The sequence below is a fragment of the Methylomonas sp. HYX-M1 genome (assembly GCF_040741385.1).
Classification (GTDB): domain Bacteria; phylum Pseudomonadota; class Gammaproteobacteria; order Methylococcales; family Methylomonadaceae; genus Methylomonas; species Methylomonas rhizoryzae.
On sequence record NZ_CP160405.1, the window covers coordinates 632,272 to 688,388 of the forward strand.

Annotated in this window: 60 protein-coding genes, 1 tRNA gene and 1 other RNA gene (2 of these 62 only partly in view); 18 read left to right on the top strand and 44 right to left on the bottom strand. The window is 52.3% G+C overall.

Going from position 1 to position 56,117, the window contains the following annotated elements; genetic code table 11:
• The 5 genes from thrS to AB0A83_RS02995 all read right to left on the bottom strand — a co-directional run.
• Positions 1–623 carry the beginning of a threonine--tRNA ligase gene (gene thrS, locus AB0A83_RS02975; protein WP_367155365.1) on the bottom strand. 1,285 nt of this gene lie to the left of the window's left edge, so the window shows 623 of its 1,908 coding nt (coding positions 1–623); its start codon is at positions 621–623; its stop codon lies beyond the left edge, outside the window.
• A gap of 48 nt (positions 624–671) precedes the next feature.
• Positions 672–748: transfer RNA gene (locus AB0A83_RS02980), tRNA-Val, on the bottom strand.
• 148 nt (positions 749–896) lie between these two features.
• A non-coding RNA gene (gene ssrS, locus AB0A83_RS02985) (6S RNA) lies at positions 897–1,078 on the bottom strand.
• A gap of 21 nt (positions 1,079–1,099) precedes the next feature.
• Complete coding sequence (locus tag AB0A83_RS02990; RefSeq protein ID WP_150046594.1) at positions 1,100–1,393, bottom strand: cell division protein ZapA; 294 nt, start codon at positions 1,391–1,393, stop codon at positions 1,100–1,102.
• Positions 1,393–1,617 carry a TIGR02449 family protein gene (locus AB0A83_RS02995; protein ID WP_150046596.1) on the bottom strand — a complete coding sequence of 75 codons (225 nt, stop codon included), beginning with the start codon at positions 1,615–1,617 and terminating at the stop codon, positions 1,393–1,395. Before AB0A83_RS02995 ends, AB0A83_RS02990 begins: the two co-directional genes overlap by 1 nt.
• Positions 1,618–1,727: 110 nt before the next feature.
• Between AB0A83_RS02995 and AB0A83_RS03000 the strand changes: the two genes are divergently transcribed.
• From AB0A83_RS03000 to ubiH, 3 genes are read left to right on the top strand one after another with little or no spacing between them, the layout of a single operon-like run.
• Positions 1,728–2,252 carry a UPF0149 family protein gene (locus tag AB0A83_RS03000; RefSeq protein ID WP_150046598.1) on the top strand — a complete coding sequence of 175 codons (525 nt, stop codon included), beginning with the start codon at positions 1,728–1,730 and terminating at the stop codon, positions 2,250–2,252.
• An 8-nt stretch (positions 2,253–2,260) separates the two neighbouring features.
• Positions 2,261–3,571: a Xaa-Pro aminopeptidase gene (pepP, locus tag AB0A83_RS03005; RefSeq protein WP_367155367.1), complete on the top strand. Its 1,311-nt coding sequence runs from the start codon at positions 2,261–2,263 to the stop codon at positions 3,569–3,571.
• A 1-nt stretch (position 3,572) separates the two neighbouring features.
• Positions 3,573–4,757 (top strand): 2-octaprenyl-6-methoxyphenyl hydroxylase, encoded by a 1,185-nt coding sequence (gene ubiH / locus AB0A83_RS03010; RefSeq protein ID WP_367155368.1) that lies wholly within the window; start codon positions 3,573–3,575, stop codon positions 4,755–4,757.
• 10 nt (positions 4,758–4,767) lie between these two features.
• On the opposite strand, the gene AB0A83_RS03015 is transcribed toward ubiH, so the two are convergent.
• From AB0A83_RS03015 to AB0A83_RS03030, 4 genes are read right to left on the bottom strand one after another with little or no spacing between them, the layout of a single operon-like run.
• On the bottom strand, positions 4,768–5,082 hold the full coding sequence (locus AB0A83_RS03015) for a non-heme iron oxygenase ferredoxin subunit (protein WP_150046603.1): 315 nt from the start codon (positions 5,080–5,082) through the stop codon (positions 4,768–4,770).
• Positions 5,083–5,092: 10 nt separating this feature from the next.
• A complete protein-coding gene (locus tag AB0A83_RS03020; RefSeq protein WP_367155369.1) occupies positions 5,093–5,869 on the bottom strand; it encodes a class I SAM-dependent methyltransferase in 777 nt (258 codons plus the stop codon).
• A gap of 22 nt (positions 5,870–5,891) precedes the next feature.
• Positions 5,892–6,347: a Fe-S cluster assembly sulfur transfer protein SufU gene (sufU, locus tag AB0A83_RS03025; protein WP_150046608.1), complete on the bottom strand. Its 456-nt coding sequence runs from the start codon at positions 6,345–6,347 to the stop codon at positions 5,892–5,894.
• Complete coding sequence (locus AB0A83_RS03030; RefSeq protein ID WP_150046610.1) at positions 6,347–7,570, bottom strand: cysteine desulfurase; 1,224 nt, start codon at positions 7,568–7,570, stop codon at positions 6,347–6,349. Before AB0A83_RS03030 ends, sufU begins: the two co-directional genes overlap by 1 nt.
• Positions 7,571–7,650: 80 nt before the next feature.
• Here AB0A83_RS03030 and AB0A83_RS03035 point away from each other — a divergent pair, with 80 nt between their 5' ends.
• Positions 7,651–8,211, top strand: coding sequence for a Uma2 family endonuclease (locus tag AB0A83_RS03035; protein ID WP_367155370.1), 561 nt, complete (start codon positions 7,651–7,653; stop codon positions 8,209–8,211).
• 14 nt (positions 8,212–8,225) lie between these two features.
• Here the strand turns inward: AB0A83_RS03035 and sufD are convergent, their stop codons facing one another.
• The 9 genes from sufD to AB0A83_RS03080 all read right to left on the bottom strand — a co-directional run bounded on the left by sufD (position 8,226) and on the right by AB0A83_RS03080 (position 15,593).
• Positions 8,226–9,527 carry a Fe-S cluster assembly protein SufD gene (sufD, locus tag AB0A83_RS03040; RefSeq protein WP_150051756.1) on the bottom strand — a complete coding sequence of 434 codons (1,302 nt, stop codon included), beginning with the start codon at positions 9,525–9,527 and terminating at the stop codon, positions 8,226–8,228.
• Positions 9,527–10,276, bottom strand: a complete 750-nt coding sequence (gene sufC / locus AB0A83_RS03045) for a Fe-S cluster assembly ATPase SufC (protein WP_150046614.1) — start codon at positions 10,274–10,276, stop codon at positions 9,527–9,529. Before sufC ends, sufD begins: the two co-directional genes overlap by 1 nt.
• A 674-nt stretch (positions 10,277–10,950) precedes the next feature.
• Complete coding sequence (locus tag AB0A83_RS03050) at positions 10,951–11,880, bottom strand: prolipoprotein diacylglyceryl transferase (RefSeq protein WP_150046616.1); 930 nt, start codon at positions 11,878–11,880, stop codon at positions 10,951–10,953.
• A 10-nt stretch (positions 11,881–11,890) separates the two neighbouring features.
• Positions 11,891–12,367, bottom strand: a complete 477-nt coding sequence (locus AB0A83_RS03055; RefSeq protein WP_367155372.1) for a hypothetical protein — start codon at positions 12,365–12,367, stop codon at positions 11,891–11,893.
• Between the two features lie 326 nt (positions 12,368–12,693).
• The gene (locus AB0A83_RS03060) at positions 12,694–12,903 is read right to left on the bottom strand and encodes a hypothetical protein (protein ID WP_367155373.1); all 210 of its coding nucleotides are present in this window, start codon (positions 12,901–12,903) and stop codon (positions 12,694–12,696) included.
• A gap of 45 nt (positions 12,904–12,948) precedes the next feature.
• Complete coding sequence (locus AB0A83_RS03065; RefSeq protein ID WP_367155374.1) at positions 12,949–13,260, bottom strand: nucleotidyltransferase domain-containing protein; 312 nt, start codon at positions 13,258–13,260, stop codon at positions 12,949–12,951.
• On the bottom strand, positions 13,260–13,679 hold the full coding sequence (locus AB0A83_RS03070; RefSeq protein ID WP_150046624.1) for a nucleotidyltransferase substrate binding protein: 420 nt from the start codon (positions 13,677–13,679) through the stop codon (positions 13,260–13,262). The genes AB0A83_RS03065 and AB0A83_RS03070 overlap by 1 nt, the downstream gene beginning before the upstream one ends.
• Positions 13,679–15,127, bottom strand: a complete 1,449-nt coding sequence (gene sufB, locus AB0A83_RS03075; protein WP_150046626.1) for a Fe-S cluster assembly protein SufB — start codon at positions 15,125–15,127, stop codon at positions 13,679–13,681. Before sufB ends, AB0A83_RS03070 begins: the two co-directional genes overlap by 1 nt.
• Positions 15,128–15,143: 16 nt before the next feature.
• Complete coding sequence (locus AB0A83_RS03080) at positions 15,144–15,593, bottom strand: SUF system Fe-S cluster assembly regulator (protein WP_150046628.1); 450 nt, start codon at positions 15,591–15,593, stop codon at positions 15,144–15,146.
• Positions 15,594–15,807: 214 nt separating this feature from the next.
• Here AB0A83_RS03080 and AB0A83_RS03085 point away from each other — a divergent pair, with 214 nt between their 5' ends.
• On the top strand, positions 15,808–19,719 hold the full coding sequence (locus AB0A83_RS03085; RefSeq protein WP_367155375.1) for a DUF3683 domain-containing protein: 3,912 nt from the start codon (positions 15,808–15,810) through the stop codon (positions 19,717–19,719).
• Between the two features lie 67 nt (positions 19,720–19,786).
• Here AB0A83_RS03085 and AB0A83_RS03090 read toward each other — a convergent pair whose 3' ends face one another.
• Complete coding sequence (locus tag AB0A83_RS03090) at positions 19,787–20,476, bottom strand: hypothetical protein (protein WP_150046632.1); 690 nt, start codon at positions 20,474–20,476, stop codon at positions 19,787–19,789.
• 201 nt (positions 20,477–20,677) lie between these two features.
• Positions 20,678–22,372: a glycosyl hydrolase family 17 protein gene (locus tag AB0A83_RS03095; RefSeq protein ID WP_367155376.1), complete on the bottom strand. Its 1,695-nt coding sequence runs from the start codon at positions 22,370–22,372 to the stop codon at positions 20,678–20,680.
• 435 nt (positions 22,373–22,807) lie between these two features.
• Here AB0A83_RS03095 and AB0A83_RS03100 point away from each other — a divergent pair, with 435 nt between their 5' ends.
• Both AB0A83_RS03100 and rep read left to right on the top strand, forming a co-directional pair.
• Complete coding sequence (locus tag AB0A83_RS03100) at positions 22,808–24,535, top strand: multicopper oxidase domain-containing protein (protein ID WP_150051758.1); 1,728 nt, start codon at positions 22,808–22,810, stop codon at positions 24,533–24,535.
• Between the two features lie 166 nt (positions 24,536–24,701).
• Positions 24,702–26,708 (top strand): DNA helicase Rep, encoded by a 2,007-nt coding sequence (gene rep, locus AB0A83_RS03105; protein WP_367155377.1) that lies wholly within the window; start codon positions 24,702–24,704, stop codon positions 26,706–26,708.
• A gap of 15 nt (positions 26,709–26,723) precedes the next feature.
• Here rep and AB0A83_RS03110 read toward each other — a convergent pair whose 3' ends face one another.
• Positions 26,724–28,076: a DegQ family serine endoprotease gene (locus tag AB0A83_RS03110; protein ID WP_150046638.1), complete on the bottom strand. Its 1,353-nt coding sequence runs from the start codon at positions 28,074–28,076 to the stop codon at positions 26,724–26,726.
• A gap of 482 nt (positions 28,077–28,558) precedes the next feature.
• Here AB0A83_RS03110 and AB0A83_RS03115 point away from each other — a divergent pair, with 482 nt between their 5' ends.
• The gene (locus tag AB0A83_RS03115; protein WP_232056759.1) at positions 28,559–29,551 is read left to right on the top strand and encodes a cyclic nucleotide-binding domain-containing protein; all 993 of its coding nucleotides are present in this window, start codon (positions 28,559–28,561) and stop codon (positions 29,549–29,551) included.
• 50 nt (positions 29,552–29,601) lie between these two features.
• Here AB0A83_RS03115 and rpmG read toward each other — a convergent pair whose 3' ends face one another.
• A complete protein-coding gene (rpmG, locus tag AB0A83_RS03120; protein ID WP_150046642.1) occupies positions 29,602–29,757 on the bottom strand; it encodes a 50S ribosomal protein L33 in 156 nt (51 codons plus the stop codon).
• Positions 29,758–29,778: 21 nt separating this feature from the next.
• Positions 29,779–30,015, bottom strand: coding sequence for a 50S ribosomal protein L28 (rpmB, locus tag AB0A83_RS03125; RefSeq protein ID WP_150046644.1), 237 nt, complete (start codon positions 30,013–30,015; stop codon positions 29,779–29,781).
• A gap of 132 nt (positions 30,016–30,147) precedes the next feature.
• On the opposite strand from rpmB, the gene gshB reads away from it, so the two are divergent.
• From gshB to AB0A83_RS03175, 10 genes are all read left to right on the top strand, one after another.
• The gene (gshB, locus tag AB0A83_RS03130; RefSeq protein WP_150046646.1) at positions 30,148–31,095 is read left to right on the top strand and encodes a glutathione synthase; all 948 of its coding nucleotides are present in this window, start codon (positions 30,148–30,150) and stop codon (positions 31,093–31,095) included.
• 302 nt (positions 31,096–31,397) lie between these two features.
• On the top strand, positions 31,398–31,991 hold the full coding sequence (locus AB0A83_RS03135; RefSeq protein WP_332095526.1) for a TonB family protein: 594 nt from the start codon (positions 31,398–31,400) through the stop codon (positions 31,989–31,991).
• A gap of 15 nt (positions 31,992–32,006) precedes the next feature.
• On the top strand, positions 32,007–32,573 hold the full coding sequence (locus AB0A83_RS03140) for a YqgE/AlgH family protein (RefSeq protein WP_367155378.1): 567 nt from the start codon (positions 32,007–32,009) through the stop codon (positions 32,571–32,573).
• Between the two features lie 2 nt (positions 32,574–32,575).
• Positions 32,576–33,025, top strand: coding sequence for a Holliday junction resolvase RuvX (ruvX, locus tag AB0A83_RS03145; protein ID WP_150046652.1), 450 nt, complete (start codon positions 32,576–32,578; stop codon positions 33,023–33,025).
• 154 nt (positions 33,026–33,179) lie between these two features.
• Positions 33,180–33,698 carry a bifunctional pyr operon transcriptional regulator/uracil phosphoribosyltransferase PyrR gene (gene pyrR / locus AB0A83_RS03150; RefSeq protein ID WP_150046654.1) on the top strand — a complete coding sequence of 173 codons (519 nt, stop codon included), beginning with the start codon at positions 33,180–33,182 and terminating at the stop codon, positions 33,696–33,698.
• Positions 33,686–34,666: an aspartate carbamoyltransferase catalytic subunit gene (locus tag AB0A83_RS03155; RefSeq protein ID WP_232056849.1), complete on the top strand. Its 981-nt coding sequence runs from the start codon at positions 33,686–33,688 to the stop codon at positions 34,664–34,666. The genes pyrR and AB0A83_RS03155 overlap by 13 nt, the downstream gene beginning before the upstream one ends.
• Before the next feature lie 295 nt (positions 34,667–34,961).
• Positions 34,962–36,266, top strand: a complete 1,305-nt coding sequence (locus tag AB0A83_RS03160; protein WP_150046658.1) for a dihydroorotase — start codon at positions 34,962–34,964, stop codon at positions 36,264–36,266.
• On the top strand, positions 36,263–36,970 hold the full coding sequence (locus AB0A83_RS03165; RefSeq protein ID WP_150046659.1) for a TIGR00730 family Rossman fold protein: 708 nt from the start codon (positions 36,263–36,265) through the stop codon (positions 36,968–36,970). The genes AB0A83_RS03160 and AB0A83_RS03165 overlap by 4 nt, the downstream gene beginning before the upstream one ends.
• A gap of 42 nt (positions 36,971–37,012) precedes the next feature.
• Entirely contained in the window at positions 37,013–37,981 is a 969-nt protein-coding gene (locus tag AB0A83_RS03170; protein ID WP_332095595.1) for a MoxR family ATPase, read from the top strand.
• A 39-nt stretch (positions 37,982–38,020) separates the two neighbouring features.
• Positions 38,021–38,770 (top strand): methylenetetrahydrofolate reductase, encoded by a 750-nt coding sequence (locus AB0A83_RS03175; RefSeq protein ID WP_150046663.1) that lies wholly within the window; start codon positions 38,021–38,023, stop codon positions 38,768–38,770.
• Here the strand turns inward: AB0A83_RS03175 and AB0A83_RS03180 are convergent.
• The 21 genes from AB0A83_RS03180 to AB0A83_RS03280 all read right to left on the bottom strand — a co-directional run.
• Positions 38,767–39,141, bottom strand: a complete 375-nt coding sequence (locus AB0A83_RS03180) for a group III truncated hemoglobin (protein WP_150046665.1) — start codon at positions 39,139–39,141, stop codon at positions 38,767–38,769. The two genes, AB0A83_RS03175 and AB0A83_RS03180, sit on opposite strands and share 4 nt — an antisense overlap.
• Before the next feature lie 18 nt (positions 39,142–39,159).
• Positions 39,160–39,564, bottom strand: coding sequence for a hypothetical protein (locus AB0A83_RS03185; protein WP_150046667.1), 405 nt, complete (start codon positions 39,562–39,564; stop codon positions 39,160–39,162).
• Between the two features lie 592 nt (positions 39,565–40,156).
• Entirely contained in the window at positions 40,157–40,438 is a 282-nt protein-coding gene (locus AB0A83_RS03190; protein WP_150050964.1) for a hypothetical protein, read from the bottom strand.
• Positions 40,439–41,080: 642 nt separating this feature from the next.
• Positions 41,081–41,377: a BrnA antitoxin family protein gene (locus AB0A83_RS03195; RefSeq protein WP_367155379.1), complete on the bottom strand. Its 297-nt coding sequence runs from the start codon at positions 41,375–41,377 to the stop codon at positions 41,081–41,083.
• On the bottom strand, positions 41,352–41,630 hold the full coding sequence (locus AB0A83_RS03200) for a BrnT family toxin (protein ID WP_367155380.1): 279 nt from the start codon (positions 41,628–41,630) through the stop codon (positions 41,352–41,354). Before AB0A83_RS03200 ends, AB0A83_RS03195 begins: the two co-directional genes overlap by 26 nt.
• Positions 41,631–41,789: 159 nt before the next feature.
• Positions 41,790–42,731, bottom strand: a complete 942-nt coding sequence (locus AB0A83_RS03205) for a hypothetical protein (protein ID WP_367155381.1) — start codon at positions 42,729–42,731, stop codon at positions 41,790–41,792.
• Positions 42,732–42,978: 247 nt separating this feature from the next.
• Positions 42,979–43,479: a hypothetical protein gene (locus AB0A83_RS03210; RefSeq protein ID WP_367155382.1), complete on the bottom strand. Its 501-nt coding sequence runs from the start codon at positions 43,477–43,479 to the stop codon at positions 42,979–42,981.
• Positions 43,480–43,590: 111 nt separating this feature from the next.
• Complete coding sequence (locus AB0A83_RS03215) at positions 43,591–43,908, bottom strand: hypothetical protein (RefSeq protein ID WP_367155383.1); 318 nt, start codon at positions 43,906–43,908, stop codon at positions 43,591–43,593.
• A gap of 391 nt (positions 43,909–44,299) precedes the next feature.
• Positions 44,300–46,039, bottom strand: a complete 1,740-nt coding sequence (locus tag AB0A83_RS03220; RefSeq protein ID WP_367155384.1) for an NAD-dependent malic enzyme — start codon at positions 46,037–46,039, stop codon at positions 44,300–44,302.
• Positions 46,040–46,215: 176 nt separating this feature from the next.
• A complete protein-coding gene (locus AB0A83_RS03225; RefSeq protein ID WP_150046671.1) occupies positions 46,216–46,665 on the bottom strand; it encodes a GNAT family N-acetyltransferase in 450 nt (149 codons plus the stop codon).
• Positions 46,666–46,765: 100 nt separating this feature from the next.
• On the bottom strand, positions 46,766–47,329 hold the full coding sequence (locus AB0A83_RS03230) for a hypothetical protein (RefSeq protein ID WP_150046673.1): 564 nt from the start codon (positions 47,327–47,329) through the stop codon (positions 46,766–46,768).
• 203 nt (positions 47,330–47,532) lie between these two features.
• A complete protein-coding gene (locus AB0A83_RS03235) occupies positions 47,533–50,769 on the bottom strand; it encodes an EAL domain-containing protein (protein WP_367155385.1) in 3,237 nt (1,078 codons plus the stop codon).
• 6 nt (positions 50,770–50,775) lie between these two features.
• The gene (locus AB0A83_RS03240; RefSeq protein ID WP_367155386.1) at positions 50,776–51,762 is read right to left on the bottom strand and encodes an ABC transporter substrate-binding protein; all 987 of its coding nucleotides are present in this window, start codon (positions 51,760–51,762) and stop codon (positions 50,776–50,778) included.
• A gap of 369 nt (positions 51,763–52,131) precedes the next feature.
• On the bottom strand, positions 52,132–52,551 hold the full coding sequence (locus tag AB0A83_RS03245) for an acyl-CoA thioesterase (protein WP_367155387.1): 420 nt from the start codon (positions 52,549–52,551) through the stop codon (positions 52,132–52,134).
• A 2-nt stretch (positions 52,552–52,553) separates the two neighbouring features.
• The gene (locus tag AB0A83_RS03250; protein ID WP_150046681.1) at positions 52,554–53,495 is read right to left on the bottom strand and encodes a lipid A biosynthesis acyltransferase; all 942 of its coding nucleotides are present in this window, start codon (positions 53,493–53,495) and stop codon (positions 52,554–52,556) included.
• Positions 53,492–54,226, bottom strand: a complete 735-nt coding sequence (locus AB0A83_RS03255) for a glycosyltransferase family 2 protein (RefSeq protein ID WP_367155389.1) — start codon at positions 54,224–54,226, stop codon at positions 53,492–53,494. The genes AB0A83_RS03250 and AB0A83_RS03255 overlap by 4 nt, the downstream gene beginning before the upstream one ends.
• On the bottom strand, positions 54,219–54,602 hold the full coding sequence (locus AB0A83_RS03260; protein WP_150046686.1) for an AMP-dependent synthetase: 384 nt from the start codon (positions 54,600–54,602) through the stop codon (positions 54,219–54,221). The genes AB0A83_RS03255 and AB0A83_RS03260 overlap by 8 nt, the downstream gene beginning before the upstream one ends.
• Positions 54,599–55,189, bottom strand: coding sequence for a hypothetical protein (locus AB0A83_RS03265; protein ID WP_150046688.1), 591 nt, complete (start codon positions 55,187–55,189; stop codon positions 54,599–54,601). The genes AB0A83_RS03260 and AB0A83_RS03265 overlap by 4 nt, the downstream gene beginning before the upstream one ends.
• 6 nt (positions 55,190–55,195) lie before the next feature.
• Complete coding sequence (locus tag AB0A83_RS03270; protein WP_150046690.1) at positions 55,196–55,444, bottom strand: acyl carrier protein; 249 nt, start codon at positions 55,442–55,444, stop codon at positions 55,196–55,198.
• Positions 55,441–55,716, bottom strand: a complete 276-nt coding sequence (locus AB0A83_RS03275; RefSeq protein ID WP_150046692.1) for a phosphopantetheine-binding protein — start codon at positions 55,714–55,716, stop codon at positions 55,441–55,443. The genes AB0A83_RS03270 and AB0A83_RS03275 overlap by 4 nt, the downstream gene beginning before the upstream one ends.
• Positions 55,691–56,117, bottom strand: the 3' portion of a protein-coding gene (locus tag AB0A83_RS03280) for a 1-acyl-sn-glycerol-3-phosphate acyltransferase (protein ID WP_150046694.1). 362 nt of this gene lie beyond the right edge of the window; the window shows 427 of its 789 coding nt (coding positions 363–789); the start codon falls outside the window, past its right edge; it ends in the stop codon at positions 55,691–55,693. The genes AB0A83_RS03275 and AB0A83_RS03280 overlap by 26 nt, the downstream gene beginning before the upstream one ends.

Sequence of the window (56,117 nt, forward strand, 5' to 3'; positions counted from 1 at the left end):
TCGCCGCGCCAATAGGCGCCGGCGATTTTCATTAGTTTAAACGCTTTAAGCTTGCCGGTGCTGGGTACGTGCGGGCCTCGGCACAAGTCGGTGAAATCGCCCTGGCTGTACAGCGACAACTCCTCGTTGGCCGGAATGGATGCGATGATTTCTGCCTTGTATTTTTCGCCAAGACCTAAGAAAAATTGTACGGCGTCGTCGCGCGACATCACTGTGCGACTGACCGGGATGTCTTGATTGGCCAGTTCCTGCATGCGTTTTTCGATTGCGGCCAAGTCTTCCGGAGTAAACGAGCGTTCGAAGGCTATATCGTAATAAAATCCGCTTTCGATGACCGGACCGATGGTTACTTGGGCGTTCGGGAACAGTTGTTTGATGGCTTGCGCCAGCAGATGGGCGGTCGAATGGCGAATGATTTCGATGCCGTCTTCGTCCTTGCCGGTGACGATTTGCACCTCGGCATTACTATCTACGACGAAGCCGGCGTCCACCAGTTTGCCGTTCACTCTTCCGGCTAAGGTGGCTTTAGCCAGTCCGGTGCCTATGGATTTGGCGATATCCAGCACGGAAATGGCGTGTTCGAATTGGCGTTGCGAACCGTCGGGGAGAGTGATAACAGGCATGTCCGATTCCACAATAAAAAAAGCACCGACTAGCGGTGCTTATATTTTTGGTAGGCGCGAGTGGACTCGAACCACCGACCCCCACCATGTCAAGGTGGTGCTCTAACCAGCTGAGCTACGCGCCTAAAGTCTCGCAAATTATTCGGCTATTATACGGAGTGTCGAGCGAACATGCAATCAGTTTTTTATTTTAATTAACGCGAGCGCAAACTTCTGCGGGCGCGTTATAAAGACAAGCGAATTTCGCCGTGCCATCGATCTGCATTGGCTATCGGATCTCCCGCCTGCGCCGTCTTGTGCTTTCGCCCTTGAACCGGAGGTTCAAGTGGAAACCAAATCCAGTCAATCAGGCTTCCTGACATCAATCAGGCATGCACACCATGAAAGGCAAACGGTTTCCGGGGTAAAAACAGGTTCAGGAAACACCCAGCACTGCTCGAACGCTGCAGGAGAAGGGGCGTATTCTAAACAAATTCTTACGGATTTTCTAAAGCGTTTTCGATTTTTTGGCGCAATTCGGCTAGGCGCTGGCTCAGATTGGCCTCCGGTATGCTGGTTTTTTGCGGATCTGCGTCGCAAGCCAGATTCAAGGCGGCAAGCACCGCGATGCGATCGGCTCCGGCAACTTTGCCGGTGTCGCGAATTTTACGCATTTGCTGATCCAGCGCTTGTGCGGTGCGAAGTAAACTCTCTTGCTCCTCCAATGCGCAGGCGATTTTGTATTCTTTGCCCAATATTTTTAACGAAACGGCGTGAACGGATTTACTCATCAATCGTGTTCCATAGCCTTTAATCGGGCAATCATGGCCTCTACACGGGCTTTCGCCAGGGTGGTTTTTTCCAGTAATTTGGCTTTTTCTTTAACCAGCGCGTCTTGCTTGGTTTTTAGTGTTTTGTTTTCGTTCTTTAGCGAATTGAATTGAGCAATCAGCGCATCTAATTTTGCCTCTAGGGCGACCAATTCGATTGCAGGGTCTTTTTCGGATTCGGACATGGCGGATGACGAGGGATGACAGCAGATTAAAATCATCGAAAATGCCGAACAATGTTAGCATAAGCACCGGTTTTAAACAGCCGTGACAGGCTTAGAGTCATACCTTAACGATGTACCAAGCGATCAATACGATTCTGGAAAAATACCGCGCAGCTATCGATGCTGCCGAGGCACATGGCATGGCTAGCGGCATGCTGTGCATCGCCCGGCAGACTGATGTCGGCAATTGGTTTCGGGTGCTTTTCGAGTCGGAAGAACCGTTGCTGGACGAAGATGCGGATTTGCTGGCGCAGCTTTTCGAACGAACTCGACAGTTGTTGGACCCTGAAGCAGGCGATTTCGAGTTCGATTTGCTGTTGCCCGACGAAGACGAGCCGCTATTCGAACAGATTGAAGCATTAAAAAATTGGTGCCAAGGTTTTTTGTTCGGTGTCGGCTATAACCAAGGCGGTAGCAGTTGGTCCGGCGATAGCGCGGAGATCATGCGGGATGTGATTGAATTTACCAAGTTGGATAGCGACGCGGACGGCGATGAAGACGAAAGTGCATTGACCGAAATTCGAGAATATCTCCGTGCTGCAGTGTTGATGGTGCGCGACCAATTTCTCGATCAATCGCAAGCGAATTTGCATTAGGATGAAACATGAAACAAGCCGAATTCAAAAAACGCCGGGCGGCACTGATGAAACGGATAGGCAAAGGGAATATTGCGATTATCGCCAGCGCTCACGAACGTACCCGTAACCGGGACGTTCATTATCCTTACCGGCAAGATAGCGATTTTTATTATTTGACCGGATTCAACGAAGCAGACTCGTTAGCCGTGTTTATTCCCGGTCGGGAAAAAGGTGAATACGTGCTGTTTTGCCGTGAATTCGACCGGCAAAAAGCCTTGTGGGAAGGGGCGCATGCCGGTTTGGAAGGAGCTACAAAGCATTATGAAGCCGACGATGCCTTTCCGATCGATGACCTGGACGACATTTTGCCGGGCATGCTGGAAAATAAAGCCAAAGTGTTTTATCCGATGGGCAAGGACAGCGAATTGGATCATAAATTATTGGAATGGATCACCCATATTCGCAGGCAGTCGCGTAGCGGGGTGAGTGCGCCGGGGGAATTGGTATCGCTGGAGCACGTGTTGCATGAAATGCGATTGTTCAAAAGCGGCGACGAGCTGAAGTTGATGCGCCGCGCCGCCGAAGTTTCGGCCAAAGCGCACGTTCGGGCCATGAAGGCGTGTAGGCCCGGCTTGTATGAATATCAAATCGAGGCCGAATTGTTGCACGAGTTTACTCAGCATGGACTGCGCGCGGTGGCTTATCCGTCCATCGTCGCCGGCGGCAAAAATGCCTGCGTGCTGCATTACACCGAAAATCGTGACAAGTTGCACGCGGGGGACTTATTGTTGATCGACGCCGGGGTGGAATGCGACCACTATGCCAGCGATATTACCCGGACCTTCCCGGTATCGGGGAAATTCAGCGAACCGCAACGCTTGCTGTATGAATTGGTGCTGAGCGCACAAGCGGCGGCCCTGGCGCAAATCCGGCCCGGAATGCCGTGGAACAAGGCGCATGAAGCCTCGGTTGAGACGCTGACCAAAGGCTTGGTGGAACTGAAGTTGTTGAAAGGCCGAGTCAAAAAGCTGATCAAGGATGAAAAGTACAAGCAGTTTTACATGCACCGCATCGGCCATTGGTTGGGCATGGACGTTCACGACGTCGGCGATTACAAAATCAAAGACGAATGGCGTTTGTTAGAACCGGGTATGGTGTTGACGGTCGAACCTGGACTGTATATTCCTGCCGATTGCGATACGGTGGACAAGCAATGGCGAGGTATCGGTATACGCATCGAAGACGACGTATTGGTCACCAAAGACGGCTATGAAATATTGACCGGTGGGGTACCTAAAACCGTAGCGGACATCGAAGCGTTGATGCAGGTAGCCTGAGATGAGGACGCATTACGACCTGATTGTGGTCGGCGGCGGGTTGGCCGGAAATTGCCTGGCGCTGGCGCTGCAACACAGCGGTATGTCGATTGCGTTGGTCGAGGCCGCCAGCCGCGAGCAATTGCGTGATGCGCCGGCAGGGGATAGGGCCTTGGCCTTGGCGGCTGGAACTGTGGAGGTGTTGCGTTCCCTGGGGGCTTGGGACGGGGTGGCGGACAAAGCCACAGCTATTAAAAACATTCACGTGTCGGATCGAGGCCATTTCGGTAAAACCCGTTTATCGGCCGCCGAGCAGGGCGTGGAAGCATTGGGCTACGTGATTGCTGCGCGCGATATTGAGCAGCACGTGGCCGACTTGGTGCAGCAAGCAGGCATCGACGGTTTGTTCGAGGCCCGGCTAGTCGGCTTGATGTCCGGCCCGGACGAAATCAACGTGAGTTTGAAACAGCACGGCCAGTCGTTGAATTTATCGGCGCAGTTATTGGTGGGCGCCGACGGCGGCCAATCCAGCGTGCGCAAACTGTTGGATATTCCGCTGCAGCTTACCGATTACGGCCAAACGGCGTTGGTAACAATGGTGCAATCGGCTTTGCCGCATTGCAATACGGCTTATGAACGGTTTACGGAACAAGGCCCTTTGGCCTTGCTGCCGGCAGCCGGCAAGCAGTCGTCCGTGGTGTGGACCCGCAGCCACGAACAAGCGCAGGCATTAATGGCCGGGGGCGAAGCCGAGTTTCTGACCGAGTTGCAAGCCTGTTTCGGTTACCGTTTGGGCGCTTTGAAATTAGCGGCGCCGCGGCGGGCGTTCGCGCTCAGTTTGATCCGCGCCGAGCGGATGATAGCGCAGCGAGCGGTGATTATCGGCAATGCCGCCCATCAGTTGCACCCGGTGGCGGGGCAGGGTTTCAATTTGGGAATACGCGACGTGGCCTTGCTGGCTGAGTATTTGCAAGCACAACAGCGTCTGGATGCCGATTTGGGCGCGGCGTATTGGTTGGAGCGGTACGCAAGGCAGCGCTTAAAGGATCACGACAAAGTCATTGGTTTTACCGACAACGTCGTCAGGATATTTTCCAACGACTGGTTGGCATTGGCGGCTTTGCGCAACACCGGCTTGACCTTGTTGGACCATCTGCCCTTCGCCAAGCGCTTATTGACGCGTCACGCGATGGGAATGGCCGGCTGACGCGAGTCGCTCAGTCTTTGCTGCCGATCAGCACTCGGCCGTTTTCGATTCTGACCGGAAAGGTCGCCACGTCTTCATAGGCGGGGGCGCATTTGACTTGGCCGGTTTTCACGCAGAAGCGCGCGCCGTGCCTTGGACAGATGATTTCGTCGCCGTCCAGTTGGCCGCTGGCGATTTCCGCGCCGTCGTGGGTGCAGACGTCCTCGATTGCGTAAAATTGACCATCCAATTTGAACAACGCTACATCGTAACCGTCCACTTCCACCAGCATGTGTTCGCCGTCGGCCAACGCGGTCGCGGCGATCACGTCCGTCCATTCGCTCATGGTTTTCTCCTCATTTCAGATACACGTCGTAACGTAACAGTTTGCCCGAGTAAACGGTCGAAGGTTTGCCGCCCAGCGGTTCGGCATAATCCGGGCTTTTTACCACGACGCGCTTGCCCGTCGCCGACCAAGCGGCGGTGAATAATTGCTGCCGGTCCAGGTCGTCGCCTAGAATATCGCGCAAAACCGCCATCGATTTTCGCGTGGCGGCCGATTGCTTGCGTTTGGGCGGGAACATGGGGTCCAAGTAAATGCACTCCGGCGTTTTCGGCAAGCCGGCCAACAAGCGGATAGCATTGCCGATCAGTAGATTGGGCGGTTGCAGTTCTCGCCGTTGCACCCAATCTTTTTGCGCTAAACGCTGGTAGCCGTCGCGGATGAGGGCCGCCATCACCGGCGAACGCTCGATGCTGGTCACTTGATAACCCATCCTAAACAAGGCCAAGCTGTCTTGCGCCCAGCCGGTTGTGGCGTCGACGACGGTTTCGGTTTTTTTGCCAATGGCTTGTGCCAACAAATCTTTTTTCGGCGCCGGGTAGGAATGCTGTTCGCCGGGGCGCGGGGCTATGTCTACCGTCAAGCCGCCTTTTTTCAAGCTTTGTCTGTCTAACAAGGTCAAGCTGCCGTTGCGGTAGGCCAGAAAATAGCCGTGAGCGCTGTCTGTGGCCTCGTCGAATGTCAGGATCGGTGCGCCTAGGCTTATCGCTATATCTTCGACGCGCGCATCGGCAATCTCGGTGCGAATGAGCGCCAAGGTTCCGTTAGCGGCGGCGGTCGGATCAGACATCCCTTGCCACTGTCGCTAAGGCTTATTCGGTAGAAACCGCTTCCAGTTGGTTTTTCAGGGCTGCATCCAAAGTATGCCAGGCTAGGGTCGCGCACTTGACCCGGGCCGGATATTCGCGCACGCCCGCTAATACCGCCAGCTTGCCGATGGCCTCCAAATTGATGTCCTCGCTCTTGCCGGTGGTCATTTCGTGAAATTGCTTGAACAGGGCTTCGGCCTCGTTCTCGCTTAAGCCTTTGATGATTTCGGTCATCAGCGACACCGATGCGGTGGAAATCGCACAGCCCGAGCCTTGAAAGCTGGCATCGTCGATCACGTGGTTGTCGTTGATTTTCAAAAATAAAGTCAATTTGTCGCCGCACAATGGATTAAAACCGTCCACGCGCCGGTTGGCGTCTTCCATGATGCGGAAGTTGCGTGGATTGCGGTTGTGGTCGAAGATAACTTCTTGGTACAGGTCGCGTAGTTCGTCAAACATTAGCCAAACACCTCGATTAAAGATTGAATGCCTTGCAGCAAAATATCGATTTCTTGCCGGGTATTGTACATTGCAAACGAGGCCCGCGCGGTGGCCGGCACGCCGTAAAAATCCATCACAGGCATGGCGCAGTGGTGGCCGGCGCGCACGGCGATCCCCAGGCTATCCAGCATCGTGCCTATGTCGTGCGGATGGATATGATCCAGCGTGAACGACAAAATGCCGCCTTTATGTTCAGCTTGGCCGATGATGTTGAGGCCTTGGATTTGCCGAGCTTGCTCGGTGGCGTAAGTCAGCAACTCGGCCTCGTAAGCGGCGATATTAGCCATGCCGACGGCACTGACGTAGTCGATGGCCGCGCCCAGGCCGATGATTTCGGCAATCGCCGGCGTACCGGCTTCGAACTTTTGCGGCAGACCGGCGTAAGTGGTTTTCTCGAAAGTGACCTGCCGGATCATGTCGCCGCCGCCTTGGTACGGCGGCATCGCTTCCAGTAAGGCTTGCTTGCCGTACAACACGCCGGTACCGGATGGACCGTAGAGTTTGTGACCGGAGAATACGTAAAAATCGCAATCCAGAGCCCGCACGTCGACCGGCATATGCGGTATCGCCTGGGCGCCGTCGAGCAACACCGGAATATTTTTGGCGTGGGCTGCGGCGACGATTTTCTCGACCGGGTTGATGGTGCCCAAGGCATTGGACATATGGGCGATAGCCACCAATTTGGTTTTTTCGCCCAGTAACTGTTCGAAGGCGTCGAACATCAGTTCGCCCTTTTGGTTGATAGGTACCACTTTCAATACCGTGCCGGTCTGCTGACAAAGCATCTGCCACGGCACGATGTTGGCGTGATGTTCCATCGCGCTGATTACGATTTCGTCGCCGGCTTTAAGCTGCGAATGACCGTAACTTTGCGCCACCAGATTGATCGCCTCGGTCGCGCCGCGCACGAAGATGATTTCCTTGGTGCTAGCCGCATTGATGAAGGCCCTGACCTTCTCCCGCGCGCCTTCGAACTTGTCGGTGGCTTTGACGCTCAAGGTATGCACGCCGCGATGAATGTTGGCGTATTCGCGGCTATAGGTATGGACGATGGCATCGATCACCGCTTGCGGCTTCTGGCAACTGGCGGCGTTGTCCAAGTAAACCAAGGGCTTATTGCGGATTTTCTCGCCGAGGATAGGGAAATCGGCGCGGATTTGTTCGATAGGAAATGTGCTCATCGCTCGCTAATGGGTTAAATTGATTTGGTCGTTACTAAACATTAGAATCGATTCAGTCGATTCCTTACTTGGATACCACCATGGTCGCCGTTTTTCCTCAAAAACACCTCACCGACATTGCAGAATGGCATCGCATGGGCGAGGCCGGCATTTTTCCGCCCGAAGCGCGCATGGAATTGATTGAAGGAGAAATTTTGCACATGGCACCCATCGGATTTAATCATGCTGGACATGTTGATCGTTTAAATCGCATTTTCTCCCGCTTATGGGATCGAGGAATCGTTGTTCGTATACAAGGCCCGATCCGACTGGGCGACCTGTCGGAACCGGAGCCTGACGTCTTACTGCTTAAACCCGATACCGATTTTTATACCACTCGCCACCCCACTGCCGCCGACGTGTTGCTAATCATCGAAGTCTCCGACAGCACCTTATGCTTCGACCGCGAGCAAAAACGCCGGCTTTACGCCACCCACCTGATTCCGGAATATTGGATCGTCAACTTGGTCGATAACTGCCTGGAAGTTTACCGGCAACCGGAAAGCGGTGATTATCGGGAGCAAAGCACTCTGTCCAAAGACGACGCTATCAATCCGGTATCGCTGCCGGAGATTCAAGTTCGAGCCGCAGATATTTTGTAAGCGCGAATTCAGGACTACAAACTCATCGCCGGAAATCGTTCCAACAACTCCTTCAATAACAAGCCTTTCAGTTCGGCATTCTCCAGCTTATCGACCATTTCATTGGCAAAGGCAAAAGTCAAAATGTTTCTTGCCGTTTCCGCATCGATACCGCGTGATTGCAGATAAAACACTGATTTTTCCTCCAACTGGCCGACCGTGACGCCGTGCGAACATTTCACATCGTCGGCATAAATTTCCAGTTGCGGCTTGGTATCGACTTCCGCATCCGCCGATAACAACAGATTGCGGTTGTTCATTTCCGAATCGGTCTGTTGTGCATCCTCAACCACAATCACCCGGCCTTGAAACACGCCTCGCGCTCGGTTATCCAGCACCCCTTTGTAAAATTCGCGGCTGACGCCCCGCGGCTGCAAATGGTTGATGCGGGTGTGGTTATCGATATGCTGGCGATTGCCGCCCAGATACAAACCGTTCAACCGACACTCCGCGGCCAGTTCCAAATCGCTATGTATATCGCTGCGCGCCAATAAAGCGCCGAAGGCAAAGTTGTGATGCATGAAGCGGCTGTCGCGGGCTTGTTTGACGTAGGTGCCGCCGAAATGGCAAGCCTTTTCGGCTTCGGCCTGCCATTTATATACGGTCAAACCCGCATTGGCAGCCAGAAAACATTCGTTGACGGCGGCGGAAAAATAGCCGGACGCGCTGCCGATATAGGTTTCGATAATGCCCGCTTCCGCTCCCGCGCCGATAACAAACAGGTTGCGGGTTGCGGCCAAAGCATTTTCCGCCGTCGCCACATGCAAAATCTGTAAGGGTTTTGCCAGCCGATGGTCGGCGGCGACTTCGATTACCACGCCGTCGCCGGACCAGGCGCTGTTAAATGCCACCAAGCTATGCTCGTCATTGCCGACCGCCGCGCCCAAACGGTTTTGCAGCAACTCCGGTTGCCGGCGTAAGGTGTCGGCTAAACTTTGTATCGAAGCCTGCGCCGGCAAACCGGATAGCCGCGACAACTCCGGCATAAAGCAGCCGTTGACCAGCACCACGCTCCAAGCGTTTTCCAACCGATAGGCATCCAGCCAATCCGCATCGACAGCCCGATTATCGCAGGGCGTAAACAGGGTTTTGTTTAAAACCGCCAGATTGGTATAACGCCACTCTTCGTCGCGTAGATTCGGAAAGCCGTGCGCTTCGAAAGCACTTAAACCTTCGGCACGAAACTGCTGCAGCCACGGCAAATCAGTGCCCGGCAATGATCGAGCCATCGCCTGATAGGCGGCCAAATAAGCATAAGCCGATTGTTGTGCCGCCATCATGCCGCCTGCCCTTCCAGCCAACTGTAACCTTTTTCTTCCAATTCCAGCGCCAGCTCCGGCCCGCCGGATTTGACGATCTTGCCGTTCGCCAGCACGTGCACCACATCGGGTTTGATGTAATCCAGCAGGCGCTGATAATGGGTGATCATCAAGAAAGAACGCTCGGGCGAACGCAAGGAATTGACACCCTCGGCGACAATGCGCAAAGCATCGATGTCCAGGCCGGAATCGGTCTCGTCGAGTATGCACAATTTCGGTTCCAGCACTGCCGCCTGCAGAATCTCGTTACGCTTTTTCTCGCCGCCGGAAAAACCTTCGTTAACCGCGCGGTACAAAAACTTCTCGTCCATCTGCAGTAGTTTTACCTTGCTTTTGACGATGGTCAGAAAATCCATCGCATCCACTTCCGGCAGGCCGAGATGCTTGCGCATCGCATTCAGAGCGGCTTTCAAAAGATAAATATTGCTGACGCCGGGGATTTCCACCGGATATTGAAAGGCCAGAAACACCCCTTCGCGGGCGCGGATTTCCGGGGCCATGTCCAGCAGGTCTTTGCCTTGGTAAGTCACGCTGCCGGCGGTGACTTCGTAGCCCGGCTTACCGGACAGCACGTGAGACAATGTGCTCTTGCCGGCGCCGTTGGGGCCCATAATGGCGTGGACTTCGCCTGGGTTGATGTCCAGGGTCAGGCCTTTGAGGATGGGTTTGTCGTTTATTGATACGTGGAGATTTTTTATGCTGAGCATACGTTTTGTACCTAAGTTTTTAAAATGTAGGCTGGGTAGAGCAATGCGACACCCAGCATTTAAATCTTTGTTTTTGTGTCGCTAACGCGACGGTTTAATTAAATGTGTCGGTTCGCGGACCGACAACCGCGATACTTTTCCTTGCTTGTCCAAAGAAAAGTATCCAAAAGAAAAGACCCCCGGATGCCGCTTATTCCCTGCGCGAATACGAAAACCATCCTTGGTTTTCGCCCTTACGGGTCAGCCTATCGGCTGCTCAAATTTGCTCCAGGCAAATTTGTCGGGTTTGAGCGGGGTTTTCCGAAGGGGCTTCCGAGCCCCTACGAAAAACGCGATGCATCCCTGCATCGCCCCTACGGGCAAATCACTCAATACATCCATGTACCTCACCCTGCGGGTGCTAACGCATGCAAATCGGCTATCCTGCCGATTTGTCCGCTCAAACCCGCCGGTGCTCGGTGCGGCATTACGGGAGAAAACCATCCCGAAATTAAAGTTATAAGTCGAAATGGTAGGTCCGATTAGCGAAGCGTAATCGGACGTATGTTTAGCTTTTCAGCCTATTTGCCTCATTCACCAAAAAAGTTCGATTTTGTAAATCGAAAAATACCGATTTCTTATTAGTCCATTCGTCCGATTACGCTTCGCTAATAGTATCTACGCGGGCTAAGTTTTTATAGTTTCGAACAAGCGGATAATGCTCCAAATACCAGTATTGAAAAAATAACTTTAGAAGTGTACTTCGTCTTAGATGACTGCAATATAATGTAAAGTCCAATTAAAATTAATAGTGTAGAAATAAGTTCCGCCTGAGTAAAATCAACATCCAAGAACGTGTACTGCGAATTTACTCTTATTTTTTCAATCAATAATCGCTCAAAACCACTCAATACCAAATATATTGAAAATATATACCCTTTCGTATACGGCCTTTTTCTAAACAGCCACAGCACCGAAAAAATGCAAAAAGCCATGAAAATTTCGTATAGCGGCGTTGGGTACACTCCTGGCGCTTGAATGAAAACGCCGACTATATTATTTTCGTATGTTTGAGCCCACAACCAATCGGGAAGCCAATTCGGCTTTAATAACATGTTCGCAGGAATACCCCAGTCTCCGTCGCCGGATACTTGACAGCCAATCCGCCCAATTCCGTAGCCTAAAATCATTGAAGGCGCTAAAGCATCGAGCATGGGTGCAAATGGAATCGATCGCTTTTTTAAAAATAAATATCCCGTGGTAAACGCAAATACTAATCCTCCATAAAACGAAAATCCCCCGTTTGAAAAAATCAGTGATGCCGGATTGTCTATGAATTCTCTTGGGTGCTCAAGAATATGAAATATACGCGCACCTAAAATTCCACTGATTGTACAGGCAAACATCAAGTCGTTTAGCATTTGATGCGCCGGCAAATGAGTGCCGGAGTTTCTCGCTGGGTTGGGTAGGATGTTGTCCGTTTCAAATCGTATAACTTCCTTTTTTCCAACCCATGTCGAAACAATTATCGACAAGGCAACAAAGCTGCCAAATGTTGCAATGGGAAGATGTATCTGCGTTCCAAGCACAGAATTTATCAAGTCACTTAAATATGGGTACGCCATTATTTGGCCTCTAATTGTTAGGGGCGATTGGTAAAGAATAATCTGAACTACGCGAGCCTAATGCTTTCCTAGGGTTTTTATATTTCTGAATAAAACTGTTTTGCGCGTTGTCTAGCAGCTGGTAATTATAAATTGCACGATTAATATATTCTTCCGCTATGTTTTGTGATACTGGGGGGTCTTTGTCAGAATTATCGTTTGAATGCTTATATTTATTCCTGAGATAATTCAATAAATTTCTTTTTATGTATTCATTTTTAGGCTGATTTTCTTGTTTAACTTGGTCAATATTCTTCATATAAATGTCGATATAACTCTTGTCGCCGTTTAATCTGACAAGTTCTCCAAGGATTTCTTCGTTGGCACCAGCTAAAGTCGTGGCATATATATAATATTTCTCATGCAGAAATAACAAGATAGCTCTATTCAGCTGTCTTTTGGTAATTTCAAATTTACTAACCCATTCAAATTCGATATTTACTTTCATGGAATTGCCGCTTTAGAAAAGTTAGAGACATTCAAATTTCATTTGCTGAAATAAAATTGTCATTCCAAGTAAAAAAAATACTTGGGTTTTATAGCCCATCCTAATTCGTAGGATTTTCTGAACGTAGAGATAAACCTCTATTCGCCGTCAAATCCTACGAATTTCTGCTAACGCAAGAACACCAGGCCACTTTCAAGCTCGTTACAGGTTTAACCCCCTGATGCCGCGCCGAGCACCGGAGGGTTTGAACGGAATTGCCCGCTGGGGCGATGCAGGGATGCATCGCGTTTTTCTTAAGGGCTGGGATGCCCTTTCAAAAAACCCGTTCAAAGCCTTTGGAGCGCAGAATCCAAGCGGCATGGGGTGGCCTTTTCTTTGGATACTTTCTTTTGGCCGAAAATTGCTCCTGCATTTTCGGCATTCGCCACATTCCTGTGGCTCGCCAAGCAAAAGAAAGTATCGCGGCCGTCGGTCCGCGAACCGACATCAAAAACCACCCGTCGCGACAGCGACACCTTCAAATGAAAAGCCGTCATGTTGGGTTACGGCTGTCACCTAACCCAACCTACGAAAACCGAAATTCACTCCCCCAACTCTACGTAATCCCGCAATATCTCCCGATGAAACGACTCCGGCAAGCGCGCCCAATCTCTCGCCTCAATCAGTATCGGGATATTCGACTCCCGCACCGCTTCCTGAAAACGTTCCAAAGCCTTTAAAGGAATTTTGTCCAAATCCGCCGATCGCAACACAATGTCCAAATCACTCGCGTCGTGGGCATCGCCGTTGACTCTGGAACCGTAAGCCCAAGCCGTGACGCCGGGCAAATGCTGCACCAACAAATCCCGCAAACGCCGTCTATCCTGTTCTCTTAACAGCAATTTGTCCGGCACTAAAATTGCCCGCTGATCACGTCGTTTAGCTGCTTGGCGTCGGCAATAAATTGCGGCAACAGATTCAAAGTTTCCTCCGCAAAACCCTCGCCGTAATCATGGGCAGTATCGTTACGGTTGTCCCGATACTGTAACCAACGCTCTACAGCCTCCACCGAAATCAAACCATGCTTGGCGGCATGGCGAAATACATCTTTGAAGGTCAATGCATCGACCTGCTTCGGTGACGCAAAATAGGGCTTTAAAGCCTTTTTCAACAATTTGCCGGACTGTTCCAGGATGATCTCGAATTCCTTCACACAAGCGGCGCGGTAAATGTCATACATCGCTTCATCGTCGGCGCGTTCGCTTAGATACCCTTGCGCCCGCTCCAAGGTGACGATGCAACGGGTGAAATAATCAGTGTTGAGTTCGGCCATCAGCCAACCGCCCCTTCCAAGCTAATCCCCAACAACGCCTGCGCCTCGACCGCAAACTCCATCGGCAATTCCTTAAACACTTCCTTACAAAACCCATTCACAATCATCGACACTGCATCTTCCGGCGACAGGCCGCGTTGTTGGCAGAAGAACAGCTGGTCTTCGCTGATTTTGGAGGTAGTGGCTTCGTGTTCAATTTGCGCCGTGGGTTGTTTGACTTCGACATACGGAAAGGTATGCGCGCCGCAGCGGTCGCCGACCAGCAGCGAATCGCACTGGGTATGGTTGCGGGCATTTTCGGCGGATTTGGCCACTTTGACCAAGCCGCGGTAGGTGTTCTGCGCCCTACCGGCGGAAATACCCTTGGACACTATAGTGCTGCGGGTGTTTTTGCCGATGTGGATCATCTTGGTGCCGGTGTCAGCCTGTTGCAGGTTGTTGGTCAGCGCCACCGAATAAAACTCGCCGATCGAGTTGTCGCCCAGTAGCACGCAGCTAGGGTATTTCCAGGTGATAGCCGAGCCGGTCTCGACTTGGGTCCAGGAAACCTTGGCATTACGGCCGCGGCATTCCGCCCGTTTGGTGACGAAGTTGTAAATCCCGCCCTTGCCGTCTTTGTCGCCCGGATACCAGTTTTGCACAGTGGAATATTTGATTTGAGCGTTATCCAATGCCACCAATTCCACCACTGCGGCATGTAGCTGGTTTTCGTCGCGCATAGGTGCGGTGCAGCCTTCTAAATACGATACGTGCGAGTCTGCGTCGGCGATGATCAGCGTGCGCTCGAACTGGCCGGTGTTGGCGGCGTTGATCCTAAAGTATGTGGACAATTCCATCGGGCAGCGCACGCCTTTGGGGATATAAACGAAAGATCCGTCGGTAAACACCGCCGAATTCAGCGCGGCGAAGAAATTGTCGCCGACCGGTACCACGCTGCCCAGGTATTGTTTGACCAGTTCAGGGTGTTCCTGCAACGCTTCGGAGATTGGGCAAAAAATGACGCCGGCTTCCTTGAGCTTTTCTTTAAATGTGGTGGCTACCGATACGCTGTCGAACACCGCGTCGACGGCGATGCCGGCCAGTCGTTCTTGTTCGTCCAAGGGTATGCCCAGCTTTTTGTAGGTTTCCAGCAATTCAGGATCGACTTCGTCCAGGCTTTTGGGTTTGTCTTTCTTCGACTTAGGCGCGGAGTAATAACTGATGGCCTGATAATCGATAGGATCGATTTTTAACTGGGCCCAGTTGGGTGACGGCATGCTTTGCCAATGTCTAAACGCTTTGAGCCGGTACTCCAGCATGAATTCCGGTTCGTTTTTGACGATGGACAGCTTGCGGATCACGTCTTCGTCCAGGCCGGGCGGAAACGTGTCGACTTCCAACTCGGTAACGAAGCCGGGCGTGTACTCTTTACGTATCAGCTGTTCGATTTCTTTGGCGGTGGCAGACATAGGCTTTCTCTATTCGTTAACGGTATAAGCGGCTGACAGGAATGCTGACTTCGCTGGGTTGTTTAAAGGGCTGGATCATGTCGGCCAGGGTAACCGACTCCAGTGCCAAGGCGATTTTTTGATTGACCAAGTGCCAGTTGCCCTGGATGCGGCAGCCTGCGGCTTGTTCGCAGCCTTTGTGCGAAACCGAGCATTCGGTCAGGCCTATCGGGCCTTCCAGCGCGCTAATGATGGTAGCCACTGTAATTCTATCGGGATCTTTAGCCAATAAGTAGCCGCCTTTGGCGCCACGCACGGAGGCCAACACGCCGGCTTTGGTCAAAATTTTCAATATCTTGCTGACGGTAGGCAGAGCGATACCCGTGGTCTCGGCAATTTCCAAAGCGCCGTGGAGCCGGGCTTTGTCTTTGGCCAATACGCTCAGTATTACAGTGGCATAGTCCGTCAGTTTGCTTAATTTGAACATAGGGCTCTCAACAATTAGGACTATTCTAGTCTTGTTTAATTTCTTAGTAAAGCGCTTGGTTATTGGAATGTGTCTATAAGGTGTTGAATTTCCAAAGGAGAAATAGTGTTTTTCCCTTGCGTGTGCCACGATTGGCCCGATTGATTATGGTCTTGCGCGCGAACGCCGGTGATACAATGCCAGCATTTCAATCAGGCGATTGGTCAGAATTTTCGTGGATTCCCAAATTTCTCAGACGTTTGTCGATGCGCAGCCCGCGAGGCTGCGCGAAATTCCTTACAACTACACTTCATTCTCCGACCGGGAAATCGTCGTCCGTTTGTTGGGGGCGGAAAATGCGCGCGTTTTGGAGTCGTTGCGTAACGAGCGCATTACCGGGCGCTCGGCGCGCATGCTGTTCGAGGTGTTAGGCGATATCTGGGCGGTGCAACGTAATCCTTATCTGGAAGACGATCTGCTCGATAACGGCAAGCGTCGGCGCGCTTTGCTCGATGCGTTGCGGCATCGGCTTAAACAAATGGAAGTGCGCCATCACGAGCACGAAGCCGAGTTCCCGGATCGTGCCCGCCGGGTCGGCGTGTTGATAGAAGCTGCACATCAAGCGGTGGATAGCTTCGAAGCGCATTTCGACAGGACTCGGGATTTGCGGCGCAAAGCTATGTCTCAGCTGACTAAATATACGCGTAAAGACAATATCCGCTTCGACGGTTTTGCGCGGGTGGCACACGTTACCGACGCGACGGATTGGCGGGTGGAATATCCGTTTCTGGTGTTGTATCCGGATAGCGAGGCCGAAATCGGCCAGTTGGTGCGCGGTTGCATTAAGCTCGGCTTGACCATGATTCCGCGCGGCGGCGGTACCGGGTATACCGGAGGTGCCGTGCCTTTGACGCCCTATTCCGCCGTAATCAACACCGAGAAGTTGGTACGGATAGGCGCTATCGACTTGGAAACCCAGCTGCCGGGGGTCGCTCAGCCCTATGCCACGGTTTTCACCGAGGCCGGGGTGGTTACCCGCCGGGTCATGGATGCGGCCGAACATGCGGGCTTGGTGTTTGCTTGCGATCCGACCTCCGCCGACGCGTCTTGCATAGGCGGAAATATCGCGATGAACGCCGGCGGCAAAAAAGCGGTGTTGTGGGGGACGGCCTTGGATAACTTATTGTCCTGGCGCATGGTCATGCCGGACGGCAATTGGTTGGAAGTGGAACGTCTGAATCATAACTTGGGCAAGATACACGACCAGGATGAAGTCGCTTTTAATTTGAAGTCCTTGGACGCCAAAACTCAAAAGTTGCTGAGCGAAGAACGTTTGGTCATGAGTGGGGCGCAATTTCGCAAAGGCGAGCTGGGCAAGGATGTGACCGATAAATTTCTGGGCGGTTTGCCCGGTGTGCAAAAGGAAGGCTGCGACGGGATCATTACCTCCGCCCGCTGGATATTGCACAAAATGCCGCCGCATACCCGCACTTTTTGTCTGGAGTTTTACGGCCAAGTGCGGGAAGCGGTGCCGGCTATCGTGGAAATTCGCGATTATCTGGCGGCTTTGCCGAAAACCGGGAATACGCGGGTGATGCTAGCCGGCTTGGAGCATTTGGACGAGCGGTACGTGAAAGCCGTGGGTTATGCCAGCAAAGCCCGGCGGCAAGCCCGGCCCAAGATGGTGTTGATCGGCGATATCGTCGGCGACGACGAAAACCAAGTCGCGTTAGCCGCCTCCGAAGTGGTGCGTATGTGCAACGACCGCGGCGCGGAGGGGTTTATTGCAGTCAGCGCCGAAAGTCGCAAACGGTTTTGGCTGGATAGGGCGCGCACCGCGGCCATCGCCAAGCACACCAATGCGTTCAAGATCAATGAAGACGTAGTGATACCCTTGCCGCGCATGGGTGACTACTGCGACGGCATCGAACGTATCAATATCGAATTGTCGTTGCGTAATAAATTGCGGCTGTGCCAGGTGTTGGCGCAATGGTTGGCCGGCGATTTGCCGCTACGAGTGTACGAGGAAGACCATAACAAAAACGCAGTGCTTTCCGAGCGCCGCCAACAAGCCCTGGAGGCGGTAGAGACTGTGCGTTGCCGGTGGCAATGGATCTACGAGCATTTGGATGTGTCGTTAGACCAGGCGGAAGCGACATTTCCCGAATATCGGATAGTGTGCGGCGAGTTGACCAACCGGGCGGCGGCGCCGACCTTGTTTCACCGCTTGCAGGATTATTCGCTACGGGTTTCATGGAAGAATGAATTGCTGCCTTTATTGAGCGAAATTTTCGCCGGAGATAATTTTCGGCCGATTTTGGAGCGCATTCAGGCCATTCACAAAGAGGTATTGCGCGGACGGGTGTTCGTTGCCCTGCACATGCACGCCGGCGACGGCAATGTGCATACCAATTTGCCGGTGAATTCCGATCATTACGAGATGTTGCAGGAAGCTAATGCCGCCGTGGCACGCATCATGGAACTGGCGCGTTCGCTGGGGGGGGTGATTTCCGGAGAGCATGGCATTGGCATCACCAAATACGAATTTCTGCGCCCGGAAGAATTAGCGGATTTTCATGCGTACAAACAGCAAGTCGATCCGGAAGGCCGTTTCAATCGCGGCAAGTTGATGCCCGGAGCGGATTTGGGTAACGCCTATACGACCTCGTTCAGCCTGATGGGCTTTGAGTCGTTAATCATGCAGCAAAGCGATATCGGCGCGATTTCCGAATCGGTCAAAGACTGTTTGCGTTGCGGCAAATGCAAGCCGGTTTGCTCTACGCACGTACCGCAAGCAAACCTGCTTTATTCTCCGCGCAATAAAATTCTGGCGACGTCGCTATTGGTCGAAGCGTTTTTGTACGAAGAACAGACCCGGCGCGGCATTTCCATTACCCACTGGAAGGAGTTCGAAGACGTCGCCGATCATTGCACCGTTTGCCACAAGTGCTTCAATCCCTGTCCGGTCGACATCGATTTCGGCGAAGTATCGATGAACATGCGCAACCTGCTGCGCAAGATGGGTAAGCAAAGTTTTAACCCGGTCAAAACGGCCGCGATTGCCTTCCTCACTGCCAGCAGGCCCGGTAGTGTCAAGCTCATGCGCAAATTGCTGATCGAATGGGCGTATAAGGCTCAGCGCATGGGTAGCCTATTTCTGCGGCCATGGGGAAAAGCGCAGTTGGCGCATCCGCCGTCGTCTACGGGTAGGCCGGAATTGCGCGAATACGTGCTGCATTTCACGAATAGAAAAATGCCGGGGAAATTGCCCACAAAAACCGCCAGAGCCTTATTGGGCATCGAAAGTCAGGAAATCGTACCCATTATTCGTGATCGGCAAAAAACTCAAACCGATTCGGAAGCGGTGTTTTATTTTCCGGGTTGCGGTTCGGAGCGCTTGTTTTCGCAAGTCGGTTTGGCCACGCAAGCCATGCTGTATCACATCGGCGTGCAAACCGTATTGCCGCCTGGGTATCTGTGTTGCGGATATCCGCAACGGGCGGCCGGACAAAGCGATCAGGCACAAACGATTACCACCGAGAATCGGGTATTGTTTCACCGTGTCGCCAATACGTTGAATTATCTGGATATTAAGACGGTCGTGGTCAGCTGCGGAACCTGCTTGGACCAATTGGTCGATTACGAATTCGACAAAATCTTTCCGGGCTGCCGTTTAATCGACATACACGAATATTTATTGGAAAAAGGCGTGAAGTTGGACGGAATTAACGGCGCGCGCTATTTGTATCACGATCCTTGCCATAGCCCGATGAAGCAGCAAGATCCCATGGCTACGGTCAGAGGGCTATTGGATGCGCCGGTCGCAAAAAGCGACAGATGTTGCGGTGAATCCGGCACTTTGGCCGTGGCGCGCCCGGATATTTCTACCCAAGTTCGTTACCGTAAGGCGCAAGAGTTGCACAAGGATTGCAGTCAATTACGGGTCGACGATACTCTCGGGCCGATAAAGGTTTTGACCTCGTGCCCGTCGTGTATGCAGGGTCTGCAGCGTTACCAAGGGGATGTCGAGCAGATCGAGGTGGATTATATCGTGGTGGAAATAGCCAAGCAGATTTTGGGCAAGGATTGGATGCGCAACTACATTAAGCAAGCTGGCGAAGGTGGGATTGAGCGGGTTTTGGTATAAAACGATTCGGCGTGGCGCGTTTCGAATGGAAAATTGGAAAACGCCCGCCGATAGCGAATCTCAGCGCTTAGCGGCCGGCATGACTGACGTTACGTGGCCAATGAATATTCGGTGGAGCCGTCAACGTTTGTTCAAACACGTTAATTGCTTCGTCACAAGTGATGACCTCTTGCCGGCTGTCCAAAATAAATTGCGCTAAGTTCTGTATGCAGTTCCAATAGCGGAAGTCGTCAACAAACTCATAAGCTTGGATCAATAGTTCCGAAAGTTTCTGCTCGCGTAATAGTTTAGATGTAATAAAGCTTTCCAGGTAATATTGGGCGCGCTCCAAATCCGAGTGTCCCCCGTAAAAACGCAGTGCGTTGATGTCGATTAAATTAATATTGAACGGTTCGCCGTCGCTAATTAATACGTGTTTAGCTTCCGCTAACGGGCCGGAAAGTAAATTGACGATATCGGCTTCGTATGCCCGTTGGCAACTGTGTTGCTCGTCGGCAGTCAGAAAGGAGAAGCTTTCGATAACTGCAATCGGTAGGTTCTGGGTTAAGTTGCCATCAACAACTTTGGCGTAGAATTTGCTGTTATTGGCTGATGAGTGTTTGACTTGGATTTCAAAAAAAACCGGGGGGAGTTGCTTTTGCCGATTTCTGATATGTATTGCGGCGGCGTGGCCTGCTTCGTGAAATGCCGTGCGCGAGCGGAGCTCGTCTGTTTTTACGAAGGCTGAAGCTGCCGTTAGCGAATAGTTTCGTTCCATAAGCGACCTCATCCAAAAAAAGATGCGGCTAAAAGCCGCATTGAGGAAGGATATTAAAACTCTTTACCCTTAGGAGAGGGAGCGCATACAAGAGTTGCATGCAGTTTAAGTTTTCCGCAGCGGTTTGAGAATGTGACAAATTGACGCGTACGCCTGATTTTCGGGGAATGGTTCACGGTTTTGCGTTAATGCCCTCGAAATTTATTTCAATTTGGTTTTTAAGCCAAAAGGTATCGAAAGAACGAGCAAACAAAGTAGCCAAGTAATCAGTTGTCCGTTAGTCAGGGTGTAATTCAACGCCGCGGCCAACCGGCCGGAGAATGCCGGGTGGGCCTGGATTAAGTCTCTGGCTCCGAAGAAAGCGCTGGTTTCGCCGACAATTAAGGCGGTTGCGGCGAAAGTTAGCGAATATGCCAGTACGCGGTAGCGTTTTGCCGAAGCGTAGTCGCCGATAAGCTGATCGAAGTCGAGATGAGTTGTTGAAAGCTTTTGCAACTGCAAGGACAGGCAGCCGATCAAGCCTAAAAGACCTAAGCAGGGCAGGTAGAATTGTTCCGTCGGAAAACTTAAATACCGGCCGTTGAACGCCAAAGCGCAGGTCTTAAATAATGCCAGGGCGATAAATAGATAATAGAGAACGCGTAGTTGGCCGGCTAATCCGGGGTTGGGCTCCGCGTTGGCAAAAATATCGAGGTAGCGGCGTAGTAACAACAGGCCGAGCCAGCCGTTGCCAATCACGACCGTCGCGGTATATAAGCGCTGCAGGCAGTCGTAACTGGTATACCATTCCAAGCGTGCTACTGTGGTAATGCAAATGCTGAAAAGCAAGGCTAGCGTGGAGAATGCCGCTAATTTAGGTAGATTTACGCCGGTTAAACCGGTAGCAAAGTAAACGGATAGCGTTAAAAAGATTAGGGTGGCAACGACAAAATGGAAGGCCCAGCTCGGATTTTCGCTGACCGGGCCCGTAAGCGGAAATACGGGTTTTCGATCGGCGGACAGCAGCCCCCAATTGGCGCCGACTACGCCTTCTAAATCGCTTTTCCACGGTTGATTGAAGGCTTCGACGATGTTGTAATCGAAGCCGTGTTTATTCACCACTTCAATCATACTGCGGATGTATTTTGCCGAATTCACCACGCTGGGTGCGGCGAGGCCGCGTTGGCGCCCGGCGCTGGGCCAGCCCGATTCGCCGATCAAAATCTTTTTACCGGGTGCTATTTGTCGTGCTTCTTCTTCTACTTGATTAACGATTGCTTCCAGATGTTCCGGGGCTCGTTCTACGGCAATCGGTTCGTCTTCCCAATACGGTAAAATGTGTATGGTAATAAAGTCGACTTCTTTAATTAATTGCGGATGTTTGACGTACATCGACCAGACGTCGGCATAGGACACGGGCTGTTTGACCGCACGTTTGACTTCTCTGATGTACTCGATTAACCGGTCAATTTCTAAGTCGCCGCGCAGCAATACTTCGTTACCGACAATAACCCGTTTGACGGTATTTGGGTAACTATTGGCGGCCTTAATCAAGGCGGCGATTTCCTTTTGATTATCCGCATAGGTAGAGCCTAGCCAGCCGCCTTGTATAACCTCTACGCCGTATTTTTGCGCAATCTCGGGAACCGCGGCTATGGCGCCGCCCATGCTGGTATAGGTTCGGATGCTGCGAGTTTTGTCGGCTAGCAGCTGCATGTCTTCGTCGATTAACTGGTAGGAGGGAAAAGTTTTTTCCAACGGGTTGTAGCCTTCCGGAAACGGTGCAAACGACAGGCTGGCTAATTTGCCTGATGGCACGTCGATTCCGGCGTCTACCGGGCGGTTGATTTGCCAAGCCAAGATAGCGTGAACTAAACAAAGCAAGATGATACAAAGCAATAAGCGTACTTTGGGCATTGATAACAGGGACACGAGAGAGGTATGAGTTTGAAATGGATGAGGCTTAACTTTACCGAGAGGCAAGGATTTAGCTGTTCGTGATCATATAGGATTCGCTGTCGGTTGATAATGTTGAGTCCAATGCCCCTGTGCATGGCTTCCGGCTGAGCGGTTTGTCATTGAGCATTGCAAGACGATGTTGATTTACATATCCGCCGCCCGTTTGGGTGAAACGATGATCCGTTACACACAATAGCGGGCTTTGCCCCGGTCATCCGATTATAATGACAACTCGACATTTTAATCGTTGTCGGTTTAATCCTCCAAGGAAGGTAAGCAAATAATTACTGTACTTTGCCTACGGGTTCTGGTTACAGTATGAAAATTTTATTACTGGTTGCCTTGTTTACCGGGCATTCGATAAGCTTGTCGTCAACTTTTTATGAGGCTTTTATGCATAAAAAAGTACTTCCCATTCTGTGCGGGGCCATATTGTTACCGATGGCGTCCGTGGCTACCGCAGTAGTCAACAAATTGCCCGAATCCAGCAATGTCAAAATGGGTGTCGCAGAAGAAGTGTGTTCCGATTTTGTAGACCCGAAATGGCGGGATGCGCAAGTCATAGACGGTGTTGAGATTCAGGAGTCCAGAATGTGTAATCCGGACAATCCTGCCGATATTGCCGCATTCGTAAAAGGAACCAACAATATCTCCATGGCCACGTTGATGCAGACCCAGTTGGCTGCCGACGCGATTACGGTCGGCAATGACATGGACGGCGACGGCGACCCCGATCACTACATCATTAAATTAGAAATCGCCGAATTGAACGGGCATACGCCGGATTCGCGCGAGCCTACCACTACGTTCGACATCGCTCCCGGGATTAGACCCACTTTTTGGGTTTATGCGCCGAAAACGCGGGATATGTCGACCTTAAGCTTGTATGAACCGATTGCAAACCCGCTGTTGCGGGTACCGTCGCCCGTCATTCGCGTTGAGCAAGGCGATATCGTTTGGCTGGTGCTGGAAAACAGCCATTATTTTCCGCATTCCATTCATTTGCACGGAGTCGACCATCCCTACATGGATATGGGCGGAGAAGGCAATGACGGTGTAGGGCAAACCGGACAAATGGATGTGATGCCGGGTAGCAGCAAGACTTACGTGATAAAGCCCCGCCAAGCCGGCACCATGTATTATCACTGCCACGTTCAGCCCCACACCCATATTCCTATGGGCTTGCAAGGGATTTTCGTCGTTGAAGAAAATCGGCCCAACAACTGGGTGCAGGTTTTTAACGTGGGCGCCGGTCAAGTACGGCATCCGTCGGTAGCCGTGTCAGAGAAATACGCCTACGAATACGACTTGCACTATCAATCGGCCGACAAGGAATTGCATTTGATGGCGCGCTCCGCCAACGACCCCAGGTTGCTTGGCAAACGGTTGAATTTGGAATACGACATCACCGATTCCGCGCCGGATTATTTCATGCTCAACGGCCGCTCCTTCCCGTACACTTTAAGGGAGTCGCTGATCGTTTTGGAAGAAAACAAAAAAGCCAAGGTGAGAGTCCTGAACGGGCACGAAGAAGCGTTTGCCATGCACGTTCACGGTCATAAACCGATGGTGACTCATTACGACGGGGTTGATAACGGTCCGTCTTCCTATATCAAACGCGACGTACATGCGATGGTACCCGCGCAGCGTATCGACTTGGAAATTAACGGTACCGACGATGGCTTGAATAGTTTCGGTCAGGGTGTTTGGATGTTTCACGACCACGTGGAAAAATCCTTTACCACCGATGGGATTGGTGAAGGTGGTGATATCAGCTTGTTGGTGTATAAAAATTTTCTGGATGCAAAAGGCATTCCCGAGGTGCACGGCGCGAGCTTGTTGCCGTATTTCACCAAGGAATATTGGGAGGGCAAGTATGCAAGCTGGCAGGATTATGACGCCTGGAAGAGTTTAGGCTTGCCGGAAATTCGCACTACGGCGCAAAAACCTTTCGTGCCGGCGGCGCCGGTGGCGAGTAACACGGCTGCCGATGTGCAAGCCGCACCTAAGGCGGACAAGCCTTCGTTCATAGGTCAATTGCTGCAAGGTATCTTGCTGGGTTTAATCGGCTATACCCTGTATTTCAATCGCGAAAAACTGCTAGGCATGATCGGAAAATAACCCTAATAGCCGGCGTCGACATCACTCGCGATGCCAAGTGCCTTGCTAGCCTGACCACATAATCGCCGCATACAGTTTGTATGCGGCGTTTTCTTTTATGCTGGTCCGCAGTCAAGGTGGAGCTTAAAACTGTGGCTATACAGCCGAAATTTCCGTAACCCATTTTATGACGTCCAAATTAAACCCGCAGCAACTTGCAGCCGTGAGGACCATCGATAGGCCGTTACTGGTGCTGGCGGGAGCGGGAAGCGGCAAGACCCGGGTGATTACCGAAAAGATTGCCTATTTGGTAGCCCAAGGGGTTCCTGCTAGACATATCGCCGCCGTTACCTTTACCAACAAAGCGGCCAGGGAAATGAAGTCCCGGGTTAGCAAATTACTGGACGACAAAAACAGCCGCGGGCTCAGAGTGTCCACTTTTCATTCCTTGGGGTTGGACATACTGCGGGCCGAATACAAAATCTTGGGTTACAAAGCCGGCATCAGTTTGTTCGACGAACAGGACCGCTTAAGTTTGTTGAAAAATTTAATCAACCATGGCATCCAAGGCTGCGATATCGATCAGGCGGAACACTATCATTGGCAAATCGGGCAGTGGAAAAACGCCTTCGTGACCTGGCAGATCGCCAAGCAACATGTCGATGCCGCCACCGCAGCGGCCGCCGAGTTGTATGCGCAGTATTCACGCAGCCTCAAGGCGTATAACGCGGTGGATTTCGACGACCTGATATTGCTGCCGGTCATGTTATTTCAGCAGCATGCCGAGGTGCTGGAAAAGTGGCGGAACAAAATCCGCTATTTGTTGGTAGACGAATATCAAGATACCAATGTCACCCAATATCAGCTGGTCAAAGCGCTGACCGGTAATTTGGGGCGATTTACCGTGGTCGGAGACGACGATCAATCTATTTACGCCTGGCGCGGCGCTCAACCGGAAAATTTGCGTCAATTGCAGAAAGATTTTCCGCGCTTACAAGTAATCAAGTTGGAACAAAATTACCGTTCGACCCGCAGAATATTGAAAGTCGCCAATCAATTGATTGCCAACAATCCGCATGCTTTCGAGAAAAAATTGTGGAGCGAGCTGGGATACGGCGATCCGTTGCGCGTGCTGGCGCATAAAAACGACGTGACCGAAGCCAAGCAAGTGGTTGCGGAGATCATTCATCACCGCTTCCGTCACGGCGGCAATTATGGCGATTATGCGATTTTGTACCGCGGTAATCATCAGTCGCGCTTATTGGAACGCGAATTACGTGAAAATAACGTGCCGTATTTTTTAAGCGGCAGTACCTCGTTTTTTGCGTTAACCGAGATTAAAGACGTATTAGCTTATCTGCGCTTATTGACTAACCCCGGCGACGATGCGGCGTTTTTGCGGGTGGTTAATACCCCGCGCCGGGAAATCGGTCCCTCTACGTTGGAGAAGCTGGGGGAATATGCAACCGAGCGGCATATCAGCTTGTTCGATGCTTGTAAGGAATTCGGCTTGCAGCAGCGTATTGCGGACAAGGCGGCAGTGCGCCTGCAGCAATTTTGCGACATGATTGCCGAAGCGGCGATACAAGTCGGGCGCGACGATATGTTTGCCGGGATTCACCGCTTGCTGGAGCGCATTCAGTATCAGCACTGGCTTCAGGAAAACAGCAAGACTCCCGGTGTGGCGGAACGGCGGATGAACAATGTCTTCGAACTGGTGGATTGGCTCAAGCGCATGGCCGGAAACGAGGAAGGCAGCGAAAAAAGCTTGGCCGACGTCATCGCCAAAGTCATGCTACTGGATATTTTGGAACGAAATCAGGAAGCCGAAGCCGGGGATCAGGTTAGTCTGATGACCTTGCATGCGGCTAAGGGTTTGGAATTTCCGCACGTGTTTTTGATCGGCATGGAAGAGAATCTGTTGCCGCACCAAAATAGTTTGGAAACCGGGAATATCGAGGAAGAACGCCGTTTGGCCTATGTCGGCATTACCCGGGCGCAGCGCACGCTGACCTTTAGCTATTGTACTCACCGCAAACGTTACGGCGAATTGATCGAGTCCGAGCCCAGCCGCTTCTTGAGTGAGCTACCGGAAGAAGATTTGGAATGGGCTAACCGTAAGCAATTGGATCAAGAGGAAGTCAAACAGCGGGGCAAGGCCAACTTAGCTCACTTAAAGACTATGTTGACCTAGCCGTGTTATTTCAGGTTATTGCAAGACTACAAAGAACGCATCTCCGCCGCGCTGCAGGTTGATCAACAATGCGGAACGTGGATCGACCACCTGTTTTAGCTCGTCGATGTTTCTAATTCGATAGCGGTTAACGCTAACGATCACATCGCCGGGCCGTAATCCGGCTTTCCAAGCGTGCGAAGACTGTGAGACTTTTTCCAGTTCTACCCCTTCCAATTGGCCTTTAGGGGTAGCAATTAACGATACCCCTTTCAGCAGCGGGTGCAGTTTGTCGCCGGCTAGTTCCTGGCGTTTCGGTTTGCCTATGACGGCTTGAAAACTCAAGCGTTCGCCGCCGCGGATTACCTCGATGGTGGCGGTGTCGCCCACTTGCAGTAAGCCGATGGCGGTTCGAATTTGGCTGCTGCCATTTTTAATCGCTTGTCCATTGACCGCGACGATAATGTCGCCCGGTTCTATCCCGGCTTTTTCTGCGGCCGAGCCGGTTTCCACCCGGCTGATTACCGCGCCGTGTTGGCTTTGCAGGTTAAAGGCTTTAACCAATTCCGGGGTTAAATCCTGAGTGGTTACCCCAAGTAGGCCGCGCCGTACCTCGCCGTGTTGCACCAAAGATTCCATGATGGTCATCGCCATGTTGGAGGGAATGGCGAAGCCGATGCCGACATTGCCGCCGTTTGGCGCCAAAATCGCGGTGTTCATGCCGATAAATTCTCCGCGTAGGTTAACCAACGCCCCGCCTGAATTGCCGGGGTTGATGGAGGCGTCGGTTTGAATAAAGTCTTCGTATCCCTCTATGCCTAAGCCGGAACGGCCTAAGGCGCTGACTATCCCCGAGGTTACGGTTTGGCCGAGGCCGAAAGGGTTGCCGATAGCGACGACGAAGTCGCCGACTTTCAGTTGATTGGAGTCGGCGATGCTTAACGCGGTTAGGTTGTCGGCTGGGATTTGGATAATCGCCACATCGGCTTCCGGATCCGTGCCGATCAATTTGGCGTTCAGTTGGCGGCCGTCGCTTAAGGTAACGGTGATTTTGTCGGCTTTATCGATTACGTGATTGTTCGTCAGTACGTAACCTTCTTCCTTGTTGACAATCACTCCTGAACCTAAACTATTGCGCTGTTGTTGTCGGCGCGGTTGATTCGGAATGCCGAAAAAATGCCGAAACACCGGATCGTTCATCAGCGGATTTTCTTGCGTATTGACATTGGTAGAGGTGGAAATATTGACCACGGCAGGCATACTGCGTTCTAACATCGGCGCAAGCGACGGCAAGGATTGCCCGTCCACTTCGGTCGGCCAGGCCGCAATTCCCGGCGCGGCAATTAAGCTCAAGATAAAAATTAGAAAAAGCTTGGTGTAATTACTCATGACTAATCGTTCTGGAAGTTAATTCGGCTGCATGGACAAGCGATTTGCAAAAACGTTTCAGCAGAAACTGTGTCTGCTAATGCACTATGATAACTGTTGTTAGCAATCTAAACCTGTTTTAGTTGGTTCGCATGTCAATCGATATCGATTCGGAGCAAGCACAAATCATACGGCGCCTTATTCCGTTGGCAACCTTGCCGTCCGCGCAATTCGCCCGCTTATGCAAGCAATTGGTTGTCGAGCAAAAGCAACATGGAGAAGTGTTATTCAGGCGAGGCGACGAACAGAGTGATTTGATTTATCTGCTCAATGGTTCAATAAACTTGTGTACTGAATCATTTAAGATTCAGACTATCGAATCGGGGACGGATTCGGCCCGCTTTGCCATTGCCCACCAAATACCGCGAAAAATTGATGCCTTGGCCGAGGGGCGCGTTCAATTTCTCCGCTTAAAGTCTGACTTGTTAAGGTCAATTCAAGGTATGCCTTATGAAGAAAGTGAAAGCACTATGATGGTCGAAGAGTTTGAAGATTGCGACGATTGGATGACTACTTTGCTTAGGTCGCCGGTGTTCAGAGCATTGCCGCCCGCGAATTTGCAAAAAATTATGATCGGGCTTGAAGAAGTGTATTTCAAAGCCGGTGACGTCATCATCAGGCAAGGCGATCCCGGCGATTATTATTACATCATCAAAAAAGGCCAGGTTTTGATCAGTCGCCGGCCTTATCCGAATGCTAAAGAAATTAAATTGTTGCAACTGGGTGATTCGGATACTTTCGGCGAAGACGCCTTAATATCGGGTAGTCCGCGGAACGTTTCGATTACTGCGATTACCGATATTTGCCTGTTGCGGTTAAGCAAGGACGAATTTATTGCGTTAATCAAACAGCCAACGCTCAAATATATTGAGGTCGACGAGTTGCCGGGCTATTTGCGTAACGGCGCTGAATTGATCGATGTTAGAGGGCCGGATGAGTTTCAAAGCGGTCATTTGTCCGGCAGTATCAATGTGCCGTTTTTTTCGTTACGCATGTATATCAAAACGATGAATCGGCATCATCCTATCGTGGTGGTTTGCGGCGACGGACGTACCAGCGAGTCGGCGGCGTTCGTGTTGCAGCGTAATAAATTCAATGCGTTGATTTTAAGGGGCGGGCTGGATAAATTGCCGCAAGAGCAATTGAAGTCCGAGCAGGCGTTGTTTAACATCGACGACGGTACGGAAACCAGTAATCTAACCGAATCGGCCGAAACGCCGGCGAGCAAAATGCTATTTGCATTGGAAGATAATACGGTAGCCGAGCTTACCGAAGCGGTAGAGCCGGATTTGCAGGTGGTCGTTCAGCAGTTGCGCGAGCGTTGTATGTTGTTGGAGGCTGAAAAAGCAACTTTGCAGTTGAAATGCACGTCTTTGAGCAGGCAATTGAAATTGGCGAAAGCCGAATTAGGACGCTTTAAAGAAGGTGGCAGCTAGCCGGTGTAAATCGGCTGGGCTGCGCTGATTCCTAATAAGTTGCTTATGACTTATTTAATTTTCGCTTCTTTGTAAATCACGTGTCTACGTACGACAGGGTCGTACTTTTTGATTTCCATTTTTTCGGGCATGGTTTTTTTGTTTTTTGTGGTTGTGTAGAAATGCCCGGTGCCTTCAGTTGACACTAATTTGATTTTGTCACGCATTTTCGGTCTCCTTTAGCGCTGTTAAATTTTTTCGCCGCGGCTGCGGATGTCGGCCAATACTGCGTCTATGCCTTTCTTGTCGATAATGCGCATGCCTTTAGAAGACACTCTTAGGCGGATCCAGCGGTTTTCACTTTCAACCCAAAATCTGTGATGATGCAGATTGGGGGTAAAACGCCGTTTGGTCTTGTTCATGGCGTGCGAAACGTTGTTCCCGGTGACCGGGCTCTTACCTGTTACTTGGCAAACTCTAGACATGACTACCTCAATGCGAGCTTAAGATTCAAATTAGCCGAACTTTATACCAAAAATTAGGTTTTGGGTAAACAGTGCCCGGTAAATTAAATTTGGTAGAATCTAGCGGTATTTTTCAATAACAAGGTTAGACGTATGGCGCTTAAATTCGGTATGGTCATGGATCCCATCGATCGTATCAACATCAAAAAGGATACTAGCTTTGCTATGTTGCTGGAAGCGCAGGCGCGCGGCTGGGAGCTGCATTATATCGAGCTGGGCGATATGTACTTGCACAACGGCCAAACCTATGCAAGGACGCGGGTTTTAACGGTGCAGCGCAATCCGGAACAATGGTTTGAATTTCAGTCCGAGCAAAACTTGGCCTTAGCCGAGTTGGATGTGATTCTGATGCGCAAGGATCCGCCGTTTGATCAGGAGTATATCTACGCCACTTACATGCTGGAACAAGCGGAACGCCAAGGCGTGCTGGTTGTTAACAAGCCGCAGTCTTTGCGCGACGCTAACGAAAAAATGTATACCGCCTGGTTTCCGCAATGCTGCACGGACACTATAGTGGCGAGAGATCCGCACAAGATTCGTGCGTTTTTGCAGCAGCAAGGGGAAATCATTCTCAAGCCCTTGGACGGTATGGGCGGGGCTTCGATTTTTCATGTGCGTTTGGATGACCCTAACCTTACCGTCATCCTGGAAACCATGACAGCGCACGCAACTCGCTTTATCATGGCCCAAAAATATTTGCCGGACGTCAAAGACGGGGATAAAAGAATTCTTATGGTGAACGGTGAGCCCATTCCTTATTGCTTGGCGCGAATTCCCGCCAGCGGCGAGACCCGCGGTAATTTGGCTGCGGGCGGGCGCGGGGAAGGGCGGCCGCTAACCGAACGCGACCGCTGGATAGCGGCGCAAGTAGGGCCTACGCTACGCGAAAAGGGTTTGATATTCGTCGGCCTGGATGTCATCGGTAATTATTTGACCGAGGTGAATGTGACTAGTCCGACTTGCGTACAGGAATTGGATAAGCAATTCGGCATCAATATTAGCGGTCAGCTAATGGATTACATTCAAGATCAAATTCGGTAAGCCTTATGCCGATATCTCCGACGCCTTATGTTTCGGCAAGCGCTAGCGACACGCTATTTTTGGCGCTGTTTGTGGCTACGGTTGTACATATCGGCGTGTTGTTCGGGATCAATTTCCAAACGCCGAAAGCGCCGAAAATCGACCAATCCATAGAGGTGACGTTATCGCATACGCCGCTAAAAAAACCGCCTAAGCAGGCCAGGCTTTTAGCGGACGAGCATCAGCTCGGGGCGGGGAACGATACGCAAAAACCCCAGCCTTTAGCGCAAAGCTTGCCGTCGCCGCATAGCGAAGTGTTGCGGATGCCGAAAAGCGATCAGCAAAATCGGCGGGTAAGCGAGGTAAAAAAACCGGCTCCGCAGAAAATAATCACTCAAGTCGACTCGCCGGTCAAAGCGGTGCAGCCGACAGAATTGACGGCAGAGCCGGCGGAGCAGACCGTTCAAGAGGCGCCTAAGCTCAATGTCGAAACGTTACAACAACAAATTGCCCAACTGGGCGAACAAATTCGCCATGCGAAACTAAGTTCCGAGGAAAGCAAAATTAAGTTTGTCAACTCGATCAGCACCCATAAGTACTTGGCCGCTCAATACGTAAAAGATTGGGAAGATAAAGTTGAGAGGACGGGTAATCTCAATTATCCTGAAGCGGCAAGAAACAAAGGGAAGTCTCAAACGTTGACGATGGATGTTGGTATCCGGGCCGACGGCAGTATTTACAGTATGCGTGTGGTGCGCTCCTCCGGGAGCTCGGCTCTGGATGAGGCGGCAAAACGAATCGTGAAAATGAGCGCCCCTTTTGCAGCAATCCCCACGGAATTATTAAAGGAAGTAAACGTCCTAGTAATTACCCGGGTATGGAAGTTTTCCGACGAAACCGGCATGACTGCCCGCTAGCCAACAATTATCGTTATGACAGACGCCACCTACTTGAATAATCAGTTTTTGATAGCGATGCCGGGCTTGTTCGATCCGCATTTTTTTCACACGGTCACTTATTTGTGCCAACACAATCAAGAAGGCGCATTAGGCATCGTAATTAACCGGCCGACCGGCATGAAATTAAAGGATATATTTCAGCAAATGAAAATCGATTCCGAGCTCGAACACGTGTTAAACGCACCGGTATTTGCCGGCGGACCGGTGCAACAGGAGCGCGGGTTCGTCATTCACACACCTTGCGAACGGCATTGGGATTCCAGTATCTCGACGGCGGACAATATTGTTTTGACCAGTTCCCGCGACGTATTAGAAGCGATAGCCAAAGGCGATGGGCCGCAACATTATTTGATCGCACTAGGCTATGCAGGCTGGGGCAGTGGTCAATTGGAGCGGGAAATCGTCGAAAACGCCTGGTTGAATACGCCTTGCGGGGAAGCCATTTTATTCGATACCCCGGTGAGTCAACGCTGGAATGCCGCGGCCGGTCAGTTGGGCATCGACATTAACCGCTTGACCGCGCCGGCCGGACACAGCTGAGCATGCCCGCATCATGCGATCCCTTGGCGGCTGCCTTAGCGGGCGACGCCTATTTGGGGTTTGATTTTGGAAATAAAAAAATCGGGGTGGCGGTCGGCTACGCCGGTACCGGAATAGCCAGCCCGCTAACGACTTTACGTTCGCCAAATCAAGTTCCGGATTGGGCTAAGATTGCGCAACTGGTCGCGGAGTGGCGGCCGATAGGTTTGGTCGTGGGTATTTCACTGCAGCAAGACGGTTCCGATAACGTGATTACCCCGCGCATGCGCAAATTTTGTCGGCAATTGCAAGGCCGTTACAATTTGCCGGTGTTCGAAGTCGACGAGGCGCTGACGACTTTTTCCGCCAAACAATTGCTGTTCGACGATCTTAAAGTGCGTGCCGGCAAGCTGTGGGCAGTCCAAGATCAATTGGCTGCCCAGTTAATTTTACAAAGCTGGTTTGATCGTTAGCGGTTTAGGCCGTTGATTTCCCGTCGTTGTGGCAGTAATTTATTTCCCATTTTAAATCAATTGTTTAAAATGCTTGGGCTGTGCGGCTTTAAGCGGCGGCCGGCGTCAATTGCCGGCTCGTCCGGAATAACCTTCATTCATATCCCAATTCGTTATGCCGATTAATTCACTCGACCTGGAAAATTTGCTCGACACACTGGAGAGCGATATTCGCCGTAGTATCAAGGAGCGTAAACTTGACAACCCTTTGTTGATCGGCATTCACAGCGGGGGGGCGTGGATTGCACAACATTTGCACAGCCGCTTGCAACTCGCCGGCCCTTTGGGATTAATGGATATTACCTTTTATAGAGACGACTTTTCTCAAATCGGCATGCATCCAAACGTCAAATCCAGCCAGCTGCCGCCGCAATTGGAAGGGCGCAACATCATTCTGGTAGACGACGTGTTTTATACCGGGCGAACCATACGTGCGGCCTTGAACGAAATTTTCGATTACGGGCGGCCTAACCAAGTGTTATTGGCGGTATTGATAGAGCGCAACGGCCGGCAAATTCCGTTGCAGCCGGATTGCCGCGGGGTTCGCATCGAATTGCCGGAAGGTCAGCGCATCAAATTGACCGGCCCGCAGCCTTTGAGAATCGAAATCCAAACCCTGGCCTGCGCAGCCTGAATATGCCTAAACATATCCAACTGACCGAATCCGGCAGGCTGAAGCACTTTTTGACGATAGAAGGTCTGGATAAGGCGTTGTTGACCGAGATTTTGGATACGGCCGAGTCCTTTACCGGAGTGTCCGAACATCAGATAAAAAAAGTCCCGCTGCTGCGCGGGAAGACCATCGTCAACTTGTTTTTCGAAAATAGTACCCGCACCCGCACTACCTTCGAATTGGCCGCCACCCGCTTGTCGGCGGACGTGTTGACAGTCAATATCGCCACCTCGGCCACCGCCAAAGGCGAAAGTTTGCTGGATACCATCCGCAATTTGGAAGCCATGCACGTCGACATGTTCGTCGTACGGCACGCCTTGAGCGGGGCCGCGCACTTCATTGCCGAGCACACCGCTCCCCACATCAGCGTGATCAACGCCGGCGACGGCCAGCACGCGCATCCGACCCAGGCGATGTTGGATATGTTCACGATTCGCCAACATAAAAAGCAATTCGATGGCTTGAAAGTGGCGATAGTCGGCGACATCTTGCATTCACGAGTGGCTCGTTCGCAAATCTTGGCCTTGAACACCTTAGGCGTTGCCGAAGTTCGGGTGATTGCCCCTAAGACGTTGTTACCTGCTCGAGTTGAGCACATGGGCGTGATTGCGCTGCAGGATATGCGGGAAGGTCTCAAAGATGTCGATGTAGTGATTATGTTGCGTTTGCAAAAGGAAAGAATGAATTCGGCTTTTTTACCCAGTGAAAGCGAATTTTTTAATTGTTACGGTTTGACCGAAGAGCAACTGCACTATGCCAAACCGGACGTCATCGTCATGCATCCAGGTCCGATTAACCGCGGCGTGGAAATCGCGTCGTCGGTCGCGGACGGCGAACGCTCGGTGATTTTGCAACAGGTCAGTAACGGCGTAGCCGTGCGTATGGCGGTAATGACTATGGTTTTGGGCGGATACGGAGGTGCGGCATGACTAAATGTCAGGATAGACATTTTGCATCGCCGCAGGCGACCCTGAGGGGTGCCGCACATGGAGGCGCGGCCATGACTAAATGTCAGGATAGACATTTAGCATCGCCGCAGGCGACCCTGCGGGGTGCCGCACATGGAGGCGCGGCCATGACTAAATGTCAGGATAGACATTTAGCATCGCCGCAGGCGACCCTGCGGGGTGCCGCACATGGAGGTGCGGCCATGACTAAATGTCAGGATAGACATTTTGCATCGCCGCAGGCGACCCTGCGGGGTGCCGCACATGGAGGTGCGGCATGACCAAGTTAGTAATCGACAACGGCCGCGTCATCGATCCGGCCAATGACATCGATTCGGTAGGCCCTGTTTATATTGCCGACGGCAAAATCGTCTCGGTTCTCGACAAAGTCGATACCTTTAGTGCGGATGTGCGGATAGACGCGGGCGGTCGCATCGTCTGTCCGGGCTTGATCGATTTGAGCGTGCGCCTCCGCGAGCCGGGGCATAGCCAGAAAGGTAGGATCCAATCCGAGACGCGTGCGGCCTTGGCGGCCGGCGTCACTTCTCTGTGTTTGCCGCCTGATACCAAACCGTGCATCGATACCGCCGCGGTAGTGGAATATATCAAGGACAAAGCCGAAGCGGCCGGGTTTCCGCAAGTGTATAGCATAGGCGCTTTGACCCAACGGCTGGACGGTAGCGAATTAAGCAGCATGTTCGCGCTAAAAGCGGCCGGTTGTATTGCGGTCAGCAACGGCCATGCTCCGCTGGCGAACTTATTGATCTTGCGACGCGCGATGGAATACGCGGCGACCCACGATTTGTTGCTAATGTATCGCGCCAACGTGGCGTCCTTGAGCGGTAAAGGCTGCGCGCACGAAGGCGCCGTCGCCAGTCGTTACGGTCTGCCGGGCATACCGTACGCGGCCGAATCCATCGCGCTGGCGCAATGTTTGGAGCTGGCCCAACTGACCGGCTGCCGTTTGCACGTCAGCCAGATTAGCTGCAAACAATCGGTGATCAAAATTCAGCAAGCCAAAAAATACGGATTGAATGTGAGCGCCGATACCGCCATTCACCAGCTGCATTTAACCGAAGACGACATGCAGCCCTTCGATAGCCGTTACCACGTATTGCCGCCGTTCCGGGCTCAGGAAGACCGTCATTATTTGCGCGAAGGCTTGGCCAGAGGCACGATAGACGCGGTAGTTTCCGATCATCAGCCGCACGACCTGGACGCCAAACTGGGGGCATTTCCGGAAACGGAACCGGGGATTGCCTCGCTGGAAACCTTGCTACCGCTCAGCTTGCAATTAACCCGGCAAACCGGCATGAGTTTAACCAAAGCCATCGCCGGTTTGACGCAAAAACCCGCTGCCATTTTAAGGTTGCAGGCCGGGGCCTTGACGCCGGGGTTCAAGGCCGACGTTTGCGTGTTCGACCCGGATATCGAATGGCGGATCGACGAAGCCAACTGGCTGAGCGCCGGCCGGAACACGCCGTATTGGCATAAAACCATGCGCGGCAGAGTCACCCATACCATTCAAGGCGGGCGGTTGGTTTACCGGTTGGCCGATTCGGACGCAAGGGAGCGAGCATGATTTGTGTGAAAAACCGCCTGTCGTCGGATACGGCCAGTTTCATCGACGATTTGAAAGGCGACCAATCCTGGCGTATTTTTCGCATCATCAGCGAATTTACCGAGGGCTTCGACGAATTGTCCGGGCTGTGCGACGCCATATCCATTTTCGGTTCGGCGCGCTTGGAACCTGAGCACGCCTATTATCAAAAAACCGTGGAACTGGCGCAGTTGTTGAGTAAGCACGGCTTTGCCATTATCAGCGGCGGCGGACCGGGCATTATGGAAGCCGCCAACCAAGGCGCCCAGCTGCAAGATCAGCTGTCCATAGGCCTCAATATCGAGCTGCCTAGAGAACAAAAGCCGAATACCTATCAAAACCTATCGCTGAATTTTCGATACTTTTTCGTCCGTAAAGTAATGTTCGTGCGTTATTCCATGGGCTACGTCTGCATGCCCGGCGGTTTCGGTACTCTGGACGAGTTTTTCGAAGCTCTGACTTTGATGCAGACCCATAAAATCTATCCTTTGCCGTTGGTGTTGTTCGGCAGCGATTTTTGGGGTGGCTTGATGGCCTGGCTGGGAACTAAATTATTGGAATACGGCACCATTTCCGAGGACGATTTGAAATTGATCACCGTGACCGACGATCCGCAACAAGTCGTCGAGATCATGGTGACCCACCGCGAATGGAAAAACAAACAGCGTCAACATTTAATACCGTAAACCCATCGTCCAAAGGAGGAAACATACATCATGGCTGATTCGATGTCGGCGCAAGCCGCTATGCAGCAGTTAAAACAACACATCGACACGCAAATTATCGGCCAGGACCTGCTGGTGGAGCGGATGTTGATTGCGCTGTTGGCGGACGGTCATTTATTGGTGGAGGGCGCGCCGGGCTTGGCGAAAACCCGGGCGATCAACGTACTGAGCCGCGGCATGGAAGCCGATTTTCATCGGGTGCAATTCACGCCGGATTTGTTGCCGGCGGATTTGACCGGTACCGAAATCTATCGCCCGCAGCAAGGCAATTTCGAATTTCAAAAAGGCCCCTTGTTTCATAACCTAGTGTTGGCCGACGAAATCAACCGCGCTCCGGCCAAGGTGCAGGCGGCGCTATTGGAGGCCATGGCCGAACGGCAGATTACCGTCGGCAAAGCCAGTTACCCTTTGCCGCCCTTGTTCATGGTCATGGCTACCCAGAATCCGATCGAACAGGAAGGCACTTACCCGCTGCCGGAAGCTCAGCTAGACCGGTTTTTGCTGCACGTTAAAATCGATTATCCCGAAGCCTTGCACGAAAAAGCCATCTTGCATTTAGCCAGAGCCGAAGCGCGCAACGACACTCCGCTTGCCGCCGTTGCGCCTTGCAAAGTCACGCAACAGCTGCTGTTCGCCGCTCGCCGGGAAGTGCTGGATATTTATATGGCCGACCCGTTGGAGCAATACCTGTTGCAAATCGTGTTGGCCACCCGTAAACCCAAAGCCTACGGCGACGACCTGGCCAATTGGATTGAATACGGTGCCAGCCCTCGAGCCAGCATCGCCTTAGACCGCTGCGCCCGTGCCAAAGCCTGGTTGGACCAGCGCAATTTCGTCGACCCGGGCGACATACAAGACATGGCGTATGACGTGTTGCGGCACAGAATCATCCTGTCTTACGAAGCGGAAGCGGAAGGTCTGCGTAGCGACGACGTGATCAAACAATTGATTAGCCGCATTCCGGTTCCCTAACAGCGGCGGATAGCGCACGCCGCATAAACCGACACAACTATGAATATCTCCTTCGAAATCGTCCCGCGCAGCCTGGAAGCCTTCGCCGAGCAATACGCGTTCGTGCAGCAATTGAACGATGGCATCGATACCATCAACGTGCCCGATATTCAGCGCTTCGACACCCGCAGCTGGGAATTGGCCACCCGCGTCGACCGCGGCAAATACCGTTTCGTTCCGCATTTTCGGGCTATAGACTTTCGGATAGAAAGCGGTGAACTGTATCGGATTATCGAACAGTACCAATTGGACGACGTGTTATTGGTGAGCGGCGATCCTCCGGAAGGTCTGAAACGGGCCTTTTACAATACCAGCGTGGTGGATTTGATTCGCGCCACCCGGCAACGCTTTCCCCGGTTACGCATTTACGCCGGTTTCGATCCGCACCGGCAAGGTGTGCAAGACGAATGCGATTACATCAGCCGCAAAGCGGATGCCGGTGCCGGGGGGTTTTTCTCTCAGCCGTTTTACGACCAGCGCATGGTCGACATTTACGCCGAGCATATGGAAGGCTTGGATACCTATATCGGCATCAGTCCCATCACTACTCAGGCGTCCAAAAACTATTGGGAAGTCAAAAACAAAGTCAAATTTCCCAAAGGTTTTCAAGCCAATTACGACTGGAACGTCGAATTCGCCAATCGGCTGATCGAATCGGCGCAACGCAATCGCTTGCACGTTTATTTCATGCCGATACGCATTGATTTGGTTAAATATTTTGCCGGCATCAACTTGCCCGGCAAGCCTTAGCGCAGCGGTTGGTACTCAGGAAACATACCCAGTTTAAAACTCTCCGCCATATGCTCGGCGTGGGCGATGGCTTGCGTGGCGGCATCCGCCGTCAACACTTCGCGGGCGGTCTCGCGAAAATAGCCCAACCAAATGTCGAAATGCTCGATTTCGATCGGCAGTCTGGCATGCAAGGGGTAAGGGCTGCCTTGGTAGTCCGGAGTTTTCAGCAATACCCGCGACCAAAAATTGCTCACGATCCGGTGGTGAGCGTCCCAATCGTCGATAACGGCGTCGAAAATCGGTTTCAAATCGGCGTCGCTAGCGGCGCGTCGATAAAAACGCTGTACCAACTCCGCTATCGCTTGTTCGTTTAACTCGCTGTGTGCCATATATCTCCGCTCGGTAAGTTAAGGTGTACGTTCCGGTAACAACATGTTTTTTGAATAGTGCTCGCATTCAATGGACATGGGGTTCCAGCGGCCTGCGCCATCGAGACAGCGGTCGATCAGAATCTCCCGCGCTGCCAATGGTGCCAGTGCAAGAAGGGCAGCCAATGCGGCGAACAGCCAGATTAAGCGATCCGACTTTGGAAGGCGGTCGAGCGCACGAAACAAGAAGGCAGCAGCGAAGAAGCAAGCGAACGACAGCGCCAGACTAGCCTGTGTGCGGCGCTCCCACCCGAGCTTGTGTTCGCTGACTGGGTCTCCAGCCAGCCTCGCACTGAAGATCGCGTCGTTCAGTAGGTACGCACCAGCCGCAACGGCCGAGACGAATAAAACCCAGCGTAATATTCCGAGCGGTGCGGGTGTCATGTGGCCTAACGATTAGTATCGATCAAAGATCAGTGGGTTCGTTTTCATTACCCTGTTTCAACCGCTTGAGTAGCGGACCCGTATGCTAGGTGGTGTGGGGAGGGTGAGAGAGAAACTCGCCCTTACCCGATTAGGCGACCAGCTTTTTTAGCTGTTTTACCAAACAGACTATAAACACGAAAGCAGCGCACGCACCAGTTGCCACTAATTGTTCGCGACTATTCGGTGGAATGACAAATATAAATCCGTGTCCCTTTATTAAGGATGAAAAACTGGAAACACAGAATGGCATAGCAAACAGCCTAAAAATCTGCCATTTATCCGCCTTCGATCCTGGCTTTCCCGACACACTAAGTATTAGGGCAATGCCAATTACAACGCAAATCCCAATGGAGTTAATCCATAATCGTGGATCTGGATCAAAGTAGAAAAAGACTACTACGATGTACCAAATCAGGTAACACCACAGGACAATCTTTCCTTTCGTCAAATTTGCTAAATAGTCAAATATCACTATAGAAAACTACCGCTAGCCTAGCGCCCAGCTCAGCCGAGGAGGCGCGACAGCGCCGACGTCGGCTGGAGCGCCGTGTTATGTTGCCGAACGGATAGATTCATATCTAATGGCATGATTGTGATTCATTAATTTTGCTGCATTTATGAGATGAGTCCAAAACTCCTTGCCGGGGCTCGGATTATCTTCAATCACCCCATCAAGTTCCTCCATTGCAAGGAGCAGTTCATTGGCTTCAATATAGGACAAGAAATCATTTTCTCTGTATCCATTATCGGATTCGATGACATTCTCAGGGAGCAACTGATATGCAGCCATCAATTCTTGCTCAATGCTTTTCCATTTTTCCTGCAAACCCATTGCTCACCTTGCAACATAACGTGGAGGTAACCGGCGCTGCGCGGCTTTATCGCGCAGCGTCCGTGTTGACCGCAGGGTTAGACCTCTGGCGGCCGCAAAGAGAGCGATGCCCCCGTGCGATGACGCCAGAGAGCCGACAAGTTTGCGCATTAGTTCTCCTCGGTTCCCGCAACCAAGCGTTCTGCGGTAGCCAAGAAGGCCGGCATTTCGCTGAAACTTCCACCAAGCCGTTCTCGAACCAAAGGCCCTTGGTCCTTCCATTGGCCGGGAGCGCTTTCCACTTGAAGGAGACCGTAGCTCTCCTTTCCATCCCACACCAAGCGGAATCTCGGACCCCGCCCGGCAAACACGGCATAGGCAGAACCAAACGCCGCGGGGTTCAAGTGTTCTTCCACCAAGGTTCCACCTGCGCCACGGACAACTTCGCGGAGAGACGAGTACGCGTGCATAAGAGGTCTAACGTTTTGCATAACCGGCAGGCCGGAGCGGCGGAAGGCTTGTGCCGTTCGGCACAAACGAGCGCCGCGGAGGACTGTCCGAGTTTATGCGATTGTTATGCATTGAGGGCCGTAGGATGCGGTGAGGAACGAACCGCATCGATCGCGAACGATGCGTTGCATGCTGTTTACCGCATCCTACGGCCTAAGCCGGTGAATGATCTTTCAGCCAATCCTTCAACGCATCATTCATACGCGTTTGCCAGCCACGGCCCGAAGCCTTGAACGCCTCAAGAACATCCGCATCCAATCGAATGCCGGTAAACACCTTAGGCGTTTCCTTGCGCGGTCTGCCGCCTTTAGGTTTAAGCATTTCGGCAGCCAGTTCAGCGCCAAAAATTTCCGGCAACACTTCGGATGCCGGGCGGAAGTGCTTAAAGTCCTCTTCGGTCAATTCGCGAACTTCGCCCTCTGCGTCAGTCAATGGTAAGCGGTTTGTCATGTTTACGTGCCTCTCTAGGGTTGGCTTTACGAAAGCTGATGACTCGAACACCGCCAGCGACAGGGGTAAAACACAGCATGTGCAGGCGGCCATCCAGATAGCCTGCCGCCACAAAGCGCCGCTCGGCGTACGCTTTGCGAACATCCTCGTCAATGCCGGCGCTAGACCAGTCAAAATCAACTACCCGCTCAAAGCTCAAGCCGCGTTCGGCGATATTTTTGGCGTTCTTAGCGGGGTCAAATTCGATAATCACGGTAGTTATTGTATAAACAAAAATAGCAAAAAAACAAGTTATTGTTTATACAGTTTACAGCTCATAGGATGTGCTGAGCGGTAGCGAAGCGCATTAATCGCGAACAATGCGCTTCACGTTGTTCAGCACATCCTATTTAGCGCATCGTATCGTGGTCAATCATTTAATTATTATCGATATATTAGGTGCGGAGGTGTTGTGTTTAGTTTTTATTTTATTCCTGAAATTCCATTTAGAACCATATACCTTTGTCGGGGAAGTAGCTATAGGAAATCGGTTTAGGTGATCAACATCTGAATTACCATCAGAAACCCACATCGACCTTAGTGTAACAAAGGGCTTGAGTAGGTCGTACTCAGGGGTAATTGTTGCTACAGCCTTTGAACGATTAACTGATACGCATAAATGTGCAGAACCACCATCGCGGTAAGAGATATCAAGGCATGGAGTTACTGGATCAACAATAACTATCTCCTCAATGTCGACAAAGGGGCGCGGCGGATTCGCTAAACTTTCAATAGCCGGACCCATAATCACCGAGCTACCAAAACAGGTATCATTTACGCCTTGATCATTACGAACTCTAATAGGAGGATGCGGTTTTAGGCGCATATAGCCATCCTGATAAATGACCATGACAACAGGCCACGACTTGACTTTATTGATTTTTTTGTTCAATTCCAGCCTATGACCTTGATAGACGACCCCGTTAATTTTTACGCTCATTGTCTGCGCACGCCACCAATTTGTTTCCGTGTAAAGCCAAAAAACATTTTGACCGTTATCGAAAATTTTCTGCGATGACGAAGCGGTTGATGAATTAGATGGAAGTAATGCGGCGGTTGTGCATCCTGAAAAATCCTCGTGACACGAAGCTGTTACTTTAGATGTCAGATATTTTGGATGATTTGCCTTGATCAAAAATTTACCAACATGAGACGCGTAAATTGGGACATTAATGTTGTCTTCTTCTGCACAAGCAGTCGGATAGGATAGATTTTTAGCATATCCTCTGCCCGATGCAGAGGCATAATTCGCTGAATAAAAGAACACGAGAACGATGACGTTGATTAGTGAAATTATTTTATTGTGAAAGTTCATATGCTTACCAAATCAACAAAAGATGAACCACCATTGTGAACAATTAACGCGATAAGGCGCGCTAGTTAGGGTGTGCCGAAGTTAAGAGACGCAACGGACGCGAGCGATGCGCTTCACGTTGTTCAGCACATCCTACGGCCCTATTTAGCGCACGTTATCGCGTTTTGAACTCCGGAGGAAACGCCCCGTGCGGACCCGCATGCGAGGTGTTGTGGAGGCTGGGGGAGAAAATCCCCCGGCTATCCGATTATGCATCGACGCGCGCTCTTGCATTTAGCACCCTTGGGTGAATGCCGTCTAGGTGGCCAAGATTCTTGGCAAAAGACCGCACTTTGGAATTGAACTCAATGTTTCCTTCTAATCCGCATGAGTTTCCCTCAATCGTCTTTGCCATTTGATCGGCATGTCCATCGGGGATCAATTCATCGGCGTAAAGAGTAGCAATCTCCCCTGGCGCAATGATCTGCTTGTTAAGAATTGACATCTTTATAATCGCGCCGCCACACCAGAACCGAAAGCTGGCGCGATCCAGTTCGACAGGAAACGGCGAAAGATTGATGGCTTGGAGCCAAAGAGTAATTGATGCCCCTTTGCCAAGATTGACGACAACAGAATCGTGGCGTGGCTTGATGTCGACGTAGATCAGACCAGCCAATTTTTCCGGCGTGAAATAGCGCCGCAGGAAGAAGGCCGGGAGACGACGAAGAATGCTCCAAATGCTTTGAATTGGGATCGTCTCAAGTGCCATCGGTCGCGTTTCCTAGAGATGCATAACGATAAGGGTAACTTGACGGCGAAAGCGTAGCGACGATAGGAGCGTAGCTTTTGCCGATCAAGTTGACCCGCTGGTTATGCAAATTCATCCTTCAACCTCAGAAAGCTTGCCATTTACGAAGAAAAACTTGACGCCATCAACATCAATTAAGTTCTCTTCTTCAACAATGAATGCGTCCTTATTCACTTGGCGCAAAATATGAAGAATATCTTTCTTCGTGTATTGCTGCCCACCTTTGACCACTAAGGCTTCGAGCATTCCGACTGCTTTTGATTTTTCATCAAGGCTTACTTGTTGGTAAGTGTATGTAACGCCAGCATCAATAGCCGAATAGAGCCAGAAAATGTTGGTGGTGATTAGTAACGCCAAGGCTACAAAGGATGAAACTTTCCACTTGTTCATGATGTTGACTTGTTATGCATAACAAGTAATTAAACAGTTTCCGTATAGCAACCGGGATTGGTTCATCTCTCGGTAGTTTATTGATTGATATGCGGTTTCCATAACTGTATATCAGCCGGGTAGTAAGGCGATGATCGAATTGGGGCGATTGAATCAGATTGGGCGCTAAATCGCAACTGGGGTTACATGGGGCGCATCGGGTTAATGTTTGCAGTTCGGTGCTACAGCGGGCGATCAAGCCGAGTATCCAAGGGCATGTGGAACGCGTTCAAGCCTGGGATGCACCAGCCGATTTTGTGCGGTTTCGCCCATGCATCGCAGTGCAGCTCTTGAGTGCCCGGTCAATCATTAGGCAACTTACGCCGGCAAAGTAGGCTTGGGCGTAATCGAGTTAGGGGGTTGCGGCTGGCCGGTATTTGAACGGCAGGTATTGGGCTTGCCATTGTTGGGCGCGGATGAAGGCGGCCAAGTCCAGTTCGGCTAAATCGCTGCGGGTTGCCGAGCCGTCGGCCAAGGCTTGCGCCAGTACCCGTTCCGCAACCAGTAGGCTGACTTCGCGCAAATCGGCGATGGGTGGGTAGATTAGGCCTTGCTCCAACCAATGTTCGGCGGTGTAGTCGGCCAGCGCGTAGGCGGATTCCAGCACCATGGCGTCGCTGATGCGCCGGCATTCGCCCAATACCGCGGCGAAACCCAGACCGGGAAAGATGAAGGCGTTGTTGCCTTGGCCGACCGGACGGGGCTGTCCCTGCCATTCGACCTCGCCGAACGGGCTGCCGGTGGCGACGATGGCGCGGCCTTCGGTCCAGCGATAAATGTCGGCGGGCACGGCTTCGCAATTGGCGTTGGGGTTGGACAGCGGGAATACAATCGGTTGCGAGTGATGTTTAGCCATCGTCCGGATGAGGGTTTCGTCGAACAAGCCGGCTACCCCGGATAAGCCGATCAGCACGCTGGGTTTGGCGTGGCGGACCACATCCAGTAAGCTGGGGTTGCGCTCCCCCATGCCCCAATCCTGGAAGCATGCGGGGCTGCGCGCCAGCGGTAGTTTGTAGGCGTCGTGCGGCGCATTAGTGGCGACCAGGCCGTGCGCGTCGATCACGTAGATTTTGCGCTTGGCGTCGGCTTCGGATAAGCCGGCGCGGATCAAGCCGTCTCTTATCACGCTGGCCACGCCTATGCCGCCGGCGCCGGCGCCGGCGATTACGACGGTTTGCTCGCCCAGGGTTTCGCCTTTTTTACGGCAGGCATTGATCAAGCCGGCCAGCGCCACCGCGCCGGTACCTTGGATGTCGTCGTTGATGCAGGGTATGGAATCCCGGTAGCGTTCCAACACTTCGAAAGCCACGTTTTTCGCGAAGTCCTCCCATTGGATCACGGCTTTCGGCCATTGTTGCCGCACCGCGGCGACGAAGCGGTCTACCACTTGCAGATAGGCTTCGCCGCTCAGGCGCTTGTTGCGAGTACCCAGATAGTCGGGCGCGTTCAATAATTCTTCGCTGTTGGTGCCGACGTCCAGATTGACCGGCAGGGTTTGAAACGGGCACAAGCCGCCGCCGGCGGTATATAGCGCCAACTTGCCGATGCAGATCGCCAAGCCGCCCATGCCTTGGTCGCCGATGCCGAGTATCGCCGACGAATCGGTGACGACCAGCATGCGGATGTCCTGCCACGGGTAGTTGTGCAGGATTTGCTCGATGCGGCCGACGTTCTCGGCGGATACGGTCAGGCCGCGGGCGGTGGTGAAAGAGGCGCTGAATTGCTGTACCGCCAGACCGATGGTAGGGGTGTAGACGATGGGTACCATCGCTTCCAAATGGCGCTCCAACAAGGCGTAGAACGCGACTTCCGAGCGTTCCTGCAAGGCGCGCAAATACTGGTATTTGGACAAGTCGTCGGGCTGCTTTTGGTAGTTGGCGTAAAGCCGTTGCAGTTGACGCTCCAAATCGGTGACTTCCGGCGGCAGCATGCCGTCCAGGCCCAGCGCTATGCGTTCCTCGATGGTAAATGCGGTGCCTTTGTTGGTGGCCGGCAGGCGCAATAGCATGATGCCGCGAATCGACACCGCCAAATACGGTGCGCCGTTGTCGTCCAAACGGTAATCGAAGTAATCGCTTATTGGGCTGGTCATGGAGTTCCTTGCAGCGGCGCAGGCGTCGCGAGCGGTTAAGACGGCGGCAATGTATCGGCTTTCATCCTACCGTACTTCAGCGGCAATATCACACAAAATGGCGTGGAATTAGGCCGCCGGGCGCCGTGCAATCAGGAAATTCGGAATTTAATATCGGCGAACAATACCGGCTGCGTCTAATCCCGAGCGGGCGGCGCATATTCCATGTGATATTGGTAGTGATCTTGGCTGATGATTTTGAAGCCTAGCCGCTGGTACAAGCGAAAGGCTTGGCTGTGCAAAAATACGTGCAGCCGCAAGGGTTTGCCGGCTGCGCCGGCTTTATCGATCAAATCGCTAATGATGCAACTGCCCAGGCCTTGGTTTTGAAACATCGGGTGAATTTGGATTTCGGTCAACTCGAGGTGGTCGGGGTAATCTTTGAGCGCGATGCCGCCGACGATGCGCCGGTTGGCAAGAATTTTTCTAAAGTCCCCGCTCGCCCATTTTTGTTCGAAATAACGGTATTGATCCGCAGGGTCCCAACCGCCGAATTGCGACAAAAACACTTCTTTAAACGATAACACGTGCAAATTCCAAAAGAAATTCTTGTCTTGGGCGTTAGCCGGCTCGAACTGGATCAGCATTCAGGCGGGTATTGTTAGCGGGACTGCCGGCATTGGCCTGCCTATGGCTTGTCGTGTTGGGAGTGCAGCCACGCTTGCGGTTGCAGCGACAAAAAAACCATCAGTTGACAATCTCGGCCACCTTGCCGTTGTTGAAGCGGACCACGAAACGGTCGAAGCGGTTGGTCCAATACGTCCAGTTGTCGGCGGCCAGTGACGGGGTTTCGTGTTGCGGCGGGTGGCCGATGGCGGCCAGCACCGCCTCGCGGCTCATGCCGGTGATGGCTTTGCCTGTCCTGATCGCGGCTTGTTCGGCGGCATTGAAACGGCTTAAATCCACTTTGCTCGGGGCGGCGATTTTCTTGAACGCCTCCGGCATGGCATCTTTGCTGTATTTGGGCACGTTTTCGATGGTCAAGATTTGCCCGGTGCCGAGCAGGCGGATTTTAGCGTCGCCGCTGCTCATGGCTTCCAGCACGATTTCGGTGTTGATCGGCACTAACACGCCTTTGCGGTAATTGGTGGTGCGGTAGGTATTCTTCTCCTCGAACAAACTGAACTGGGTGTAGTACACCTCGCCGGTTTGTACCTCGGCCGGCATTTGTTCGGGTTTCAAGGATTTATTGCAGCCGGCAACCGACAGGGCGGCGCCTAGCAGCGCGAATAGAAAACGGCGTTTAGTCATCGACAAGCTCCGGGTCGTGATGGGCGAGGCCGTGCGGATATGTACTCGGACAAACCGCAAAGCGGCAAGCCGTGCATGATACACGCAACAAATCTTGATAAACAGGTATGGCGAGATAGAGTGAGGCGGCGCATTCTGGTAGGAAGGTTTGGGGTAAGGCGCCGCCGATAGAGGCCTACTGAAGTATCCTTGCGATCAAATATTCAGCACGATATGCGATTTGGGAGCGAATAGTACGGCTGCTCGCTCCAATGCATGTGCCAATCGAGCATTTGCTCGGCAGGCATGGGGCGGGCTATGCCGTACCCCTGCGCCAATTCGCAGCCGAGCTGCAGCAACAATTCCCCGTGTTTCTCGCTTTCAACGCCTTCGGCAACCACCTGTTTGCCAAAAGCGGCGGCCAGATTAATGACGCCATTCAGAATCGATTGATCGTCCGGGTCGTCAAGCATGTCGCTCACGAAGCTCCGGTCTATTTTTAGCGTGGTTACCGGCAAACGTTTCAGATAAGTCAAAGACGAGTATCCGGTGCCGAAATCATCCAGGGCAAATGCTACCCCCAGTTCTTTACACGCATAAATAACATTGGATACATGGTTTATGTCTTCGAGCGCACTGGTTTCCAGCACCTCGAGCTCCAGGCAATCGGCACCTATCGATGGATGGGCTGCAAGCAACTGTCGTAGGCGTTCGACAAAGTCCTTTTGTTGTAATTGGCGTGCGCCGATGTTGACGCTCACCGGAATTTTCAGCCCGGCTTTGTGCCAGATCTGAAGTTGGGTTAGGACGGTATCTATCACCCATTCGCCGATTTCGACAGCGAGCGGATGATCCTCGATGACCGGCAGAAATTCACCGGGCAGCAACAGGCCGGTTTCCGGGTGATTCCAGCGTATTAACGCCTCCGCACCGACTATTGCTCCAGTGCGCAAATTTACCTTGGGTTGGTAAAACAGTACAAATTCGCGCGCGAGCATGGCCTGACTTATGCGGTTCAAGGATTCGTGGCGATTGCGAATGTAACTGTCCTGATAGGCATCAAACGTATGGAGACAGTTTTTGCCGGATAGTTTTGCTTGATACATGGCCTGATCGGCCTGACGCAACAATTGATCGGCGTCAACTTCTTCCTCCTGTGGATAAAAAGTTACCCCCAAGCTGGCCGAAACATTGAATACCAAATCACCGCACGCTGTCGGCTCGGCAGCCGCTATCAACAAGCGGTTTAATATCGGCGTACTCGATTCCATATCGGCCAGCTCCGGCAATACGGCGACGAATTCGTCGCCGCCGATTCTGGATAAGGTGTCGCCTTCACGCAGTGCTTGTTTCATTCTGGCGGAGACAGACACCAACAAATGGTCGCCGGCTTCGTGTCCGTAAGTGTCGTTGATGGCTTTAAAACCATCCAGATCAAGGTAGGCTATCGCCAATTTATCGCCATTGCGTTGCGCCTGCACAATCGCTTGGCGCAATCGATCCGCCAGCAGAATGCGATTGGGCAGGTTGGTGAGCGCGTCGAAGTGTGCGATATGTTCCAGTCGCTTCTCGTGCTCCTTGAGTGTTGTAATGTCGGAGAATAACGACACATATTGGCTAACATTGCCTGCCGCGTCGCGTATCGAGCTGATGGATTCCATTTGGGCATAGATCTCGCCGGTTTTACGGCGATTCCATATTTCCCCGTACCAGTGGCCCTTCTCAAGCAATTGCTGCCACAAATTGGCGTAAAAACTTGGATCGTGACATCCGGAATGGAGAAAGTGAGGGAATCGGCCGATGGCTTCCTCGCGGCTATAGCCGGTTATCAGGCTGAAAGCGTCATTGACGTCAATGATGGTTCCATCGGTTCCGGTAATCATGATGCCTTCGCGCGCATGGGTAAATACGCTGGCGGCAAGTTGTAGCTTTTGCTCGACCTGCTTGTGCTCGGTGATATCGGTGTGAGTGCCGATCATCCGCACCGGGTTGCCGTCAATATTGCGGCTCACTACCATGCCGCGGGCAAGAATGTATTTATAACTGCCATCCTTGCATCTCATCCTAAACTCTACCGAATAAAGCGGGGTCTTGCCCGTCAGGTAATCCTGAAGGGTTGCCGTGACGCCGGCCCTATCGTCGGGATGAAGCCGATCTTCCCATTCTTGTTTAACGGCGAGCAGGTCGTCGTCGCCGTAACCCAGCATTTCCTTGTAACGCCGGGAAAAGTTCACCTCATTGGTGGCGATGTTCCAGTCCCAAACGCCGTCGCCGGAACCTTCGATGGCGAATTTCCAGCGAAATTCGCTTTCGGCCAGTTGGATTTCCGCCTGTTTGCGCTCGGTAATGTCGCGTGCAGTGGCATATGTCGCGCCGTCGTTTTGGTCGAAATAAGCTGTCCAAGACAAATGTATCAGCCTGCCGTCTTTGCAAACGTAACGGTTTTCAAAGGCAAGCGACTCATGACCCAATATGTGCCGCGCCATTTCCTCTGCGGTTTTTTGCCTGTCGTCCGCAAAGACAAAGTCCAGAAACGGTTTGGCCAACAATTCGGATTCGCCAAAGCCCGTCAATAAAACAAAGGCCGGATTGACTTGCTTGAAACAACCTTGCGGGTCGGCAATGCACATCGGCTCCCGGGTGAGCCGGAAAAATCGAAAATACTGCTCTCTTTGTTGCGCGACCCGTTCGCGTTCCAAGACTTCCGCCTGAAGCTGGCCGGTAAAATTTTGCAGCCGGGCCGTCATCTGATTGATAGCGGCGGCGAGTTCGCTAAATTCATCCGTACCGACGCAGTCAATCCGATAATCAAGATTGCCCTCGGCAATCCGCTTGGCTCCTTGATGTAAAGGTAATAAGCGTTTTTTAATCAGCCTGCTCAGCTGCATCGAGTTCAAAATGGTGGCCAGTGCCAACAGAAATGCAAATAGACTGACAATGCCGACTAAATATTGATAACTTTTCTCCACCCTATGGGTACTGACATCCAGCAAAGTCGTAGCCAGATTAAGGCTCTCGGATATCCGTAGCAGTAGCTGACTGACCAGTCGTTTGTCTAACTCCGCATAAACGCCTTGTTTGTCCGTGACTTGATTCAATGACTCGCTGTTGTTGACAATGCGCTGAAAAATGTCTGTGGATTGCTCGAAACTCCCGCGCAGCTTGTTCAATTCAGGCTTATCGTCTGCGTGAGTGTGTTGTGCAATGACCCGCTCTATCAGTTGCGCAACATTTTCCTTGTGCTTGTCCCAATCCCTCTGCGCCCGCTCTTCTCGATATAAGAGATATTGATCCCGAAATACGGTTAATTCGAAGAAACTGCGCACCAGATTATCGACCAGCATGTAGTCGTTTTTTTGCCGCTGGTAATGCGCCATGGTCCAGAACAGGATTGGCAGCAATAGAATCACTGCGACGATCGTAGACGCAGACAGAATTTTTAACCGTTTGATGATCCGCATGAAAGCCTAGCGGTAGATAGTTACGGCGGACGGTTTGATAGCCGATAGGCTATCGAAATGAATGTGTTGTTGGTAGTCGGGCATGACGGTTCGATCGGTCAGCCGGTTTTTCATGGCCCAGCGGGTTTCGTCTTCCAAGGTAATCAGCAGCGTTTGATCGAGTGTCACAGCATAATTGAAATCAGCCCAAACATTCTTGATCAGACTCAATGCCAACCCGGTGGCGCTTGCCATAATGGCTTGAGCCGCATCCGGCTTTTCAGCGACGAAGGTTTCGGCCTTGAGCAAGGCGCGTAGAAAGCGCTTGATCGTATCGGCATTTTTTTCGATAAACGCTTGTTGTGCGGCGATATTAAACGTTTCGGTGTAGATGTCCCGGTCGTAAAAGACCGTCACATCGGAACCTAATTGCCGTTGAATTTGTGTCAGCGGGTAGTTCCAGGTGCAAACCGCATCGACCTGCCGGAGTTCGATACTCTGCAGCATGTCTTGAGGATGGATGGCAACCGCCTCGATTTCCGGTCTGGTCAGGCCGGATGCCGTCAAAATGGAATCCAGAAAAAACTCGGATGTCGTGCCGGGGGTGTAGCCGACGCGCTTTCCCTTTAAATCGGAGAGTTCGGCAATGCCGGCATCCCGTCTGGCCGCAACGGCGTGATTGCTTGAACTGGTGACGATATTGGCAATTACGGCGACCCGTTCGCCGCGCAATATGCTGAACATCAGCGGCGTTTCGGCAACGGTTGCGAAATCGGCTTTATTCTCAAGCACCGCTTGCAAGGCCGTTTTGCCGAAACTATGCAATTGAGGCAGCACTTCCAATCCCTCCTCGGTAAAAAAACCTTGAGCCAACGCGACATGCATCAGCGCCGATTCCGGTTGATTGGTGAAGGCAACGGTGATTTTTCTTATCAGCCCCGGGTTTTGCGGCGGGGACTCTCGGCAGGCGGCCAACAGCGTGAAGCACATCGATAGAAGGAAAGCTTTAGCCATTATGAGCTTGTGCTGCGTAACATAAACCACTATTCAACACTCTAAAAATCGATCAATTTGGCTAACAGGGTCAAAGCGACACGGGTGGAGAAATGCTGGTCAATGACTGTGTAAGCGGTACAGTTATACAACGACTCGCTTGGTTAACCAACAATTATTCGAAAAAACCTGAATGCTCTATCTTATTGATTAACTTAGTCGTTAGGCGACTTTTGCATCGCTCGGCGATCTTGAATGATCGAAGGCGCATGCCGTGGTTCTATCGGCGTCTCACGCAACTATCCATGTGTGCACTATTGCCTGCCGGAGCAGTCAGCCGCCAAGGCGTCATAAAAAAACGGCAACGTTGGGTCGGCGGATTCGGCCGGGTTATTGCTCAGGCGCTTCGCCCAAACCCAACTTGTGCAAGAAAATCGGCGGCGAGGCGTAGCACATTTCCCCGGTGTCGCTGTTAACCGCGGCTTGTATGGTTTGGGCTTTGGCCAGAATTTCGCCGCTGCCGGCGTCGCTGATGCGGTATTTGATTTTCATCCGGTATTCCCATTCCACCAGTTCGGCGCGGACTGTAAGCTTTTGTTCGAAGCGGGCCGGTTTGACGTAACGCAATTGCAAATCGACGATGGGCCAGACGTAACCGGTTTGGCGCATGGTCATATAGCCGTAGTCGATTTTGTCCAGCAAGGCGCAGCGGGCGAGCTCCAAATATTTGCAGTAATGGCCGTGCCAGGCGATGCCGAGGATGTCGATGTCGAAAAACGGTACGATAACTTCCACTTCGGCGCTGATCATGGCTATTTTTCCAGGGTGGGTCGCTTGCCCCAATACGGATAAAAATTAAACCATTGCAGGGGCGCCGCGTGGCAGTGTTGTTCCAGTCGTTCGGCGTAGCGACGGGCCAGTTGCTGCAAGTGCTGTTCGCGTTGCTCAGGATTGCGAGGAATGCGGATAGGCTCTGAGAAGGGTTGCAAGCGAATTTGAAACCTGCCCTCGGTACGGTAGCAAAACAAGGTGAACACCGGGCAGCGTAGCAGCGATGCCAATAAATACGGGCCTTGCGGGAATTCGGCCGGCCGGCCCAAAAAATCCGCGGTCACGGTGCGTACGCCGCTGACCGGAATCCGGTCGCCGACCATCACCACGAATTCGCCGGCTTCGATTTTGCTTTGCAAGTCGATGGCGACCGCCGGATTCAGTTCGGTCACCTGAATCAATTTGATGGTGTTGCTGCCGCTGGCGCCCAGTAAGCGGTTGAATTTCTCCGCGTGCCGGGTATGTACCAATATGTTGAGGCGGATTTGACCGCGCTGGTGAGCGACCGCCTGGCAAATTTCCAGGTTGCCGATATGGCCGCTGAGCAGCAGGGCGCCACGCTTTTGTGCAATCATCTCCAACAGTACAGGCCGGTTGGGAAAGTCGACCGAGGCCGGGTCGATCAAGCCCATCCAGGCGACGATTTTATCCAGCAGGGTTTCGCCGAAACCGACGAAGTGCCGGTAACTCAAGCGCCAGCCGGGCCTGAGTCCCAAATCCGGAAAGTAGGCGGCAAGCTGTTGCAGATACTCCAGCGAAGCTTGCCGGGCTACCCGGCCGGTCAAAAAATAGTAGCTGACCACCGGCCGCAATATCAGCCGGAACGCGTGACGGCCGAACCGCCGGTAAATCCACACCAACGTTTTGATGCCCCAGATAACGCTGGTTTCCTGCATCGCCGCCCAATGGCCGGTTTCCGTCATCGAAAATGCCTCGCCAGTAAGGTGGGCAAGCGGTATAGCATGCCGAAGAACAGTTTGGCGTGGGTTAGGCTGATGCGCAGATTGTCTTCCAAACCGCGAAAATGCGAGATGCCGTCGGCCGGATAGCCGACTTTAGTGGGAATAGACAGCACCGGGACGCCCTGCCAGTAAAGCCTTACCAGAATTTCGATATCGAAAGCCATGCGGTTTTCCAGCGCGGCATTGCGCAGTAGTTCGGCCGTCGCCGCCAAAGGATAAACCCGGTAACCGCACATGGCGTCGGCAATGTCCAACGACAAGGTGTTGATGTAAACCCAAGCGTGGGTCAGGTAGCGGCCGTAATAACGCGCTTTGGGGATGCTGGCGTCGAATAGTGGACGGCCCAGCACCATGGCGGCCGGGTTGGCTTGGGCAGTGGCCAAAAATTGCGGAACGTCTTGCAGGTCGTGTTGGCCGTCGGCGTCGATTTGCAGGGCGTGGCTGTAGCCTTGCCGTTCGGCGTGGCGCAAGCCGGCTTTCACCGCGCCGCCCTTGCCCAGATTGTGCGGCAACCGAATCGTGCAGACCCAAGGATATTGCTGCGCCAGATGCTGTATCGTTTCGGCGCAGCCGGTTGCGCTGCCGTCGTCCACCAAGATGCAGGGCAAGTCGAACCGCGCCAACTGCCGGACGATGGCCGGCAGCGGGCCTTCGTGGTTATACACCGGGATCAGAAAACAAGGTTTAAACATGGTCGGCGTAAAGATAGATCCGGCCCGAACTGAATTCGGTATCGGCGGCGGCGTAACGAAATTCCAGTTTTTGCTGAGCTGCGTTATAACGCAAACGCAGTTGCAACGCTTGTCCGGGTAACAACAGCTCCTTGAATTTTATTGCCTCCATGCGGGCGAAGCGGCCGGCAAGCGGCAAATAGACTTGTCCGTAGTGCATGGCCCAGTGGATTTGTACCACGCCCGGAACGATGGCGATGGCGTCGAAATGGCCGTCGAAATAAACTAACTGCGGTGGAATGCAAAGGCTCAATTCCACGCCGCTTTCAATCGCGGCCTTGCCTATGACTTCGGGTAATAATACAGCCGCCGGTTCGGCTTGATTTTGGTGATTCAAAAGCTGGCCTTTACTTTACGGCGGATCAGCATTTCCACGCCCATCAGGATACCCATTAACACATAAAAGATGCAGCCATTATAAAGGCTCCACAGCGCGGCATCGCCGTGTAAAGCGGTAAGCAGCGAAATCACTGCGTTCAGGCAAAAAAACAAGGTCCAGACTTGGGTCACCCGGCGGGTATAAGCAATGCCGTGCGGCGGCAAATTCGGATACTCCAGTCGGGCCAGCCGTTCGACCACAGTGGGCGGTTGGTACAAGCTGTGCGCGAATACGGCGGCGAAACTCAGGCTGACGGCGACCGGATAGCTTAGCAGCCATAGTCTGTCGTTCATGAATGCGCCGAATAACAGAAATACTATGGCGGCAGGTAGCACCAAACGGTTGGCGGGACTTTGACTTTGCTTTCGGGTTTTACCTTGCCGGGCCAGACGCAGCAGGCCAAGGCCGGCTAAACCTAAAGCGATGCCGCGCGGTTGAAAGCTATCCAGCAACAGCCACAACAGAAACGGGTAACTTAGCGTGACCAACCAAAACAAGCCGTTCAAAACGGCCGTAGGCCAGCGGTATGCGGCTTCTCGCTCCATCTATCATCAGCCGACGACGACCCGGTGTACGGTCTCGACCACGTCTTGCACGGTGCGGGCGTTTTTGAAATCTTCCGGGTTGATGCGTTTGCCGGTAATTTCCCGCAGCCTCACCATCAGGTCGACCGCGTCTATGCTGTCTATGTCCAAGTCTTTGCCCAAGTCGGCGCTAAGGACGATGTCTTCCGGCGCCAGCTCGAAGATCTCCGACATGATTTGCTTTAACGTGGCCAAAATTTCGTCTTGGGTGTTCATAAGTGGGTAGCGTGTTGTTGCGATACGACGAAGGCGGCCAGAGTGTGTACCGAGGCGAAATGCCGGGCCAGCGAGGCGGCGGGCGTGTGCACATCGAGGTCTATGCAGTATTTTTTCTTCAATGCCACACCCAGTTCCAGTGCGTCTATGGAATCCAGGCCCAAGCCTTCGCCGAACAACGGCGCTTCGCTGCCGATGTCTTGCGGGCTCAAGGCGTCCAGTTCGAAAATATCGATGATTAATTGTTTAAGCTCGGCTTCGAGTGAGTCCATGGTCGGCCAGCCGGTCGGTAAAATAGGTTTCCAATTGCCGGGTGACGCGTCTGGCTGCTAACGAGCGATTGTCGCTGCCGGAAATCGGGCTGAGCCGGATATGATCACCTACAATCAGGCTTAAAGTAAACTTCTTTTGTGGGATTTGATACCACCGCTCCTGCTTGGTCAGGGTGGTCGGGCGACAGCCCAATAACACCGGCAATAACGGGGCTTGGGCGTGCAAAGCGATTGCCGCGGCGCCGCGTTGGAATTTGATGGCCAGTCCCGGCGTGGTGCGCGTGCCTTCGGGAAATACGATCAGCACGCTGCCGCCGTGCAATTCTTCGGCGCAGCGCTCCAGCAAGGTTTCCGGGTCTTCGGCGTAGATATAGCCCATGGCCCGGATCGGAATGCGCATG

Bases quoted from the DNA above. Each gene is read 5' to 3' on its own strand.
- AB0A83_RS03170 (WP_332095595.1), top strand. From the start codon at position 37,013: ATGTCGGCGCAAGCCGCTATGCAGCAGTTAAAACAACACATCGACACG.
- AB0A83_RS03220 (WP_367155384.1), bottom strand. From the start codon at position 46,039: ATGACCAGCCCAATAAGCGATTACTTCGATTACCGTTTGGACGACAAC.
- AB0A83_RS03115 (WP_232056759.1), top strand. From the start codon at position 28,559: ATGCCTTATGAAGAAAGTGAAAGCACTATGATGGTCGAAGAGTTTGAA.
- AB0A83_RS03110 (WP_150046638.1), bottom strand. From the start codon at position 28,076: ATGAGTAATTACACCAAGCTTTTTCTAATTTTTATCTTGAGCTTAATT.
- AB0A83_RS03055 (WP_367155372.1), bottom strand. From the start codon at position 12,367: ATGAAAGTAAATATCGAATTTGAATGGGTTAGTAAATTTGAAATTACC.
- AB0A83_RS03230 (WP_150046673.1), bottom strand. From the start codon at position 47,329: ATGACTAAACGCCGTTTTCTATTCGCGCTGCTAGGCGCCGCCCTGTCG.
- AB0A83_RS03035 (WP_367155370.1), top strand. From the start codon at position 7,651: ATGGTCGCCGTTTTTCCTCAAAAACACCTCACCGACATTGCAGAATGG.
- AB0A83_RS02990 (WP_150046594.1), bottom strand. From the start codon at position 1,393: ATGAGTAAATCCGTTCACGCCGTTTCGTTAAAAATATTGGGCAAAGAA.
- AB0A83_RS03270 (WP_150046690.1), bottom strand. From the start codon at position 55,444: ATGAACACCCAAGACGAAATTTTGGCCACGTTAAAGCAAATCATGTCG.
- AB0A83_RS03185 (WP_150046667.1), bottom strand. From the start codon at position 39,564: ATGACACCCGCACCGCTCGGAATATTACGCTGGGTTTTATTCGTCTCG.
- AB0A83_RS03265 (WP_150046688.1), bottom strand. From the start codon at position 55,189: ATGGAGCGAGAAGCCGCATACCGCTGGCCTACGGCCGTTTTGAACGGC.
- AB0A83_RS03215 (WP_367155383.1), bottom strand. From the start codon at position 43,908: ATGAACAAGTGGAAAGTTTCATCCTTTGTAGCCTTGGCGTTACTAATC.
- AB0A83_RS03100 (WP_150051758.1), top strand. From the start codon at position 22,808: ATGCATAAAAAAGTACTTCCCATTCTGTGCGGGGCCATATTGTTACCG.
- AB0A83_RS03190 (WP_150050964.1), bottom strand. From the start codon at position 40,438: ATGGGTTTGCAGGAAAAATGGAAAAGCATTGAGCAAGAATTGATGGCT.
- AB0A83_RS03255 (WP_367155389.1), bottom strand. From the start codon at position 54,226: ATGTTTAAACCTTGTTTTCTGATCCCGGTGTATAACCACGAAGGCCCG.
- AB0A83_RS03235 (WP_367155385.1), bottom strand. From the start codon at position 50,769: ATGCGGATCATCAAACGGTTAAAAATTCTGTCTGCGTCTACGATCGTC.
- AB0A83_RS03050 (WP_150046616.1), bottom strand. From the start codon at position 11,880: ATGGCGTACCCATATTTAAGTGACTTGATAAATTCTGTGCTTGGAACG.
- AB0A83_RS03090 (WP_150046632.1), bottom strand. From the start codon at position 20,476: ATGGAACGAAACTATTCGCTAACGGCAGCTTCAGCCTTCGTAAAAACA.
- sufD (WP_150051756.1), bottom strand. From the start codon at position 9,527: ATGGCGGCACAACAATCGGCTTATGCTTATTTGGCCGCCTATCAGGCG.
- AB0A83_RS03175 (WP_150046663.1), top strand. From the start codon at position 38,021: ATGAATATCTCCTTCGAAATCGTCCCGCGCAGCCTGGAAGCCTTCGCC.
- sufC (WP_150046614.1), bottom strand. From the start codon at position 10,276: ATGCTCAGCATAAAAAATCTCCACGTATCAATAAACGACAAACCCATC.
- AB0A83_RS03225 (WP_150046671.1), bottom strand. From the start codon at position 46,665: ATGCTGATCCAGTTCGAGCCGGCTAACGCCCAAGACAAGAATTTCTTT.
- AB0A83_RS03240 (WP_367155386.1), bottom strand. From the start codon at position 51,762: ATGGCTAAAGCTTTCCTTCTATCGATGTGCTTCACGCTGTTGGCCGCC.
- AB0A83_RS03210 (WP_367155382.1), bottom strand. From the start codon at position 43,479: ATGGCACTTGAGACGATCCCAATTCAAAGCATTTGGAGCATTCTTCGT.
- AB0A83_RS03180 (WP_150046665.1), bottom strand. From the start codon at position 39,141: ATGGCACACAGCGAGTTAAACGAACAAGCGATAGCGGAGTTGGTACAG.
- AB0A83_RS03060 (WP_367155373.1), bottom strand. From the start codon at position 12,903: ATGACGGCTTTTCATTTGAAGGTGTCGCTGTCGCGACGGGTGGTTTTT.
- gshB (WP_150046646.1), top strand. From the start codon at position 30,148: ATGGCGCTTAAATTCGGTATGGTCATGGATCCCATCGATCGTATCAAC.
- AB0A83_RS03245 (WP_367155387.1), bottom strand. From the start codon at position 52,551: ATGATCAGCGCCGAAGTGGAAGTTATCGTACCGTTTTTCGACATCGAC.
- ruvX (WP_150046652.1), top strand. From the start codon at position 32,576: ATGCCCGCATCATGCGATCCCTTGGCGGCTGCCTTAGCGGGCGACGCC.
- AB0A83_RS03020 (WP_367155369.1), bottom strand. From the start codon at position 5,869: ATGTCTGATCCGACCGCCGCCGCTAACGGAACCTTGGCGCTCATTCGC.
- AB0A83_RS03140 (WP_367155378.1), top strand. From the start codon at position 32,007: ATGACAGACGCCACCTACTTGAATAATCAGTTTTTGATAGCGATGCCG.
- sufB (WP_150046626.1), bottom strand. From the start codon at position 15,127: ATGTCTGCCACCGCCAAAGAAATCGAACAGCTGATACGTAAAGAGTAC.
- sufU (WP_150046608.1), bottom strand. From the start codon at position 6,347: ATGTTTGACGAACTACGCGACCTGTACCAAGAAGTTATCTTCGACCAC.
- AB0A83_RS03135 (WP_332095526.1), top strand. From the start codon at position 31,398: ATGCCGAAAAGCGATCAGCAAAATCGGCGGGTAAGCGAGGTAAAAAAA.
- AB0A83_RS03070 (WP_150046624.1), bottom strand. From the start codon at position 13,679: ATGGCCGAACTCAACACTGATTATTTCACCCGTTGCATCGTCACCTTG.
- AB0A83_RS02995 (WP_150046596.1), bottom strand. From the start codon at position 1,617: ATGTCCGAATCCGAAAAAGACCCTGCAATCGAATTGGTCGCCCTAGAG.
- ubiH (WP_367155368.1), top strand. From the start codon at position 3,573: ATGAGGACGCATTACGACCTGATTGTGGTCGGCGGCGGGTTGGCCGGA.
- rpmG (WP_150046642.1), bottom strand. From the start codon at position 29,757: ATGCGTGACAAAATCAAATTAGTGTCAACTGAAGGCACCGGGCATTTC.
- AB0A83_RS03205 (WP_367155381.1), bottom strand. From the start codon at position 42,731: ATGAACTTTCACAATAAAATAATTTCACTAATCAACGTCATCGTTCTC.
- AB0A83_RS03160 (WP_150046658.1), top strand. From the start codon at position 34,962: ATGACCAAGTTAGTAATCGACAACGGCCGCGTCATCGATCCGGCCAAT.
- pyrR (WP_150046654.1), top strand. From the start codon at position 33,180: ATGCCGATTAATTCACTCGACCTGGAAAATTTGCTCGACACACTGGAG.
- AB0A83_RS03000 (WP_150046598.1), top strand. From the start codon at position 1,728: ATGTACCAAGCGATCAATACGATTCTGGAAAAATACCGCGCAGCTATC.
- AB0A83_RS03080 (WP_150046628.1), bottom strand. From the start codon at position 15,593: ATGTTCAAATTAAGCAAACTGACGGACTATGCCACTGTAATACTGAGC.
- pepP (WP_367155367.1), top strand. From the start codon at position 2,261: ATGAAACAAGCCGAATTCAAAAAACGCCGGGCGGCACTGATGAAACGG.
- AB0A83_RS03165 (WP_150046659.1), top strand. From the start codon at position 36,263: ATGATTTGTGTGAAAAACCGCCTGTCGTCGGATACGGCCAGTTTCATC.
- AB0A83_RS03250 (WP_150046681.1), bottom strand. From the start codon at position 53,495: ATGACGGAAACCGGCCATTGGGCGGCGATGCAGGAAACCAGCGTTATC.
- AB0A83_RS03275 (WP_150046692.1), bottom strand. From the start codon at position 55,716: ATGGACTCACTCGAAGCCGAGCTTAAACAATTAATCATCGATATTTTC.
- AB0A83_RS03195 (WP_367155379.1), bottom strand. From the start codon at position 41,377: ATGACAAACCGCTTACCATTGACTGACGCAGAGGGCGAAGTTCGCGAA.
- rpmB (WP_150046644.1), bottom strand. From the start codon at position 30,015: ATGTCTAGAGTTTGCCAAGTAACAGGTAAGAGCCCGGTCACCGGGAAC.
- AB0A83_RS03015 (WP_150046603.1), bottom strand. From the start codon at position 5,082: ATGAGCGAATGGACGGACGTGATCGCCGCGACCGCGTTGGCCGACGGC.
- AB0A83_RS03030 (WP_150046610.1), bottom strand. From the start codon at position 7,570: ATGAGCACATTTCCTATCGAACAAATCCGCGCCGATTTCCCTATCCTC.
- rep (WP_367155377.1), top strand. From the start codon at position 24,702: ATGACGTCCAAATTAAACCCGCAGCAACTTGCAGCCGTGAGGACCATC.
- AB0A83_RS03095 (WP_367155376.1), bottom strand. From the start codon at position 22,372: ATGCCCAAAGTACGCTTATTGCTTTGTATCATCTTGCTTTGTTTAGTT.